Origin of the sequence: Aeribacillus sp. FSL K6-8394 (assembly GCF_038008865.1) — a bacterium.
Classification (GTDB): Bacteria; Bacillota; Bacilli; order Bacillales; family Aeribacillaceae; genus Aeribacillus; species Aeribacillus composti.
In genome coordinates, this window is the sequence record NZ_JBBPAA010000002.1 from 27,501 (window position 1) to 85,171 (window position 57,671).

58 protein-coding genes, 2 tRNA genes and 2 rRNA genes (2 of these 62 cut by a window edge) are annotated in these 57,671 nt (G+C 40.0%); 61 read left to right on the forward strand and 1 reads right to left on the reverse strand.

Going from position 1 to position 57,671, the window contains the following annotated elements:
- The 13 genes from NSR00_RS12465 to rsmI form a co-directional block, all read left to right on the forward strand.
- Positions 1–393, forward strand: a 23S ribosomal RNA gene (locus tag NSR00_RS12465) (it extends 2,577 nt beyond the left edge of the window).
- A 139-nt stretch (positions 394–532) separates the two neighbouring features.
- A 5S ribosomal RNA gene (gene rrf, locus NSR00_RS12470) occupies positions 533–648 on the forward strand.
- Positions 649–830: 182 nt separating this feature from the next.
- Positions 831–2,204 carry an IS1380-like element ISGsp2 family transposase gene (locus NSR00_RS12475; protein WP_044899598.1) on the forward strand — a complete coding sequence of 458 codons (1,374 nt, stop codon included), beginning with the start codon at positions 831–833 and terminating at the stop codon, positions 2,202–2,204.
- Between the two features lie 246 nt (positions 2,205–2,450).
- Entirely contained in the window at positions 2,451–2,654 is a 204-nt protein-coding gene (locus NSR00_RS12480; protein WP_063387602.1) for a sigma factor G inhibitor Gin, read from the forward strand.
- An 81-nt stretch (positions 2,655–2,735) separates the two neighbouring features.
- Entirely contained in the window at positions 2,736–4,175 is a 1,440-nt protein-coding gene (locus NSR00_RS12485; RefSeq protein ID WP_340789313.1) for an aminotransferase class I/II-fold pyridoxal phosphate-dependent enzyme, read from the forward strand.
- Positions 4,176–4,180: 5 nt separating this feature from the next.
- Entirely contained in the window at positions 4,181–4,816 is a 636-nt protein-coding gene (gene tmk / locus NSR00_RS12490) for a dTMP kinase (protein ID WP_063387600.1), read from the forward strand.
- Positions 4,817–4,925: 109 nt separating this feature from the next.
- Positions 4,926–5,255, forward strand: a complete 330-nt coding sequence (locus tag NSR00_RS12495) for a cyclic-di-AMP receptor (RefSeq protein ID WP_063387599.1) — start codon at positions 4,926–4,928, stop codon at positions 5,253–5,255.
- 12 nt (positions 5,256–5,267) lie between these two features.
- The gene (locus NSR00_RS12500; protein WP_063387598.1) at positions 5,268–5,708 is read left to right on the forward strand and encodes a YaaR family protein; all 441 of its coding nucleotides are present in this window, start codon (positions 5,268–5,270) and stop codon (positions 5,706–5,708) included.
- A gap of 16 nt (positions 5,709–5,724) precedes the next feature.
- On the forward strand, positions 5,725–6,717 hold the full coding sequence (gene holB, locus NSR00_RS12505) for a DNA polymerase III subunit delta' (protein ID WP_327856102.1): 993 nt from the start codon (positions 5,725–5,727) through the stop codon (positions 6,715–6,717).
- Positions 6,718–6,719: 2 nt separating this feature from the next.
- Complete coding sequence (locus NSR00_RS12510) at positions 6,720–7,547, forward strand: PSP1 domain-containing protein (RefSeq protein WP_063387596.1); 828 nt, start codon at positions 6,720–6,722, stop codon at positions 7,545–7,547.
- A 13-nt stretch (positions 7,548–7,560) separates the two neighbouring features.
- Positions 7,561–7,926 carry a DNA replication initiation control protein YabA gene (gene yabA / locus NSR00_RS12515; RefSeq protein ID WP_063387595.1) on the forward strand — a complete coding sequence of 122 codons (366 nt, stop codon included), beginning with the start codon at positions 7,561–7,563 and terminating at the stop codon, positions 7,924–7,926.
- Positions 7,927–7,998: 72 nt separating this feature from the next.
- Complete coding sequence (locus NSR00_RS12520) at positions 7,999–8,736, forward strand: tRNA1(Val) (adenine(37)-N6)-methyltransferase (protein WP_066247199.1); 738 nt, start codon at positions 7,999–8,001, stop codon at positions 8,734–8,736.
- A 48-nt stretch (positions 8,737–8,784) separates the two neighbouring features.
- Positions 8,785–9,660 carry a 16S rRNA (cytidine(1402)-2'-O)-methyltransferase gene (gene rsmI / locus NSR00_RS12525; RefSeq protein WP_094244832.1) on the forward strand — a complete coding sequence of 292 codons (876 nt, stop codon included), beginning with the start codon at positions 8,785–8,787 and terminating at the stop codon, positions 9,658–9,660.
- Between the two features lie 31 nt (positions 9,661–9,691).
- Here the strand turns inward: rsmI and NSR00_RS12530 are convergent, their stop codons facing one another.
- Positions 9,692–9,976: an AbrB/MazE/SpoVT family DNA-binding domain-containing protein gene (locus NSR00_RS12530; RefSeq protein WP_063387592.1), complete on the reverse strand. Its 285-nt coding sequence runs from the start codon at positions 9,974–9,976 to the stop codon at positions 9,692–9,694.
- 315 nt (positions 9,977–10,291) lie between these two features.
- Here NSR00_RS12530 and metG point away from each other — a divergent pair, with 315 nt between their 5' ends.
- The 48 genes from metG to lysS form a co-directional block, all read left to right on the forward strand.
- Positions 10,292–12,235, forward strand: coding sequence for a methionine--tRNA ligase (gene metG, locus NSR00_RS12535; RefSeq protein ID WP_340789317.1), 1,944 nt, complete (start codon positions 10,292–10,294; stop codon positions 12,233–12,235).
- 96 nt (positions 12,236–12,331) lie between these two features.
- Positions 12,332–13,099 carry a TatD family hydrolase gene (locus NSR00_RS12540; protein WP_340789318.1) on the forward strand — a complete coding sequence of 256 codons (768 nt, stop codon included), beginning with the start codon at positions 12,332–12,334 and terminating at the stop codon, positions 13,097–13,099.
- Positions 13,100–13,334: 235 nt separating this feature from the next.
- Entirely contained in the window at positions 13,335–14,522 is a 1,188-nt protein-coding gene (locus NSR00_RS12545) for a ubiquitin-like domain-containing protein (RefSeq protein WP_412675481.1), read from the forward strand.
- A gap of 129 nt (positions 14,523–14,651) precedes the next feature.
- Entirely contained in the window at positions 14,652–15,260 is a 609-nt protein-coding gene (rnmV, locus tag NSR00_RS12550) for a ribonuclease M5 (RefSeq protein WP_186439261.1), read from the forward strand.
- Positions 15,214–16,092 carry a 16S rRNA (adenine(1518)-N(6)/adenine(1519)-N(6))-dimethyltransferase RsmA gene (rsmA, locus tag NSR00_RS12555; RefSeq protein WP_339198208.1) on the forward strand — a complete coding sequence of 293 codons (879 nt, stop codon included), beginning with the start codon at positions 15,214–15,216 and terminating at the stop codon, positions 16,090–16,092. The genes rnmV and rsmA overlap by 47 nt, the downstream gene beginning before the upstream one ends.
- Positions 16,093–16,336: 244 nt before the next feature.
- A complete protein-coding gene (locus tag NSR00_RS12560; protein WP_044897903.1) occupies positions 16,337–17,563 on the forward strand; it encodes an IS110 family transposase in 1,227 nt (408 codons plus the stop codon).
- A 197-nt stretch (positions 17,564–17,760) separates the two neighbouring features.
- Positions 17,761–18,657: a sporulation peptidase YabG gene (gene yabG, locus NSR00_RS12565; RefSeq protein WP_063387588.1), complete on the forward strand. Its 897-nt coding sequence runs from the start codon at positions 17,761–17,763 to the stop codon at positions 18,655–18,657.
- Positions 18,658–18,845: 188 nt separating this feature from the next.
- Complete coding sequence (veg, locus tag NSR00_RS12570) at positions 18,846–19,112, forward strand: biofilm formation stimulator Veg (RefSeq protein WP_063387587.1); 267 nt, start codon at positions 18,846–18,848, stop codon at positions 19,110–19,112.
- A 136-nt stretch (positions 19,113–19,248) separates the two neighbouring features.
- Positions 19,249–19,437: a small, acid-soluble spore protein, alpha/beta type gene (locus NSR00_RS12575; protein ID WP_063387586.1), complete on the forward strand. Its 189-nt coding sequence runs from the start codon at positions 19,249–19,251 to the stop codon at positions 19,435–19,437.
- A gap of 149 nt (positions 19,438–19,586) precedes the next feature.
- Positions 19,587–20,456, forward strand: coding sequence for a 4-(cytidine 5'-diphospho)-2-C-methyl-D-erythritol kinase (gene ispE, locus NSR00_RS12580; RefSeq protein WP_063387585.1), 870 nt, complete (start codon positions 19,587–19,589; stop codon positions 20,454–20,456).
- 56 nt (positions 20,457–20,512) lie between these two features.
- Positions 20,513–21,334: a pur operon repressor gene (gene purR, locus NSR00_RS12585; protein ID WP_063387584.1), complete on the forward strand. Its 822-nt coding sequence runs from the start codon at positions 20,513–20,515 to the stop codon at positions 21,332–21,334.
- Between the two features lie 35 nt (positions 21,335–21,369).
- Complete coding sequence (gene ridA / locus NSR00_RS12590) at positions 21,370–21,744, forward strand: 2-iminobutanoate/2-iminopropanoate deaminase (protein ID WP_063387583.1); 375 nt, start codon at positions 21,370–21,372, stop codon at positions 21,742–21,744.
- 799 nt (positions 21,745–22,543) lie between these two features.
- Positions 22,544–22,837 carry a septation regulator SpoVG gene (gene spoVG, locus NSR00_RS12595; RefSeq protein ID WP_063387582.1) on the forward strand — a complete coding sequence of 98 codons (294 nt, stop codon included), beginning with the start codon at positions 22,544–22,546 and terminating at the stop codon, positions 22,835–22,837.
- 662 nt (positions 22,838–23,499) lie between these two features.
- Positions 23,500–24,879, forward strand: a complete 1,380-nt coding sequence (gene glmU, locus NSR00_RS12600; RefSeq protein WP_066247215.1) for a bifunctional UDP-N-acetylglucosamine diphosphorylase/glucosamine-1-phosphate N-acetyltransferase GlmU — start codon at positions 23,500–23,502, stop codon at positions 24,877–24,879.
- 19 nt (positions 24,880–24,898) lie between these two features.
- Positions 24,899–25,855, forward strand: coding sequence for a ribose-phosphate diphosphokinase (locus NSR00_RS12605; RefSeq protein ID WP_063387580.1), 957 nt, complete (start codon positions 24,899–24,901; stop codon positions 25,853–25,855).
- A 192-nt stretch (positions 25,856–26,047) separates the two neighbouring features.
- Positions 26,048–26,662, forward strand: a complete 615-nt coding sequence (locus tag NSR00_RS12610; RefSeq protein WP_340789322.1) for a 50S ribosomal protein L25/general stress protein Ctc — start codon at positions 26,048–26,050, stop codon at positions 26,660–26,662.
- Positions 26,663–26,742: 80 nt separating this feature from the next.
- A complete protein-coding gene (pth, locus tag NSR00_RS12615) occupies positions 26,743–27,300 on the forward strand; it encodes an aminoacyl-tRNA hydrolase (RefSeq protein WP_063387578.1) in 558 nt (185 codons plus the stop codon).
- Positions 27,301–27,376: 76 nt separating this feature from the next.
- Complete coding sequence (locus NSR00_RS12620) at positions 27,377–27,604, forward strand: anti-sigma-F factor Fin family protein (protein ID WP_063387577.1); 228 nt, start codon at positions 27,377–27,379, stop codon at positions 27,602–27,604.
- 66 nt (positions 27,605–27,670) lie between these two features.
- On the forward strand, positions 27,671–31,198 hold the full coding sequence (gene mfd / locus NSR00_RS12625; protein ID WP_340789323.1) for a transcription-repair coupling factor: 3,528 nt from the start codon (positions 27,671–27,673) through the stop codon (positions 31,196–31,198).
- A gap of 191 nt (positions 31,199–31,389) precedes the next feature.
- On the forward strand, positions 31,390–31,926 hold the full coding sequence (gene spoVT, locus NSR00_RS12630) for a stage V sporulation protein T (RefSeq protein ID WP_327864069.1): 537 nt from the start codon (positions 31,390–31,392) through the stop codon (positions 31,924–31,926).
- Between the two features lie 696 nt (positions 31,927–32,622).
- Positions 32,623–34,230 (forward strand): putative polysaccharide biosynthesis protein, encoded by a 1,608-nt coding sequence (locus tag NSR00_RS12635; RefSeq protein WP_340789324.1) that lies wholly within the window; start codon positions 32,623–32,625, stop codon positions 34,228–34,230.
- A complete protein-coding gene (gene mazG, locus NSR00_RS12640; RefSeq protein ID WP_094244841.1) occupies positions 34,223–35,701 on the forward strand; it encodes a nucleoside triphosphate pyrophosphohydrolase in 1,479 nt (492 codons plus the stop codon). Before NSR00_RS12635 ends, mazG begins: the two co-directional genes overlap by 8 nt.
- Positions 35,698–35,961 carry an RNA-binding S4 domain-containing protein gene (locus NSR00_RS12645; RefSeq protein WP_063387573.1) on the forward strand — a complete coding sequence of 88 codons (264 nt, stop codon included), beginning with the start codon at positions 35,698–35,700 and terminating at the stop codon, positions 35,959–35,961. Before mazG ends, NSR00_RS12645 begins: the two co-directional genes overlap by 4 nt.
- A 111-nt stretch (positions 35,962–36,072) precedes the next feature.
- Positions 36,073–36,378, forward strand: a complete 306-nt coding sequence (yabP, locus tag NSR00_RS12650) for a sporulation protein YabP (protein WP_063387572.1) — start codon at positions 36,073–36,075, stop codon at positions 36,376–36,378.
- 41 nt (positions 36,379–36,419) lie between these two features.
- Positions 36,420–36,995 carry a spore cortex biosynthesis protein YabQ gene (gene yabQ, locus NSR00_RS18115; RefSeq protein WP_445659582.1) on the forward strand — a complete coding sequence of 192 codons (576 nt, stop codon included), beginning with the start codon at positions 36,420–36,422 and terminating at the stop codon, positions 36,993–36,995.
- 20 nt (positions 36,996–37,015) lie between these two features.
- Positions 37,016–37,393, forward strand: a complete 378-nt coding sequence (locus tag NSR00_RS12655) for an FtsB family cell division protein (protein ID WP_063387570.1) — start codon at positions 37,016–37,018, stop codon at positions 37,391–37,393.
- Between the two features lie 82 nt (positions 37,394–37,475).
- Positions 37,476–37,853, forward strand: coding sequence for a S1 domain-containing RNA-binding protein (locus tag NSR00_RS12660; RefSeq protein WP_063387569.1), 378 nt, complete (start codon positions 37,476–37,478; stop codon positions 37,851–37,853).
- Positions 37,854–38,023: 170 nt separating this feature from the next.
- Positions 38,024–38,100, forward strand: a tRNA-Met gene (locus tag NSR00_RS12665).
- 10 nt (positions 38,101–38,110) lie between these two features.
- A tRNA-Glu gene (locus tag NSR00_RS12670) sits at positions 38,111–38,182 on the forward strand.
- Between the two features lie 349 nt (positions 38,183–38,531).
- On the forward strand, positions 38,532–41,015 hold the full coding sequence (spoIIE, locus tag NSR00_RS12675) for a stage II sporulation protein E (RefSeq protein WP_340789326.1): 2,484 nt from the start codon (positions 38,532–38,534) through the stop codon (positions 41,013–41,015).
- Positions 41,016–41,091: 76 nt separating this feature from the next.
- Positions 41,092–41,823, forward strand: a complete 732-nt coding sequence (locus NSR00_RS12680) for a VWA domain-containing protein (protein ID WP_340789327.1) — start codon at positions 41,092–41,094, stop codon at positions 41,821–41,823.
- Positions 41,792–42,766 carry a protein kinase domain-containing protein gene (locus NSR00_RS12685; protein ID WP_340789328.1) on the forward strand — a complete coding sequence of 325 codons (975 nt, stop codon included), beginning with the start codon at positions 41,792–41,794 and terminating at the stop codon, positions 42,764–42,766. Before NSR00_RS12680 ends, NSR00_RS12685 begins: the two co-directional genes overlap by 32 nt.
- Before the next feature lie 207 nt (positions 42,767–42,973).
- Entirely contained in the window at positions 42,974–44,350 is a 1,377-nt protein-coding gene (gene tilS, locus NSR00_RS12690) for a tRNA lysidine(34) synthetase TilS (protein WP_311067311.1), read from the forward strand.
- A 20-nt stretch (positions 44,351–44,370) separates the two neighbouring features.
- Positions 44,371–44,913: a hypoxanthine phosphoribosyltransferase gene (hpt, locus tag NSR00_RS12695; RefSeq protein ID WP_066247237.1), complete on the forward strand. Its 543-nt coding sequence runs from the start codon at positions 44,371–44,373 to the stop codon at positions 44,911–44,913.
- A 93-nt stretch (positions 44,914–45,006) separates the two neighbouring features.
- Positions 45,007–46,968: an ATP-dependent zinc metalloprotease FtsH gene (gene ftsH, locus NSR00_RS12700; protein WP_340789330.1), complete on the forward strand. Its 1,962-nt coding sequence runs from the start codon at positions 45,007–45,009 to the stop codon at positions 46,966–46,968.
- 128 nt (positions 46,969–47,096) lie between these two features.
- Positions 47,097–47,870 (forward strand): type III pantothenate kinase, encoded by a 774-nt coding sequence (locus NSR00_RS12705; RefSeq protein ID WP_340789861.1) that lies wholly within the window; start codon positions 47,097–47,099, stop codon positions 47,868–47,870.
- A gap of 7 nt (positions 47,871–47,877) precedes the next feature.
- Positions 47,878–48,762 (forward strand): Hsp33 family molecular chaperone HslO, encoded by an 885-nt coding sequence (gene hslO, locus NSR00_RS12710; protein WP_340789331.1) that lies wholly within the window; start codon positions 47,878–47,880, stop codon positions 48,760–48,762.
- A gap of 22 nt (positions 48,763–48,784) precedes the next feature.
- On the forward strand, positions 48,785–49,666 hold the full coding sequence (locus NSR00_RS12715; RefSeq protein WP_340789333.1) for a peptidyl-prolyl cis-trans isomerase: 882 nt from the start codon (positions 48,785–48,787) through the stop codon (positions 49,664–49,666).
- An 85-nt stretch (positions 49,667–49,751) separates the two neighbouring features.
- Entirely contained in the window at positions 49,752–50,681 is a 930-nt protein-coding gene (gene cysK / locus NSR00_RS12720; protein WP_066247248.1) for a cysteine synthase A, read from the forward strand.
- Positions 50,682–50,823: 142 nt separating this feature from the next.
- The gene (pabB, locus tag NSR00_RS12725) at positions 50,824–52,254 is read left to right on the forward strand and encodes an aminodeoxychorismate synthase component I (RefSeq protein WP_311066718.1); all 1,431 of its coding nucleotides are present in this window, start codon (positions 50,824–50,826) and stop codon (positions 52,252–52,254) included.
- Complete coding sequence (gene pabA / locus NSR00_RS12730) at positions 52,251–52,838, forward strand: aminodeoxychorismate/anthranilate synthase component II (protein ID WP_339198231.1); 588 nt, start codon at positions 52,251–52,253, stop codon at positions 52,836–52,838. The genes pabB and pabA overlap by 4 nt, the downstream gene beginning before the upstream one ends.
- 2 nt (positions 52,839–52,840) lie before the next feature.
- Positions 52,841–53,719 (forward strand): aminodeoxychorismate lyase, encoded by an 879-nt coding sequence (pabC, locus tag NSR00_RS12735; RefSeq protein ID WP_066247256.1) that lies wholly within the window; start codon positions 52,841–52,843, stop codon positions 53,717–53,719.
- Positions 53,710–54,558 carry a dihydropteroate synthase gene (gene folP, locus NSR00_RS12740; RefSeq protein ID WP_340789336.1) on the forward strand — a complete coding sequence of 283 codons (849 nt, stop codon included), beginning with the start codon at positions 53,710–53,712 and terminating at the stop codon, positions 54,556–54,558. Before pabC ends, folP begins: the two co-directional genes overlap by 10 nt.
- Complete coding sequence (gene folB / locus NSR00_RS12745; RefSeq protein WP_340789862.1) at positions 54,554–54,916, forward strand: dihydroneopterin aldolase; 363 nt, start codon at positions 54,554–54,556, stop codon at positions 54,914–54,916. Before folP ends, folB begins: the two co-directional genes overlap by 5 nt.
- Positions 54,913–55,440, forward strand: a complete 528-nt coding sequence (gene folK, locus NSR00_RS12750; RefSeq protein WP_066247258.1) for a 2-amino-4-hydroxy-6-hydroxymethyldihydropteridine diphosphokinase — start codon at positions 54,913–54,915, stop codon at positions 55,438–55,440. The genes folB and folK overlap by 4 nt, the downstream gene beginning before the upstream one ends.
- A complete protein-coding gene (locus NSR00_RS12755; RefSeq protein WP_063387553.1) occupies positions 55,392–55,607 on the forward strand; it encodes a helix-turn-helix domain-containing protein in 216 nt (71 codons plus the stop codon). The genes folK and NSR00_RS12755 overlap by 49 nt, the downstream gene beginning before the upstream one ends.
- 15 nt (positions 55,608–55,622) lie before the next feature.
- Positions 55,623–56,615 carry a tRNA dihydrouridine synthase DusB gene (dusB, locus tag NSR00_RS12760; RefSeq protein ID WP_063387552.1) on the forward strand — a complete coding sequence of 331 codons (993 nt, stop codon included), beginning with the start codon at positions 55,623–55,625 and terminating at the stop codon, positions 56,613–56,615.
- Positions 56,616–56,704: 89 nt separating this feature from the next.
- Positions 56,705–57,671: the 5' portion of a lysine--tRNA ligase gene (lysS, locus tag NSR00_RS12765; RefSeq protein ID WP_340789338.1), read on the forward strand. It continues 536 nt past the right edge of the window; 967 of the gene's 1,503 nt are visible here — the first part of the coding sequence; the start codon lies at positions 56,705–56,707; its stop codon lies off the right edge, out of view.

Sequence of the window (57,671 nt, forward strand, 5' to 3'; positions counted from 1 at the left end):
GGCTCATCGCATCCTGGGGCTGTAGTCGGTCCCAAGGGTTGGGCTGTTCGCCCATTAAAGCGGTACGCGAGCTGGGTTCAGAACGTCGTGAGACAGTTCGGTCCCTATCCGTCGCGGGCGCAGGAAATTTGAGAGGAGCTGTCCTTAGTACGAGAGGACCGGGATGGACGCACCGCTGGTGTACCAGTTGTCCCGCCAGGGGCACCGCTGGGTAGCTATGTGCGGAAGGGATAAGCGCTGAAAGCATCTAAGCGTGAAGCCCCCCTCAAGATGAGATTTCCCATCGCTAAACGCGAGTAAGATCCCTTGAAGATGACGAGGTAGATAGGTCCGAGGTGGAAGCGTGGTGACACGTGGAGCTGACGGATACTAATCGATCGAGGACTTAACCAAGTAAGAGCATCTATTCGTGAAGGAACCGTTATCTAGTTTTGAAAGAATGATATTCAAAAAAGTGTTGACAACTGAGATCAAAAAGTTATAATAGTAGTTGTCCATCGAACTGAATGGAACAATGAATAGAAAAAAATTGCTTGGTGGCAATGGCGAAGAGGTCACACCCGTTCCCATCCCGAACACGGAAGTTAAGCTCTTCAGCGCCGATGGTAGTGAGGGTTTGTCCCTTGTGAGAGTAGGACGCTGCCAGGCAAAAACAAAAAGAGCGGCGATCGATGCTGCTCTTTTTTTATATGAAAATAAATAAAAAATTCCAAAAATTGCATAGATTATATTTACCTGAATCCGTGACAAAACATCTTTACAATGGTCGCAAACCGTTGATACGATAAAGGAAAACGACGTTGACGATTCTTCATCAAGTAGGTGATGTGATGAAAGATTTCCCGATTCGGTTTGTATTGACAGATGAAGCGATTACCCCAAGTGCTGGGCTTGCTCTCGTTGGCTACTTACTCCATCGAACGAAACTGGATAAACGGGTAAACGCACTTCGGCTTCCAACGGTTCGTCGAGAAGTGCACATTTCCCATAGCGATGTCATTCGCTCGATGATTGGCTTGCTTGCCACAGGAAAAACGGATTTCGATCATATCGAAGCGTATCGTCAGGACGATATCTTTTCGGCATCGATGGGGATTCAGCACGTGCCTTCCTCTCCAACCTTGCGACAACGACTCGATCAGCTCGCTTGTCTTCCGATGACCGAAACGATTCTTTGGGAGGAGTCCATACGTCTGTTGATTCAACGACATGCCACTTTGTCCCCTTGTTGGACCAAAGGAAAGACGACATGGCTTCCCCTTGATATAGATGGTTCCCCATTTGACAACTCCGATACGAAAAAAGAAGGAGTTAGTCGAACGTATAAAGGATTTGACGGTTTTACACCGTTGTTTGCGTATGCAGGGAAGGAAGGGTATCTCGTTCATGCCGAGTTGCGTCCAGGGAAACAACATGTGCAAGACAACATGCCCTCGTTTTTAGTCACCGCTATCCGTCGAGCTCGTCAACTGACTTCATCTCGTCTGCTTGTTCGCATGGATGCAGGAAACGATGCAGAAGCGAATGTGCACGTATGCCTAAAGGAAGACGTGGACTTTGTCATCAAGCGAAACTTACGCCGAGAATCGAAAGCGCTTTGGTTCCAGATCGCTTCGCAAAAGGGCAAACGTGTCGATGATGGACAAAGCGAAGGAGTACAAACCTATGAGCTATGCCTTCCACAGAAGGCAGCGATCGATGGAAACACGTATACGTACGTTCAAGTCACCCAAGTGACGGAACGGACGATGGAACGCAATGGACAGCTGATGCTCGTTCCTGATTATGAAGTGGAAAGCTATTGGGTGCGGCTCAAAGGATACGAGCATGTTCGAATGAGCGATGTGCTCGCGTTGTATCATGACCATGCGACATGCGAACAGTTTCATAGCGAACTGAAGAGCGACTTAGATTTAGAGCGGCTTCCATCTGGGAAGATGAAAACGAATGCGCTCGTGTTGGTCATGGGAGCCTTCGTTTACAATCTTCTTCGTCTGATTGGACAAGATCTATTAAGCGATCCGAGACATCCGTTGCACCACAAAGTGAAACGCCGCCGCATCAAGACGATTATTCAGACGGTGATCACGATGGCAGGGCGACTCGTCCGTCGATCACGACAGATCTGGATGAAACTGACGCGAAGGAGTGGCTATAGCGAGCCCCTACTGAACGTCTATCAGAAATGGAGAGAGGCAAGATAACGAACGAATGTTCGGGCACTGATGTCCAACGTCACTCCCTGTGCTTTTTTGTCTATTTTTTTGGTTCGTATACCTAAAAAAGAGATTTGTTCCATTTTCGGAAATAGAGATGACATAGGTCATAAGCATAAAAGGGGTTTTATGGATTATCAATCCATCAAAATTACAACAAAATCAAAGTCGATTTCAATTCATCACGGATTCAGGATTTATTTTGGACATAATGAAGGTGGAGGTGGAGAAGGAATGACTTACAGTCAACAGAGTGAAATTATTGGGGAAACGTGTGTGATCTGTGATAAGCAAAAAGAGAAAGGCATTCATTTATATTCAAGTTTTATTTGCACGGATTGTGAAAAGGACATGGTGCAGACTGATACGAGTGACCGGAAATATCAATATTTTGTTGAACAATTAAAAAAAGCGGCAGCTTCCAAAATTTATTCTTAACTTGGCTATAAATAGATGGTCAAGTTTTTCTTTTTGTTATAATGAAATTATGCAGCAAATAGAAAAGGGCGATGAAAGCAGATGGGAAAAATTCGTACTCCGTTGTATAATGCTTTAATTCAACATTGTCAGTTAAATCCTCTTTCGTTTCATGTACCTGGTCATAAAAACGGGATTCTTTATGATCCAAATCAGTTTCCGCATTTTCGCCAAACGCTTCAGCTGGATTTGACTGAGATTGCTAATTTAGATGATTTATATGCGCCAGAAGGGATCATTAAAGAGGCGCAGCAGCTTGCAGCAGAATTATATGGAGTATCGTCAACATATTTTTTAGTGAATGGTTCAACGGTCGGAAACTTGGCAATGATTCTTGCTAATTGCCAAAAGGGGGATGTCGTATTCGTTCAAAGAAATAGTCATAAATCAGTGATGCATGGATTAGAGCTGGCCGGTGCAAAGCCTGTTTTTTTATCTCCCAAGTTCGATGAAGGTTTTCAAGTGCCTTCTTATGTACCAGTTGAAACGGTAAAGAAAGCTTTTCAAAAATATCCTCAAGTAAAAGCGATCATTTTGACAAGCCCTACCTATTACGGTTTAACATATACAAAATTAAATGAACTTATTCAATTTGCTCATTCCCGCCGTGTTCCGGTATTAGTCGATGAAGCTCATGGGGCTCATTTGATCGCAAGTTCTTCGTTTCCGAAATCAGCTGTTTCGGTTGGTGCAGATGTTGTCGTACAATCTGCCCATAAAACATTGCCTGCTATGACAATGGGAGCATTTTTGCATGTAAACAGCAAATTGGTGAATGAGGAAAAAATTAGCCATTATATACATATGCTGCAAACAAGCAGTCCGTCTTATTTGATTATGGCCTCACTTGATTTAGCAAGAGCGTATGTCGAGGATATGTTAACGAAGGAAGAGGAATTGAATCAAACTTTGCATAAATATGTGGAGATCTTTCAACAGCTTGACTATATCGATATAGTGTCTTCGAAGGATCCTTTTGTGGCTGTTGATCCTTTAAAGCTGACAATTCGTTCACAAAATGCCATGTCAGGTTATGATTTAATGGAGCTTTTTGAAAAAGCACGTATTTATCCTGAGCTTGCCGATCCTCTAAATGTTTTGTTTGTGCTTCCGTTTGCTAAAGAGTTTCAAGATACTGGACACTTTTCGAAAGTCAATGACATATTAAAAAATACCCAAACAAGCAAGATGGAATGGGGTCTTCAGAAGGAAGTACAAATAGACGAAATCAGCCAGCTATCTATTTCTTACGAGGCAATGGAAAACAGTACAAAAACATTTGTATCATTAGAAGAAGCGATAGGAGAGATCTCTGCTGAAATGATTATTCCTTATCCGCCGGGAATACCGCTTTTGATGAGAGGAGAAAAAATTACAAAAAATCAAATTGAAGCGTTGAAAAGGTTAATGGAGCTGCGTGCTAATTTTCAAGGAGGAAAGAAATTAGCAGAAGGCCTTATTTCTATTTTCAGGAAAAGGTGATCTTAATGAAAGGAATTTTTATTACGTTTGAAGGACCTGAAGGAGCGGGGAAAACGACAATTATTAAAAAGCTTGAAAAAAAGTTAGAAAAAGAAGGAAAAGACGTTGTCGTGACGCGCGAGCCAGGCGGTATTGTCATCAGTGAGAAAATTCGGGAAATTATTCTTCATAAAGAACATACAGAGATGGATGCAAGGACCGAGGCGCTTCTTTATGCTGCCGCGAGAAGACAGCATTTAGTCGAAAAAGTAATTCCCGCTCTTCATAAAGGAAAAATTGTACTTTGCGATCGATTCGTTGACAGTTCTTTAGCCTATCAAGGGTATGCAAGAGGTCTCGGGATTCAAGAGGTGCTTGAAATAAATCAATTTGCAATAACCGGCATGATGCCCAATCTTACGCTGTTTTTTGATATTTTGCCGGAAAAAGGATTAGCAAGAATAACTAGCAATCAAAATCGAGAAATCAATCGACTTGACTTGGAAAAATTGGATTTCCATCAAAAGGTTTATGAAGGATACAAGAAAATCATTGAAATGTTTCCGAATAGAATAAAAGTGATCAATGCAGATCAGCCTTTAGAAAAAGTTTTTTTTGAAGCGGAGAGTGCATTGGACTTATTTTGGAAGGAAACATTGTAGTCATATCGTTCTCAAGCTTGATATAATGAAGAAAAATTGATATTCGCTGCAAAATGTCCTGGCAAGATGTCCTGCTTTTCCGTTTTTATTAATAAGGAGGCTTTTCCGTATGAAATTGATTATGGCTGTTGTCCAGGATCAAGATAGCAACCGCTTATTAAAAGCCCTGACGGAACATAACTTTCGTGTGACAAAGCTTGCAAGCACCGGGGGATTTTTAAAGTCCGGCAACACTACTTTTATTATTGGAACAGAAGACATTCGTGTGCAAAAAGCGCTCGATATCATTAAAACGAACTGCCAATCTCGCCAACAGCTTGTTGCTCCAGTTTCACCGATAGGCGGGAATACCGACTCTTACGTTCCCTATCCGCTTGAAATTGAGGTTGGCGGTGCAACTGTTTTTGTCCTTCCAGTTGAACAATTTCATCAATTTTAAAGGTGAGAGCAAATGAAAGTAAATGAAGATTTAAGAACAATACTGCCTAAACAAACAATTGAACAGAACGGAACACAAAACAGATCTAAAATATTTTCTCAAATGGTTGAAAAGCATGAATCCAAGCTCCATGAAGAACAATGGAAACAGCTTTTAAATGAACTGGAGGAAGCCGGAGAACGTCTAAGTAAATCGAGAAATATGCATGATTTGTCTAAGTTTAAAAGATTAGTAAAGCGGCTTATTCGTGAAACGATTGAATTCGGAATGGGTGTCAAAGAATCAAAGAGCTGGGATTTTTATGGGAACAGACGGAATTTAAAAATCGTTTCCCAAATTGACCAAAAGCTGGTGGAATTGACCGAAGAAATTTTAAATAAAGAAAAAGATGCCGTAAACATTTTAGGGAAAATAGGGGAAATAAAAGGGCTGATCGTGAATTTATATACGTAAGTGAGTGGTACAATAAATGAAAACATGGGAAGAACTCGAAAAACTTCAGCCAAAAGTATTGAAAATAATACAAAATTCTTTTAAGAAAAATAGATTGGCCCACGCCTATTTATTTCAAGGGAAAAAGGGCACAGGAAAAAAGGATGCTGCTTTTTTAACTGCAAAAAGTTATTTTTGCGAGCATTTGGAGAAAAATTATAAACCGTGCGGACAATGTTCAAACTGCAAGAGAGTTGAGAGCGGAAATCATCCTGATCTTCACTTTATAGAGCCTGATGGCTTATCAATCAAAAAAGAACAAATAGAAGCATTGCAGAAGGAATTTGCAAAAACGGGCGTTGAATCGAACCGGAAGCTTTATATCATATCTGGATGCGACCAGATGACTGTCAATGCGGCCAACAGTTTATTGAAATTTTTGGAGGAACCGACGGAAGGAACAATGGCAATATTATTAACAAATCAAGTTCATCGAGTGTTGCCGACAATTCTTTCTAGATGCCAAATATTAACCTTCCAACCCATTCCCCCAAAAATGATTCAGCAGGAACTTGAGAAAAAAGGAACTCCAAGTCATATAGCTGCCCTCGTCAGTCAAGTTACCAATAATATTGAAGAAGCATTTTCACTTAGCCGTGACGATTGGTTTGCGGAAGCAAGAACCAAAGTGATAAAATTATATGAAGTATTGGACTCCCGTCCCGACCATGCATTGCTTTTTATTCATAATCATTGGGTGCCTTTTTTTGCAGATAAAGAGCAAATGGAAATGGGACTGGATTTTCTCCTATTTTTATATAAAGATTTATTATCAATTCAAATCGGAAATGAAGATGACGTTGTTTATTTAGATATATTGCCAATGTTAAAACAGCAAGGGCTAAAGCTTGGCCAACGAACTGTTTTACACCAAATCGTCTCCATTTTGAATGCAAAAAAACGGTTAAATTTCAATGTTAATCCGCAGCTTCTTATGGAAGATTTGGTTTTAACATTGCAGGAGGGATAAGCTTGTATGATGTTGTAGGAGTTCGCTTTAAAAAGGCGGGAAAAATTTATTATTTTGATCCAAATGGTTTTGATATACAGCTTGATGATTATGTCATTGTTGAAACAATCAGAGGGATTGAATATGGAAAAGTAGTAGTCAGCAAAAAACAAGTGGAAGAGCATGATATTGTGCTTCCATTAAAGAAAGTCATTCGGAAAGCTGATGAAAAGGATCGGATGATTGTCCAAGAAAACAACAGGGCAGCAAAAGAAGCGATGGATATTTGTTTAAAAAAAGTAGAAGAACACGGTTTAGAGATGAAGCTTGTCGATGTAGAGTATACATTTGACCGCAACAAAGTCATTTTTTACTTTACTGCTGACGGGCGTATTGATTTTCGCGAGCTTGTAAAAGATTTGGCCTCTATTTTTAAAACGAGAATTGAACTTCGACAAATCGGGGTGCGAGACGAAGCGAAAATGCTTGGCGGAATCGGCCCCTGTGGAAGAATGCTATGCTGCTCCACATTTTTAGGGGATTTTGAGCCTGTTTCGATTAAGATGGCGAAAGATCAAAATTTGTCTTTGAATCCTACAAAGATTTCGGGGTTATGCGGAAGATTAATGTGCTGCTTAAAATATGAGAATGATGAATATGAAACAGCAAAAGAGCAACTTCCGGATATTGGAGATACTATAGAAACTCCGAATGGAACAGGAAAGGTTGTCGGACTAAATATTTTAGAACGTGTGCTGCAAGTCGAACTGATCAATCGCGATCGCGTCGTTGAATACACATGGGAAGAATTAATACAAGACGATGCTGTTTCTATGGAGTTCACAGATTAGAGGTGGAAAACCAGTGAACAAAAAAGAAATTTTTGATGCTGTGACATTGCTGGAGGAACAAATTGGTTATTTGTACCGCCAATTAGGAGAATTAAAGCAGCATATAGGAGAATTAATTGAAGAAAACCAACATTTAAAATTGGAAAACGACCACTTGCGCAAACGAATGTCTTCTTTCGATCAAATGAATTTGAAACAAGAAGAATTGAAAAGCGCTAAGAAGAAGGAAAAAAAGCTTGGACATATAGATATTGGCGAAGGGTATGATAACCTGGCAAGACTTTATCAGGAAGGATTTCATATTTGTAATCTGCATTATGGCAGTGTAAGGAAAGATGGAGATTGCCTGTTCTGCCTCTCATTTTTAAATAAAAAGTAAGTGCAGCTTCCTTTTCAGGAGGCTTTTCTTATGACTAGGACGAGTAAGTAATCTCAAGAAAGGGAAATTTACATGGTATATTTGCACGATGATGAAAGGCTGGATTATTTGTTAGCGGAAGATTTGCGCATCATTCAAAGTCCTTCAGTTTTTGCATTTTCTCTCGATGCAGTTCTTCTCGCAAAATTTGTGTATGTCCCGATCCAAAAAGGGAATTTGATTGACCTTTGTACAGGAAACGGGGTGATTCCACTTTTATTAAGCACAAGAACAAAAGGAACGATCACAGGAGTGGAAATACAAAAGCGGCTGTTTGACATGGCTGTCAGATCTGTCCAATATAATCACCTTGAACATCAAATAAAGATCATTCACGGCGACATTTTGGACATGCCGAAACAGCTTGGGTATGGGAAGTTCGATGTTGTAACATGCAATCCCCCTTATTTCAAAACGCCGGGACAAGAAGAGTTAAATAAAAACGAATATTTTGCGATTGCAAGGCATGAAATATTATGCACTCTTGAAGATGCTATACGTGTAAGCAGCCAATTGGTAAGGCCGGGGGGAAAAGTTGCCTTTGTCCATCGTCCAGGACGATTTTTAGAAATGATCGAACTCATGAAAAAATATCGAGTGGAACCGAAAAGAATTCGCTTTGTATATCCAAAGCTTGGAAAGGAAGCAAATACTTTATTAGTAGAAGGAATAAAAGATGGGAATCCTGATTTAAAAATTCTACCCCCATTGATCGTTTACGATGATCAAAACAATTATACGGATGAAGTTCAAAAAATATTGTACGGGTAAATAAAATGTGACCAAAGCGGAATGTATACATTATGGTGGTGAATAGGGATGTGGCAGCAAAAAAGCTATGCGGAAGATGTAGAGAAGGGCGCACTATATTTAGTGCCGACGCCGATCGGAAATTTAGAAGATATGACGTTCCGTTCAATCCGTGTGTTAAAAGAGTGTGACGTCATTGCAGCGGAGGACACGAGACAAACGAAAAAATTATGTCATTATTATCATATTGATACAAACATCATCAGCTATCATGAACATAATAAAAATTCGAGTGGAAGACAGATCATGAAAATGATTGAAGAAGGGAAAAAAGTTGCACTTGTCAGCGATGCCGGCATGCCAACCATTTCTGATCCAGGAAGTGAGCTTGTTCAGCTAGTTTTAGACCATCGTTATCCGGTTATACCGCTTCCGGGGGCTAATGCTGCATTAACGGCATTGATCGCTTCAGGAATTGCGCCTCAGCCTTTTTATTTTTTTGGATTTTTACATCACAAGAAAAAAGAAAAGAAAAAACAATTGGAGCAATTAAAAAATAAGAAAGAAACCATTATCCTTTATGAATCTCCTCATCGACTCGTTGAAACGTTAAAGGATATTCATGAATTTTTTGGCAATAGGAAAATAGCTGTTGCTCGAGAGTTAACAAAAATGTATGAGGAGTTTGTGAGGGGGACAGTTGATGAACTATTAGATTGGGCGGAAAATCATGAAATCAAAGGGGAGTTTTGTTTAATCATTGAAGGCAGTCAAGAAAATACTCCCGATGATAACAAAGAAACATGGTGGAGTAAATGGACGATTAAAGAACATGTTGAACATTATATAGAAAAAGGCTATCCATCAAAAGAAGCGATCAAATTGGCTGCATTGGATCGAAATTTGCCAAAACGGGAAGTGTATCAGGAGTATCATTTGAAATAAAAGTCCCTGAATAGTAGGGACTTTTAACTTTTTATTTAGAAGATTCCAAAATGGTTTGGATTTCTTTTAAAATTTGCTCTGCACCTTCGCGGCTAAGAACAATTTTTCCTCCTGCAAGCTGGAAGTTATCATCAGAAACTTCTCCAGTTACTTGACAAGTCATGCTAGGCTTATATTTTTTCAAAATGATACGGTCGTCATCCACATAAATTTCTAAAGCATCTTTTTCAGCAATTCCTAATGTTCTGCGCAATTCAATCGGAATAACTACGCGTCCCAACTCATCAACTTTACGAACAATTCCAGTAGATTTCATAAAATTTGTCTCCTCCCATTTGTAAAATAAAGATTTATCGCCTATATACTCCCTTTTTCGCCATTATTCGACATTTGCGATTGTCAATTAATAGAATAACAGTTTTTCCAATAAACGTCAATCCTTTTGATTCGAAATACTGTTCAATTTAAATAACTGTGTAAATCTTATAAGATGATGAAAGATTATGTATATTTTCTTGATAAAACAGGCTATGATGGTATCATAGAATATGTAATCAATGCTTGGTTTTGTCGCTCTCGTCCAACTGACGAGAGCTTTTCTGTAATGTAGTGGCAAAGGAGGATTAATATTGTGGAAAACAGAAAAAAAACATTTTATTTAACGACGCCCATTTACTATCCGAGTGATAAATTACATATCGGTCATGCGTATACAACGGTAGCCGGCGATGCCATGTCAAGATATAAACGCCTTCGCGGTTACGATGTCATGTATTTAACGGGAACTGACGAGCATGGGCAAAAAATCCAGCGAAAAGCGGAGGAAAAAGGAGTATCTCCTAAAAAGTATGTTGATGATATTGTTTCAGGGATTAAAGAATTATGGAAAAAATTAGATATTTCCTATGATGATTTTATAAGAACGACTGAAGAGCGACATAAGAAGGTAGTAGAAAAAATTTTCGACCGTCTAGTAAAGCAGGGAGATATTTATTTAGATGAGTATGAAGGATGGTACTGTACGCCTTGTGAATCGTTTTTTACAGAAAGACAGCTAGTGGACGGAAATTGCCCTGATTGCGGCCGCCCTGTTGAGAAGGTAAAAGAAGAGTCTTATTTCTTTAAAATGAGCAAATATGTCGACAGGCTTCTGCAATTTTATGAAGAAAATCCAGAGTTTATTCAGCCGGAATCAAGAAAAAACGAAATGATCAATAACTTTATAAAGCCTGGGCTGGAAGATTTGGCGGTATCCCGGACGACTTTTGACTGGGGCATTAAAGTTCCTGGTAATCCAAAACATGTTATTTATGTTTGGATTGACGCATTGACAAACTATATTACGGCGCTCGGCTACGGAACCGAGAATGAAGAAAAATTTAAAAAATATTGGCCTGCAGATGTTCATTTAGTAGGGAAAGAGATTGTCCGCTTTCACACGATATACTGGCCGATTATGCTCATGGCGCTTGATCTGCCTCTTCCTAAAAAAGTGTTTGGACATGGATGGCTGTTAATGAAGGACGGAAAAATGTCTAAATCAAAAGGAAATGTTGTGGATCCAGTTACATTGATTGACCGTTATGGGCTTGATGCTTTGCGCTATTATTTGCTGCGTGAAGTTCCGTTTGGAGCGGACGGAGTATTTACTCCTGAAGGCTTTGTGGAGCGCATTAACTATGATTTAGCTAATGACTTAGGAAACTTACTAAACCGAACGGTGGCCATGATCGATAAATATTTTGACGGCATTGTAAAAAAAGAACAAGCGGATGAAACCCCTTACGATGAGGCTCTTCGCTCATTCAGAACCGAAACAGTTAAAAAGTACGAAGAAGCCATGGATAAAATGGAGTTTTCCGTTGCGCTGACAGCCCTATGGCAATTTATTGGCCGGACAAATAAATACATTGATGAGACGGAGCCTTGGGTACTGGCAAAAGACGAGTCAAAAAGAAATCAGCTTGCATCCGTCATGTATCATTTGGCTGAGTCGCTTCGACATATAGCCGTTTTATTAAAACCATTTTTAACAAAAACACCGGATAAAATTTTTGCGCAAATAGGTGTAGAGGACGATCATTTGAAAAATTGGGAATCCATTCATAAGTTTGGACAGCTGGAAAAGGTTCGGGTGCAAAAAGGAGAGCCGCTGTTTCCGCGTTTAGATATCGAACAGGAAGTGAACTATATAAAAGAGCAGATGAAAGGATCGGCACCTGAGGCTAAAAAAGAAACAGCAGATGATGAGAATGAAATTACAATTGATGATTTTATGAAAGTGGATTTACGCGTGGCGGAGGTTATTCAAGCGGAGAGAGTAGAAAAAGCAGACAAGCTGTTAAAACTTCAGTTGGATTTAGGATCTGAAAAACGCCAAGTTGTTTCTGGAATTGCTAAATATTATCAGCCTGAACAATTAATCGGCAAAAAAGTTATTTGTGCAATAAATTTAAAACCGGTAAAATTGCGTGGAGAATTGTCGCAAGGAATGATTTTGGCAGGGGAAGAAAACGGAACCTTGTCGCTTGCTACCGTCGATTCAGATTTACCGAATGGAACGAAAATCAAATAAATTTGTCGAAGAATGTTTTTTTGGGGTGTTTCACGTGGAACACCTCTTTCCCTTTTATCGAAAAAGGGAAAAAATGATTGGAAAGGATGTCAAAATATGCTGTTTGATACTCATGCACATTTAAATGCGGTGCAATTTGAGGAGGATTTAAACGAAGTAATTGACCGGGCACTTCAAGAAAAAGTGGAAACTATCGTTGTTGTCGGCTTTGACCGCGAAACAATTCCAAAGGCTATAGAGCTTTCTGAAAGGTATGACTTTATATATGCAGCTGTCGGCTGGCATCCGGTTGATGCCATTGATATGACGGATCACGATTTAGATTGGTTAAGAGAGCTTTCCAGCCATCCGAAAGTTGTCGCACTAGGTGAAATGGGCCTGGATTATCATTGGGATAAATCACCTAAGGATGTGCAAAAAGAAGTGTTTCGCAAGCAAATTGCATTAGCAAAGGAAGTACAGCTGCCGATCATTATTCATAACAGAGAAGCAACTGCAGACATTGTTCAAATATTAAAAGAGGAAAATGCGAAGGAAGTAGGCGGAGTCATGCATTGCTTTTCCGGAAGCTTAGAGGTTGCCAAGCAATGTATGGACATGAATTTCTATATTTCGTTCGGCGGTCCTGTTACATTTAAAAATGCAAAAAAACCAAAAGAAGTAGCTGCGGAAATTCCATTGGACCGATTATTAATTGAAACCGATTGTCCTTATTTAACCCCTCATCCATTCCGTGGCAAACGGAATGAACCAAGCTATGTCAAATATATCGCAAAAAAAATTGCAGAGCTGAAAGGACTCACCTTTGAAGAAATAGCAAAAATGACAACCAGAAATGGAAAAAAATTATTCGGCATTTCATGATAAACATTTCTGTCGAAGCTTGTACAAGCTTGTCTGAAAAAAGAATGATTCAAAAAAGTTCTACACGTCTTCTTTTCCTCATAGGATAAACGTGTCGAGAAGTCTTTCTTCACTTTTTGTTCAAACTTCAAGATAATAGTTACAAAAAACGAGAAAAGTGCAGGAGGGTTGACAGGTTTAAAAATACTCTATATAATCTCACGGAGGAGAAGGAGGCGTTTTCGTGATTGAAAACATGAAAAATATGGTATCCAACCTTTCCAAGAGAAAAAAGTATGTCCTTTCTGCAGTCGGTGTATGTTTAATTGGCACAGGAGCAACGTATGGGGGCTATGAAGGAACAAAAGATACTGTTAGAGTCACTATTGATGGGAAAACAGAGGAAGTAAGGACCCATGCAGACCAAGTCAGTGATCTTTTGAAAGAATTAGATATAAAATTACAAGCTAATGATTATATTTCTCATGCGAAACATCGGGACATTCAAGACAACATGAATATAGTGATAAAATATGCCAAACCTGTCCAGCTGATTGTAGACAATGAGCGAAGGAAGATTTTCACAACTGCTGATACGGTAGAAGATGTTTTAAGGCAGCAAAAAATTTCCATTACCGAAAAAGATGAAGTTCTACCGGCATTAGATGCAAAAATTGAAAAAAACATGGAACTAAAGGTGAATAAAGCGCATCTTATCACTTTAAATATTGGTGGAAAAAACCAACAGATTTGGTCTACTTCGACTACTGTCGCTGACTTTTTAAAGGAACATAACGTAAAATTGAATCCAATGGATAAAGTAAAGCCTGGGCTAACAACAGTGTTAAATAAAAACACAAATGTAGAAATTACCAGAGTAGAAAAAGTCACCGATGTAGTGGAAGAACCAATTGTATTTAAAATCGTTCAACGTACAGATAAAAATTTAGCTGAAGGAACGAAAAAAGTGATTCAAGAAGGCGAAAAAGGAACACGCCAAAAACAATTTGAAGTCATTTTGGAAAATGGAAAAGAAGTTTCCCGTAAGCTTATAAAAACTGTAACAACGAAGGAAAGCAAAGATAAAATTGTTGTTGTCGGGACAAAAGCTTCTTCGCAGCCTGCACTAGCTTCAAGAGGAACTGGCAGCAAGTCTAAAGAATTTTATGTGACGGCTACTGCATATACAGCATCCTGCAATGGCTGTTCAGGCACAACAGCAACGGGGTACAATTTGCGCTCAAATCCAAATGCAAAGGTAATCGCAGTTGATCCGTCTGTCATTCCGCTCGGATCAAAGGTGTATGTTGAAGGATACGGATATGCAGTTGCCGCCGATACTGGTTCAGCAATTTCCGGGAATAAAATTGACGTATTTTTCCCAAATAAGTCTCAAGCATATCAATGGGGTCGAAAAAAGGTCAAAATAAGGGTTTTACGTTAATTTTATCGAGTGCTGTTTTGACAGAGGGTTTCGACCCTCTGTTTTTTTACGTTATAATTGGAAATCAGTAGCCTTTTATACAATTTGACGACAAATATTACAAAAAGGTTTCAAGTTTTGGAGGAAAAAATGAAAAAAAAAATAAAAGAAATTATTATCGTTGAAGGTAAAGATGATACGCTGGCAATAAAAAGAGCAGTGGACGCCGATACGATTGAAACGAACGGCTCTGCCATTAATCAATCGATTATTGAACAAATACGCCTTGCCCAAAACACGCGGGGAGTTATTATTTTTACGGATCCTGACGCTCCGGGAGAAAAAATTCGCAAAACAATAGCTGAACATGTTCCTGGATGCAAACATGCCTTTTTGCCACGCAATGAGGCCAGAGCAAAAAACGGGAGAGGAATTGGCGTTGAGCATGCCAGCGCAGAATCTATTCGGAAAGCGCTGCGTTCGGTGAGAGAGGAAATGAACGAATGGAAAAGCAGCATTTCCATGTTAGATTTGATTTTTTATGGTTTAATTGGCGGTCCAACGGCAAAAAAGCGGAGGGAAAAGCTTGGAGAGCGGCTAAAAATCGGCTATGCTAACGGAAAACAGCTAATGAAACGCTTGGCAATGTTTCATATTACGAAAGAAGCGTTTTTGGAGGCAATTGAGGCGATCTTAAAGGAGGAAGAGGCAGATGGAAAAAGAAATAGCAACGTTAAGCCGAACGAAACAAATTCTTGAAAAATACAGCTTTTCTTTTAAAAAAAGCTTAGGGCAAAACTTTATTGTGGAACCGAACATATTGCATCGAATGATTGAGCGTGCAGGTGTAACAGAAGAAACAGGAGTCATCGAAATAGGTCCAGGGATCGGCGCATTAACAGAACAATTAGCAAAAAATGCTAAGAAAGTTATTGCCTTTGAAATCGATGGCAGACTGCTTCCGATTCTTGAAGAAAATTTAGCTCCATATTCAAATATCGAAATCATTTATCAAGATGTATTAAAGGCAAACCTCCACGAAATCATTGAAAAAAAATTGAACAATTGCCGTGAAGTCATGGTAGTCGCCAATTTGCCATACTATATCACCACGCCGATCATTATGAAGCTTTTGGAAAACCGTTTGCCACTAAAAGCGATCGTCGTCATGCTTCAAAAAGAGGTGGCAGAACGAATGACAGCCAAACCTTCAACAAAAGATTACGGCTCATTATCCATTGCCGTCCAATATTACACTGAAGCGAAAACGGTTATGTCGGTGCCGAAGACAGTATTCATTCCGCAGCCAAACGTGGATTCGTCTGTCATTCGCCTCGATTTGCGTCCAGAACCGCTTATTCATGTCAAAAATGAAGCATTTTTCTTTCAAGTAGTAAAAGCAAGTTTTGCTCAAAGAAGAAAAACGTTATTGAACAATTTACTCAACAACTTACCCAATGGGAAGGTGAATAAAAACATAATTGAAGAATGTTTGACATCAGCAGGAATCGATGGAAAGCGCAGGGGGGAATCATTGACCATTGAAGAATTTGCTTTATTGAGTGACAGACTTTACGAAATATTTAAATAGACCCCCATGCCGCAAAAGCGGCACCAGCAGATGATGAAAATAGTTCGTCCATGTATACTTAATCTTAGGCTGGCCAGCGAGGTCGTCTTACCTTGGTGCCATGAGCCCGTTAATTAGACAGACCCCGACGACCTGGTGCACCACAGACTGTTGCTCCCTGGGGAAGCACGCGGGATAGAATGACGTGTATGGTCGTTGCACCGCCAGCCTGTGTTTATTACATGTTAGGCATGGGGGAACGAACATGGACATTATCCATACTCATGTTTGTGGATTAGACGTTCATAAGAAGAACGTCGTCGCTTGTATTATTACTCCGGATCATCAAGAGATCCGCACGTTTTCTACCATGACTGAAGACTTGCTTATGCTTGTAGACTGGATCAAGGCGCATGGCGTCACTCACGTGGCCATGGAAAGTACAGGTTCCTACTGGAAGCCAATTTATAACCTGTTGGAGATGGAAGACATCAAGATTTTAGTGGTCAATGCCAAACATATCAAAAATGTGCCTGGTCGCAAAACAGATGTAAAGGATGCCGAGTGGATCGCTGGACTCTTACGCCATGGATTGCTACAAGGTAGTTACATCCCTGACCGCCAGCAACGGGAGTTGAGGGAACTCATCCGTTATCGTCGCAGCCTGATTGAAGAGCGGGCTCGCGAAATCAACCGCATCCAGAAGGTACTGGAAGGGGCTAACATCAAACTCTCCTCGGTGGCGACCAATGTGCTGGGCAAATCGGGTCGAGCCATGATCGAGGCTTTAATTAATGGTGAAACTGACCCCGATGTGCTATCCGAACTGGCTCAGCGCCGTCTCAAACGGAAGAAAGAGGAGTTGAAAAAGGCCCTGAAGGGCCTCATCGGCCCTCATCAACGCCTGATGCTTAAAACCCAGCTTGAGCATATTGATCACTTAGATGCCTTGATTGAAGAACTGGATGCTGAAATCAAGGAGCGGATGCGCCCTTTTGAAGATGACCTGGAGCGGTTAGATACGATCCCCGGCGTTGGTCGGCGCACAGCGGAGCATATTTTGGCTGAGATTGGCCCTGACATGACACAGTTTCCTTCGGCAGCTCACTTGTGTTCATGGGCAGGAGTCGCCCCAGGGAATAACGAAAGTGCCGGAAAACGAAAGTCAGGGAAAACCCGCAAGGGAAACCAGAAGCTTCGTAGCACCCTGGTGGAAGCCGCCCGTGCCGCTGCTAGGTCCAAACACACCTATCTATCCAGCCAGTACCACCGTATTGCTGCACGCCGGGGGGCCAATCGTGCAGCGGTTGCGGTCGCTCATAGCATCCTGACTATTGTCTACCATCTCCTCAAAAAGAAGCAGACTTACATCGAACTTGGTCCACATTACTACGAAGAACGCAAGCGCCATCAAGTCGCCAGACAAGCGATTCGGAAGTTGGAAACACTAGGGTTTAAGGTCATGGTAGAGCCGTCAAATCAAACAGCGTAGTTAACCGAAACAGTAACCATCAGGTGCATAAACATGACTTATTCCAGCAAATACCAATCTGCTGGTGTTAACACCCCCTGGATTTTTTGTGCTTTTTTCATGGACTTAAATTTTCGGGATAGGGTAAATCACCATTTTGAAAAGCAAGGCATACGTTAAAGAAGAAAAGAAAACTATTCCCGTTCGGAGTGAACATTATGCTAATAAAGCCGGGGATGATAGTGGCCAGAAAGTCTTATCAGTGTGATTTGCTTTTTCGGATTTTAGAAATAAAAAAGGATCATACTGGCCGTCTGATTGCCCTTATTTCAGGACAGGACGTCCGTTTAATTGCTGATGCCCCTTATGACGACTTAGTCATCATGAATAAAGAAGAACAAAAAATACGTGAAAAACAAGAAAGGGAAAAAATAGAAAATACGCTTTATCTCCTGAAGCAAGATTATGATCTATCTCGTGAAAAACAAGAATTTTACGCTTCGTCCGAATTTGAATATCAAAATGAATGTTTTCATATTCCAGGCAGAGTATTACATGTAGATGGCGACCCCAATTATTTGGAAAAATGCTTAAATTTATACGAAAAAATTGGTGTTCCTGTTCACGGCATACATTTAAAAGAAAACGAAATGGCTGATCATATTGATGAGCTTTTAGAAAAATATCGGCCGGATATACTTGTCATTACTGGACATGATTCTTATTCGAAGCATAAAGGGACAATATTGGATTTGAATGCTTACCGACACTCGAAGGATTTTATTAAAACGGTCAGGAAGGCGCGGAAAAAAATTCCCGGGCTTGATCAGCTGATTATTTTTGCCGGTGCATGCCAATCTCATTTTGAGTCATTAATAAGAGCTGGGGCCAATTTTGCTAGTTCACCGTCAAGAGTGAACATTCATGCTTTAGATCCTGTGTATATTGTTTCTAAAATCAGCTTTACTCCTTTTGTTGAACGAATTAATGTTTGGGATGTACTTCGAAACACCTTGTCGCGGGAAAAAGGATTAGGAGGCATTGAAACAAAGGGCGTCATGCGGTCAGGTTTACCATTTAACCGATATATTGAGGAAGCAGGTCAAAACGAATAAACGTTTGGACTGCTTTTTTTTTGGATAAATCCATATAATTTTTGCAAAAACGGGAAAACTATGACAAGTATTAGAGAAATTTGTTGAAAAGAAAACGTTGACACAGATGTTTAAAGGCTGTTATAATAAAAAATTTGTTTGACTTATTAGTCGATTCTGTGTATAATGAACTTTGTGAGGTGGTTCCAATGGCAAAAACGTTATCCGATATTAAACAAGCTCTTGATTCTAATCTAGGCCGTCGATTAACATTAAAAGCGAATGGCGGACGTAGAAAAACAATTGAACGTTCAGGCGTTTTAGCCGAGACGTATCCATCGGTTTTTGTGATTGAACTTGACCAGGAAGAAAATGCTTTTGAACGCGTTTCATACAGCTATGCAGATGTGTTAACGGAAACAGTCCAAATTACTTTTATAGATGAAAACAACAATGTTGCAATGGGCGGGCAGTAAACGAAATTTGTTTGCTGCTTTTATTTTTTTCTCTGGCATTTTTTTAAAAGCATAAATCAAGCTTTTCGCTTGAAACTAACAGTAAGCGGATAAAATCCGCGGGAATGTCTGTTTTTATTTAAGGGGGAGTCAAAGAATGGCTAGACGCCGAGGCATTATGTCAGAAAGCTTTAAGTATGAATTGGCTAAGGAATTGGGCTTTTATGAAACGGTCAAAAATGAAGGATGGGGAGCCATTCGGGCTCGTGATGCCGGAAACATGGTAAAACGGGCGATCGAGATTGCAGAAGAGCAATTGGCTAAGCAAAACGGCAAAACTTTTTAAAAGCAGACATTCGGGTGGCCGGCTCATAGTTTGGGCCGGCATTTTTTTATGTTTTCAATGGACGGATTTTGTCGAATTATGCTATTATATCCCTATTTATGGTACAATGTGAATACATTTTGTCAGAACGAAAAAGTAGGTGAATGTATTTGCGAGTATTGGAAAAAGCTCCGGCAAAAATTAATTTATCTTTAGATGTTTTACATAAAAGATCTGACGGATACCATGAAGTGAATATGGTCATGACGACCATAGATCTAGCTGATCGAATCGAGCTGAAGCTTCTTGATGAAAATAAAATACGTATCATATCGCATAATCGATTTGTGCCAGATGATGATCGGAATTTAGCTTACCAAGCGGCACAGCTTTTAAAGGACCGTTTCGGGATTCAAAAGGGTGTGGCAATCACGATTTCAAAGTGCATCCCTGTTGCTGCGGGCCTTGCAGGAGGGAGCAGTGATGCAGCAGCAACGTTAAGGGGATTAAATAAACTATGGAATTTGGATCTTTCCCTTGATGATCTTGCGAAACTTGGAGCAGAAATTGGTTCAGATGTTTCTTTTTGTGTTTACGGAGGCACAGCTGTGGCGACCGGAAGAGGCGAAAAAATTGAGCTGATTGATCCTCCTCCGCATTGCTGGGTCGTATTGGCGAAGCCTGATATCGGTGTGTCCACTGCTGAAATTTACCGACATTTGAAGATAAATGACATTGAGCATCCTGATGTTAGTGGAATGGTCAAAGCGATAAAGGATCAAAATTATCAAGAAATCTGTGCGAAGCTTGGAAATGTCCTTGAGTCGGTCACAATGAAGATGTATCCGGAAGTTGCTTTGATTAAAGAACAAATGAAACGTTTTGGAGCTGATGCTGTTTTAATGAGCGGAAGCGGACCGACAGTATATGGACTTGTTCAACACGAGTCGAGGCTTCATCGTGTTTATAACGGCTTGAGGGGATTTTGCGATCAAGTGTATGCAGTCAGAATGCTTGGGGATCGGATAGCCCTTGATTAAATGCGAATATTAAGTTATATTTACTTTAAAAACATTCGGGATTTGGAGGTTCGTCTATGAAATTTAGACGCAGTGGGAGACTTGTCGATATGACACACTATTTGCTTCATCATCCACATGCGCTCATCCCATTAACTTTTTTCTCTGAACGGTACGAATCAGCTAAATCCTCCATTAGCGAGGATTTAGTGATCATAAAGCAAACCTTTGAGCAACAAGGGATCGGAACTTTAATCACAACCCCAGGCGCAGCTGGCGGTGTCAAATTTATTCCGAAGGTGACGAGGGACGAAGCAAATGGAATTATTCAAAGACTGTGCGAGAAAGTCTCAGACCCCAGCCGGCTTTTACCTGGAGGTTATTTATATTTAACAGATTTACTGGGAAATCCAAAAATGATGAATCAAATCGGGCGTTTATTTGCTTCGGTTTTTGCGAATCGTACAATTGATGTCGTCATGACTGTAGCTACGAAAGGGATCCCAATTGCTTATGCAGTTGCCAGCTATTTGGATGTTCCCTTTGTCATCGTTCGCCGTGACAATAAAGTGACAGAAGGGCCGATGGTAAGCATTAATTATGTTTCAGGCTCTTCGAAAAGAATCCAAACTATGACGCTTGCAAAGAGGAGCTTAAAAGAAGGATCGAATGTGTTAATTGTTGACGACTTTATGAAGGCCGGAGGAACGATCAACGGCATGATCAGCATGCTGTCTGAATTTGGCGCAAACGTTTCAGGAATTGGGGTTCTTGTGGAATCAGAAAGCGTGGATGAACGGCTTGTAAATGAATATATTTCCATTTTAAAACTTTCCGATATGAATGAAAAGGAACGATCCATACAAGTTAGTAAAGGAAATTATTTCGATTTCCTCTAGCATAAAAATAATGAATCGTAAGGGAGTGTTTCAAAATGAAAGTCGTTTCAACAAAAAAGGCTCCGGCTGCAATCGGACCATACTCTCAAGGAATTATTGTGAATAACATGTTTTATAGCTCTGGACAAATTCCTTTAACCCCTGAAGGAAACTTGGTACAAGGAGATATTAAAGAACAGACTCACCAAGTTTTCGCAAATTTAAAGGGTGTATTGGAAGAAGCAGGAGCTTCGTTGGAAACTGTTGTCAAAGTAACCGCATTTTTAAAAGATATGAACGATTTCGCTGCTTTTAATGAAGTATATGGGGAATATTTTCAAACGCATAAGCCTGCTCGGTCATGTGTGGAAGTTGCAAGACTTCCGAAAGATGTCCTCGTTGAAATTGAAGTGATTGCTTTAGTTAAATAAAAGGTTAATTGTTCAGGATCCGTTTTGCGAATCGGATCCTTTTTTATGTGCGCCCGGCATGTACATGAACTATAGGGTGTAAGTCCCGAACCCCGAAGACAGAAGTAGAGGTTAGCCAAGCGCAAGGGTGTCCGTGGTGACGCGGAATCTGAAGGAAGCTGGAGGCAAAACACCGGTCCGAGGAACACGAACCTCATATAAGGCTAGGTATGATTGAGTGAGTTTGCGAAACAAAACAAAGCTCTTTCTGTCGAAGGTCATATCGAGTAAATGAGGCGGATAGATGGTGTGAAAGTGCATGTACTTACCCGGGGAGGTCTGGCGGATATGTGAAGTACTCTTCATAACCTACTTAGTGATAAGTAGCTGAACCGTCAGAAGTCAGCAGAGGTCATAGTATTAGTTGATCTAGAACAACTGAGAAGGACCGAACAATTAAGAGAGAATAGCCCTTGGCATTCAGTGAGTCATGATGAACACAGAAAACGTAGTACCTCACTTGAGGGAGGAAGCGGTGAATCCCGTGGGAGACCTCTTGGAGGGTGGAGTGACCACTGGCATAAAGAGAACAGCTATTCACGGAAGTTATAAAGACTTGCGTCAATTATCTTAATTGAACCGCCGTATACGGAACCGTACGTACGGTGGTGTGAGAGGACGGGAGTTAATCGCTCCCTCCTACTCGATTTTTTATTTTTCCCAAAAATTTTTTGTGTGAAAAGAAGGAAAATTTAAAAATCCGTTGAATTGTTGAATTATGGTTACTAAAGTTTTTGCGAAGAAAAAGGTGGTGAACAGGATGGAAGTGACAGATGTAAGATTGCGCCGCGTCAATACAGAAGGTCGGATGAGAGCGATTGCGTCCATAACATTGGATAATGAATTTGTCGTCCACGATATACGTGTAATTGACGGAAATAACGGCCTTTTTGTAGCAATGCCTAGTAAACGTACACCGGATGGAGAGTTTCGAGACATTGCACATCCTATTAATTCAAATACTCGCGGTAAAATTCAAGACGCTGTTCTAGCTGAATATCACCGTTTAGGTGAGACGGAAGATTTTGAATATGAAGAAGCAGGGGCTTCATAAAAATATGATGTAAAAGAAGGGGCTTAAAGCATTCAGCTTAAGACCCTTTCTTTTTTAAAGGATCTGTTCACTAATACGATTTAGTAAACGTTTGCAAAAGAATAGATGGCCTCCTTTGTTTTTCTTACATACTCAATTGTTATGCAGCTATTGATCATCAAGTCTGATGCTTGTATAAGAAATGATATTTGTTTCAAAAATTAATGTTCATACATCGGCATTTGAAAAAACGAAGAAATGCAGAGCTGTAAATCGTAAATCAACTTCGTTGAACAACAATGCATCCAAGTATAACCTTCTACGTTCAGCCACCGTCAGAAAATCTGGTTCATCGAAAGGAAGCAATCGAATGAATCAAAAAAACTTTAGGCAATGTTGTTCTGCTGAAATGAATTTTTTTTGTGTTAAGGCCTCCAATCAGGCGTTCTTTTCCTTCTTGTTTTTTCGTCAAAGTATTAAAACCGGCCTTTAGAGAAGAGGGAAGAAGCATAAAATTTAGGGCTTCCTCGTAGATTTTTAATAAAATTCCTATCCTATTTCTGTACCTTTTTCGAGAAAAATAGAGTGAAACGGAAATTTACGGAATCACACAAGATTTCTTGAAATAGAACATTATTTAAGATAAGATTTTTATGGATAAAAAGGGTATTGGAGGCCTATAAATGGAGAAATGTTTTGCAGTCATCTTAGCAGCCGGGCAAGGAACAAGAATGAAATCAAAGCTCTATAAAGTGCTGCATCCTGTTTGCGGTAAACCTATGGTTCAGCATGTGATAGACAATGTTTCCAAGCTTCAAGTTGACGAAATCATTACCGTCGTCGGTCATGGTGCGGAAAAAGTAAAATCAGAGCTCGGCGAACAGACATTGTATGTTTTGCAGGAGCAGCAGCTTGGAACTGCTCACGCTGTTTTGCAGGCGGCTCAATATCTTGAGGGGAAAGAAGGAACGACAATTGTTGTTTGTGGCGATACGCCGCTGATCACCAGCGAGACGTTTGAAAAATTGTTAAAGCATCATCTGGAAACGAAAGCAAAAGCCACCATTCTGACAGCAGAAGCGGATGATCCGACTGGATATGGACGAGTGATCCGCAATGAAGAAGGGCTGGTTGAAAAAATAGTTGAGCATAAAGATGCTACAGAAAGTGAACGTCTTGTGACAGAAATTAATACGGGAACTTATTGCTTTGATAACGCTTCCTTATTTGAAGCTTTAAAGCATGTCAATAATGACAATGCGCAAGGCGAATATTATTTGCCGGATGTAATTGAGATTTTGAAGGAAAAAGGCGAAATCATTTCAGCGTTTCAAACAGATTCTTTTGAAGAAACGTTAGGGGTAAACGACCGCATAGCGCTTTCGCAAGCGGAGCTTATTATGAAAAGGCGAATCAATCAAAAGCATATGAAAAACGGAGTTACAATTGTCGATCCTGATAATACATATATATCAGCAGATGCAGAGATCGGACAAGATACTGTCATTTATCCGGGTACAGTCATTATCGGTAAAACGGTCATCGGAGAGGAATGTGAAATCGGTCCCAACTCCGAAATTAAAGATTGCCAAATTGGCCATAATACGAACATCCGTCATTCTGTTGTTCATGACAGTCAGATCGGAAATCAGGTTAACATCGGTCCGTTCGCACACATTCGCCCAGCCTCCGTTATTGACGATGGAGTAAAAATTGGGAATTTTGTCGAAGTCAAAAAATCTAAAATTGGAAAAGAATCGAAAGCATCCCATTTAAGCTATATTGGAGATGCAGAAGTTGGGAATGGGGTGAATCTTGGCTGCGGTTCGATAACAGTTAACTATGACGGGAAAAATAAATATTTAACGAAAATCGAAGACGGAGCCTTTATTGGATGTAATTCAAACCTTATTGCGCCGGTTACGATTGGCGAAGGAGCATATGTAGCAGCCGGATCAACTATTACAGATGACGTCCCTGGCAGCGCATTATCGATCGCAAGGGCTCGTCAAGTGAATAAAGAGAGATACGTCATCGAAAAAATGAATGGTAAAAAATCGTAATTTGGAGGGTCCCTTTACAATGACAAAAAATCGTTATAAAGACGAAAATTTAAAAATCTTTTCTTTAAACTCAAACGCAGCCCTTGCCAGGGAGATCGCGGATATAGTAGGAGTCGATTTGGGAAAAAGTTCGGTTACGAGATTTAGTGACGGGGAGATTCAAATTAATATTGAAGAAAGCATTCGCGGCTGCGATGTATACGTGATCCAATCGACAAGTGATCCAGTCAATGAGCATTTAATGGAATTGCTCATTATGATTGATGCGCTTAAACGTGCATCTGCCAAAACCATTAATATTGTTATGCCATACTATGGTTATGCGCGGCAGGATCGGAAAGCACGTGCAAGAGAACCTATTACTGCTAAGCTTGTTGCGAATTTATTGGAAACTGCAGGCGCGACAAGGATGATTACTCTTGATTTGCATGCGCCGCAAATCCAAGGTTTCTTTGACATTCCTATCGATCACTTAATGGGAGTGCCGATTTTAGCAGATTATTTCTTGGAAAAACGCTTTGATGATATTGTCATTGTTTCTCCTGATCATGGCGGTGTGACGAGAACACGAAAAATGGCAGATCGGCTGAAGGCGCCAATTGCCATAATCGATAAGCGCCGTCCTAAGCCAAATATGGTTGAAGTTATGAACATTGTTGGGAATGTCGAAGGCAAAACAGCCATTTTAATTGATGATATCATCGATACAGCAGGAACGATTACGCTTGCGGCAAATGCTCTAGTAGAGCATGGGGCAAGGGAAGTTTATGCCTGCTGTACACACCCGGTGTTGTCTGGACCTGCGATAGAACGAATTCAAAACTCGAAGATTAAAGAGTTAGTCGTAACGAATTCAATCGCTTTGCCGGAAGAGAAAAAAATTGAAAAGCTGATTCAGCTTTCTGTCGCTCCATTGCTAAGTGAAGCGATCATCCGTGTTCATGAAAAACAATCGGTCAGCGTGCTTTTTGACTAATATTTTGTCTTTGACTTTTAAACGATTTTAGCAGATTATAATATTATAGGGATCTTCTTTGCGAGTTGTGAGTTGATTATTTCTTTCATTAGCATGTTTAGACTTTGTGATGATGGGAAAAACCAATAGTAGTAAGAAGGCTTTTTTCGAATTGAGTTATTAGAAAAAAAGTCTGAAAGAAAGGGGATTACCATGACAGCAGTCATACATGCAAAAGAAAGAAAATCATTTACCAATTCGTCAAGAAGAAAAGCTAGAAAGCAAGGACAAATTCCTGCCGTAATTTACGGAAAAAAACAAGAGAACAAAGCGATTTTAGTGAGCGAATCGGAATTGTTAAAAATTTTGCGCGAACAAGGGCGCAATACGATGTTGAACATTCAGCTTGACGGCGAAAACCATCAAGCCCTCCTGTACGAACTGCAGCATGACCCAATGAAAAACACGATTATACATGCGGATTTTTATGTTGTCGATATGGATGATGAAGTAGATATCGAAGTACCAATTGTCTTAATTGGAGAAGCAAAAGGAGTAAGAGAGGGCGGTGTGCTGCAGCAGACAACACATGAGGTGGAAGTGAGAGCGAAACCTGCTCATATTCCTTCGGCGATTGAAGTCGATGTAACAAACTTAGAAATAGATGATACAATCCATGTACAAGATATTCAAACAGATGGACAGTTTAAAATTTTAGATGAGCCTGAAACGGTTGTGGCAACCATCCTGCCGCCGGAAAATGAAGACTTGGATACGGCTGATGAGCAAAAAAGTGAAGAGAAGGAAGACGGAGCTGTAGAAGAATAAATTAGGCGTAACCTATTTTGGTTACGTCTTTTATGCTATTAATTGTCATCTCACTATCATAAAAAATTGGGGGACATTTCATGAAAGTAATAGCAGGGCTTGGCAATCCTGGAAAAAAATATGAACAAACTAGACATAACGTTGGGTTTATGGTAATTGATGAATTATCAAAGCGTTTAAACATATCTTTAAATGAAAGCAAATTTAACGGGATATACGGTATCGGTCATTTTTCAAATGAAAAGATATTATTGATAAAACCGCTTACATTTATGAATTTATCGGGTGAATGCATTCGTCCTTTACTGAATTATTACAATGTCCCAACTGAACAGTTGGTTGTAATATATGACGATTTAGATTTGCCTGTAGGCAAGATTCGCCTTAGAATGAAAGGGAGTGCTGGTGGTCACAACGGAATGAAATCTATCATTCAGCATTTAGGTTCGGAAGATTTTAAACGGATTCGAATTGGGATTGGCCGTCCGAAACACGCGATGGATATCGTCGACTATGTATTAGGAAAATTTACAGAAGAAGAAATGCACCATATTCAACATTCCGTTGATCGATCGGCTAGTGCATGTGAAAAATGGATACACACGCCATTCTTAGAAGTCATGAACGAATACAATTAACAAACGTATAAAAATGGCTCCTGCCGTTCATAATAATCATAAAACCTTTCATTCCACAAGTGCAGGAGGTTGGAGGATGCCGCTTCATTATTATTGCCGCCATTGCGGCGTCAAAATTGGTAGCATTGAAAAATCTGTTTTTAGCGTCGATTTAGGTTTTCATCATTTAACGAACGAAGAGCGGAAAGAAATGATCGAGTATCTTCCAAACGGTGATATTCATGTCAAAAGTATTTGTGAAGATTGTCAGGAGGCGCTAGAGCGAAATCCCGATTTTCATCAATATGAAAATTTTATACAGTAAAAGCTTTGGAAACTTGATTTCAAAATTTCCAAAGCATTTTTATATTTGTCGAGAGGAGGCTGGAGATTGGAAAGCCTGTATCAATTTTTTTATGCGCAAAACGACTTTCAAGCAGTTGTAGACGGTATAAAAGAAGGTTTGAAAGAGCAAATGGTAGCCGGACTTTCTGGCTCAGCAAGGTCTGTATTTATTTCCGCTTTTTACAAAGATATCAAACAACCGATGCTGGTTGTGACTCATAACCTTTATCAAGCTCAGATCATTTATGAAGATTTAAATAATTTACTAGGCGATTCCGTCTATTTGTATCCTGTAAATGAATTGATCGCATCTGAGATCGCAGTCGCAAGTCCAGAGCTAAAAGCACAAAGGATGGAAGTGTTGAATCGTTTATGTAAAGGTGAAAAAAGCATCGTTGTAGCCCCTGTTGCTGCATTAAGACGAATGCTCCCACCGAAAGAGTTATGGAAAAGCCATCAGCTTTCTATTTCTGTTGGAGGAACATTTGAATTAAACGAGAAGCTTCCGCATCTTCACTCAATGGGATATGAACGTGTTTCCATGGTGTCTGCTCCTGGGGAATTCAGCGTGCGCGGTGGAATTATTGATATTTATCCTTTAACGGAGGAACATCCTATTCGCATCGAACTATTTGATACGGAAGTAGATTCAATCCGAACGTTCAGTCTTGAAGACCAAAGATCGATTGAAATGATTCAAGAAGTGACAATCGGACCGGCAGAGGAAATCATTTTAACGGACAGCCATTATGAAAAAGGAATGAAGCAGTTAGAAGCGGCTTTATCAAACAGCTTAAAGAAATTGAAAAAAGATGAGCACAAAAATTTATTTATAGAAAATATCCGCTATGATCTGGAAAAATTGCAAAATAAGCAGAAGGATCAGGAGTTCTTTAAATATTTTTCATTCTTTTATGACAAACCTGCTAGTTTGCTAGATTATTTCCCTGCGGATACGGTTATTGTCATTGATGAAGTAAGCCGTGTGCATGAAATGGTTGATCATCTTGAGAATGAAGAAGGAGAATGGTTTACTTCTTTACTGGAACAAGGGAAAATTGTCCATGATGCGAAAGTGTCCCATAAATACTACCAGCTTATACGTGACACATCTTATCCAATTGTTTATTTATCACTGTTTTTGCGGCATGTCCCCTATACAAACCCGCAAAATTTGATGAACGTGTCTTGCAAGCAGATGCAAAATTTCCATGGACAAATGCACTTGTTGAAATCAGAAGTTGATCGCTGGATCAAGGCAAATTACACCGTAGTTTTTCTCGGTGCAAATGATGAACGGACCAAAAGACTTGAACGGGTGCTTGGAGACTATGAGATTGAAGCGGTCATTTCTGATTCAAACCACATTCTGTCAAAGGGGCTGCACATTTTAAAAGGAGATTTACAGACAGGCTTTGAACTTCCTTTAGGACGACTTGCGGTCATAACGGAAGAAGAACTTTTCAAAAAGAGGGTTAAACGAAGACAGCAAAGGCAGAAACTTTCAAATGCAGAAAGAATTAAAAGCTATTCTGAGCTTGAAGTGGGAGATTATGTCGTACATGTTAATCATGGGATTGGAAAATATCTTGGAATTGAAACTTTAGAAATTAACGGTATACACAAAGACTACCTGCACATTCGTTACCAAGGAAATGACAAACTGTATGTTCCAGTTGAACAAATTGAACAAGTTCAAAAATATGTGGGCACAGAAGGAAAAGAGCCGAAAATTTACAAATTAGGCGGAAACGAATGGAAAAGAGTTAAGAAAAAAGTGGAATCGTCTGTTCAAGATATTGCTGACGATTTAATTAAACTGTATGCTGAGCGGGAAGCAAGCAAAGGCTATGCGTTCAGCCCTGATTCGGAAATGCAAAGGGAGTTTGAAGCAACATTCCCTTATAAAGAAACAGAAGATCAGCTTCGTTCCATTCAAGAGGTGAAAAAGGATATGGAACGGGAGCGGCCGATGGATCGACTTCTTTGCGGAGATGTCGGATATGGGAAAACCGAGGTGGCGATTCGGGCTGCCTTCAAAGCGATTATGGATCAAAAACAAGTTGCCTTTCTTGTTCCGACAACCATTTTAGCGCAGCAGCATTACGAAACGATCAGGGATCGTTTTCAAGATTACCCAATTAACATTGGTGTATTAAGCCGCTTCCGGACGAGAAAAGAGCAGAATGAAACGATTAAAGGCTTGAAAAATGGAACGATCGATTTAGTCATTGGAACACATCGTTTGCTTTCCAAAGATGTTCAATTTAAAGATTTAGGCTTGTTGATTATTGATGAGGAGCAGCGATTTGGAGTTACACATAAAGAAAAAATAAAACAAATGAAAGCAAACATTGATGTGTTAACTTTGACGGCAACTCCGATTCCAAGAACACTCCACATGTCCATGATCGGCGTGCGTGATCTATCAATTATTGAAACTCCTCCAGAAAATCGCTTTCCTGTTCAAACATATGTAGCGGAATATAACCCAATGCTTGTGAAAGAAGCGATCGAACGTGAATTAGCGCGAGGAGGTCAAGTATACTTTTTATATAACCGGGTTGAGGATATCGACCGGAAAGCCAATGAAATCTCTATGCTCGTTCCAGATGCAAGAGTAACCTTTGCACATGGAAAAATGTCTGAAAATGAGCTTGAATCGGTAATATTAAACTTTTTGGATGGCCAATATGACGTGCTTGTCAGCACAACTATTATTGAAACAGGAGTGGACATTCCGAATGTAAATACATTGATTGTTTATGACGCCGATAAAATGGGGCTTTCTCAGCTCTATCAATTGCGCGGGCGTGTCGGTCGTTCCAATCGTGTCGCTTACGCATATTTTACTTACCGGAAGGACAAAGTTTTATCAGAAGTTGCTGAAAAACGATTGCAGGCCATTAAAGAATTTACTGAATTAGGTTCAGGTTTTAAAATTGCGATGCGTGATTTGGCCATTAGGGGAGCCGGTAATTTGTTAGGTCCCCAACAGCATGGCTTCATTGATTCGGTAGGTTTTGATTTATATTCCCAAATGCTGAAGGAAGCGATCGAACAACGGAAAGGTGAACGGCCAAAAGAGACAAAAAGGGAAGTTGAAATTGAGCTTGAATTAGATGCCTACATTCCGCAGTCTTACATTGATGATGGAAAACAAAAGATTGACATGTACAAAAGGTTTAGAGGCATCGAAACGTTTGATGATTTACAGGAACTGCATGAAGAATTATTGGACAGATTTGGCGAGTATCCAAAGGAAGTAGACTTTTTGTTTAAAGTAGCGAAGCTAAAGTTATATGCACGGCAAGAAAAAGTCGAAGCCATTAAACAAACGAAAGATCTTATCACGATTCTTATTTCAGAGGAAGCAAGCAGCTCCTTTGACGGACAAAAATTGTTCGAGCTAACGGATGAATTCGGTCGCATAGTCGGGTTTGGCATGGAAGGAAAAAGGCTGAAATTAACATTGCAAATTCATAATTTAGAAACTGAAAAATGGCTGTCTATTTTAATGAAGCTGTTGGCAGGCTTAAAAGATGCAAAGAAAGAAGAAGTTTCTGCCGGCTAATATTGAAAGCAGGGTTAAAATGGAAATGCTGGCAATGGGTTTTTAAGCAGTGTTTGGAAAAAATTCGCTTTCATCATGTATATTACGTGGTTAGTGAAGGATACTAATTTCAACGATGGTGATTGTTCCAAAAATGGAAAAAGGGCAATCGCTACTTTACTAATCTTTAGATGAAAGTGAGGCAGCATAAGATGAAAGCAACTGGTATCGTTCGACGGATTGATGATTTAGGCCGTGTAGTCATTCCTAAAGAAATTCGAAGAACATTGCGTATCCGTGAAGGCGACCCATTAGAAATTTTCGTTGACCGAGATGGTGAAGTAATACTGAAAAAATACTCCCCAATCAGTGAATTGAGTGATTTTGCGAAAGAATATGCTGAAGCGTTATTCGATAGCTTAAACAGCCCCGTTCTCATATGTGATCGTGATGCTATTATTGCTGTTTCCGGAGTTTCGAAAAAAGAGTATTTGAATAAAAATATAAGCGAGCTGCTGGAACGGGTGATGGATGAACGGCAATCGGTTTTCATTTCAGAAGAAGAAGAAATTGAAATCGCTGATGGTGTAACTGAACGAGTAAAATCTTATTGCATTGGACCGATCATTGCAAACGGTGATCCTATCGGGGCTGTTGTCATATTTTCGAATGAGCAGCCTTTAACAGAAGTAGAAAGTAAGGCAGTTGAGACAGCCGCTAGTTTTTTGGCAAGACAAATGGAACAATAAAGGGAATAATACTTTTTTACTTCTTCCACAAGCAGACTGTCTCCAACACCATGTTAATAAAAGAGACCACAGAATTCACAACAATTTCTGTGGTCTCTTCTTTATTTCCACTCTTCACGTATTTAACGAACGACGGCGCTACCTGTTTAAAACATCTTTCGGATGGAAAGCTACAACGTAAAACATGATTGTGTTGGATGGTTTTATTTCCATGATTTTCAAAGTTCATCTATATGATATTTCGACACGGTTTGTTGAAGTTCTGCTTTTCCTCTTTAGGAACAGACTAAAACCTTTTGTTCCTCTAATTCACCTTCTTATTTTGGGGAATTTTTCTAAAATCCTGCCGGTGAATTTGCCAAGAAAGCTCATCACTTCGAAGGGCGGACAGTCAATTCCCTTCACAATAGTCAACAGGATAGCAGGCATTTCATCGCTGTTAAATTTTATTGAGCGTGGCAAGGAGCAGAAAATAAACCTTTCAGGTAAGGTGTCTCTAGTATTGCGATACCACGAAGGTTAAATGGGGTATGTGTTAGGATTTTTTTATTTACGGAACTTATGCCGGAATTTGGACTTAAAAGCCGTGAAGTTTAGCCGAGCGCTCTAAAGATTCTCTTTCGGCCGAATGTGGACGAGATTATGTTATAATATGCTGGAAAAAGATGAAGCATGAATTTTGGAAGGAGTAAACGTGTGATTCAAAATGTGCCTCAAGCAAGAACGAACAAATTTTTGCAAGGTGCGGTTTTATTGACGGCTGCTGGAATCATTACGAAAGGATTAAGTGCTATCTACCGAGTTCCTTATCAAAATATTGTAGGGGATATCGGTTTTTATATTTATCAGCAAATATATCCGTTTTTAGCAATTGTCATGGTTTTATCGACAACGGGATTTCCGGTTATTCTGTCAAAGCTGCTGAATGAGTATGGCGATGGCAGCAATTTTAAAAATTTCCGGAAAATATTGGTCGTCTGTTTTTCTTTTTTTGCTTTGATCAGTCTGTTTTCGTTCACGAGCTTGTTTTTAGGAGCTGACAAGCTTGCCCGTTGGATGGGTGATCCGAAACTGGCGCTTTTATTAAAAGCGGCTGCATGTTCGTTTCTGTTTTTTCCATTTATTTCAATGCTAAGAGGCGTTTTTCAAAGCTGCCATGAAATGCTGCCGGTATCTTTGTCGCAAATCGTTGAACAAGCTATACGGGTCGGTGCTTTTTTATCGATCACTTGCTATTTCGTTTATAAAGGATTCGATCTTTATGAAACAGCTGCCGGCGCCATTTTTAGCTCCCTCATTGGGTATATCGGGGCGTTTATGCTTTTGCTTGTATATTGGAAAAAAAGAGTGCCGTTACCGCTTTCCCGATCATCGAAAGAAGCGGCTGTATCTGTGAAAAAGATCTTAACCAAATTGCTGATTTATACTGTGACCTTTTGTTTGACGAGCATGCTGATGATTTTTATGCAATTGGCAGATTCATTTCAGCTGTATAAACTGATGGTCAACAGCGGTGCAGATCCTGAAGCAGCGAAAATAGCAAAAGGCATATATGATCGGGGACAACCGCTATTGCAGGTAGGAACGGTTGCAGCTACATCTCTTGCATTGTCTCTTGTTCCGCTTATTTCATCGTTTCGGCATAAAGCATTTCAATATATTCAGCAGCATGTCGCCTTATCTTTTAAAATTTGTTTGATTGTCGCCATCGGGGCTACGGCAGGTTTAATTTCCATCATCGAGCAAGTTGATTTCATGCTGTTTGCCGATACAAAAGGGGCGGGCGTATTATCGGTGTTCAGCATTTCGATTTTATTTAGCTCGGTTGCGATAACGTCTGCCGGCATTTTGCAAGGAGTCAATGAAACCGTCTGGCCGGCTTTATCTGTTTTAGCCGGAGTAGCCGTGAAAATCTTACTCAATGAATGCTTCATTCCGTTTTTCCATACATACGGGGCGGCATTGGCGACTGTTTGCGGATATGGAGTCGTGTGCTTGTTGAATCTAGCGGTTTTAAATCGGAAAAAATATAAGTTAGCTTCTTTCAAGGCTGTATGGAAAATGATTGGCTCTGCTGTTGTCATGTTTTTATCGATCAAGCTTTACTTTTTTCTATTTGATTTTTTTATATCAGACGAAACGCGTATGAGCGCTTCCATTCAATCATTGACAGCTGTCGTTTTCGGAGCGGCTGTGTATATGTTTTTCATCATCCAATCAGCCATTTTTACAGGGAAGGAAATAGAGAGCTTGCCTTTTAAAAATAAGATCAGTGCATGGAAAGAGAGGAAGGAAAATGGATAAGCAAATTACGATTGTTGGCCTGGGTGCGGGGGATGTCGATCAGCTGCCGCTAGGGGTTTTTAAAATTTTGACCTCCAGTCTGCCGCTATTTGTAAGAACAGAGGATCATCCTGTTTTAAGTGAAATTAAAGACGAAATTGGCTCGTTTCAGTCTTTCGATTCCGTTTATGAAATGTTTGATCAATTTGAAGATGTTTATGCGGAAATTGCAAAAAAACTATTGGAGGAAGCAGAAAAATATCAGCATATCGTATATGCGGTACCTGGACATCCGCTTGTTGCAGAAAAAACCGTTCAGCTTTTGCTGAAGGAAATGGAGCAAGGAAAAGTAAATGTGTCGATACAGGGCGGACAATCGTTTTTGGATGCAATGTTTCAAGCTCTGCGCATCGATCCTGTCGAAGGCTTGCAATTCATTGATGCGCAGGATATGAAGCGGGAAGAGCTTTCCTTTCGGCAGCATTTGATTATTTGCCAAGTTTATGACAAGATGATTGCATCGGATGTGAAATTGACGTTAATGGAAGACTTGCCGTTCGATTATGAAGTTTACCTCGTAACGGCTGCAGGGAGCAAATACGAGGACATTAAAAAAGTTCGATTATATGAAATGGATAGATGTGTAGAACTGAGCAATTTAACATCGTTATACATCCCGCCGGTCAAGGATGAACAATTGCTGTATCATCGCTTTTCAGCGTTGCGAAACGTCATTCGAACACTTCGCGGGCCAAACGGCTGTCCGTGGGATCGAAAGCAAACCCATCAATCATTAAAGCGGTACTTAATTGAAGAATGCTACGAGCTGATTGAAGCTATTGATGAAAATGATATTGATCATATGATTGAAGAGCTCGGAGACGTTTTGCTTCAGGTGGTGCTTCATGCCCAAATTGGAGATGACGAAGGATTTTTTACCATTGATGATGTGATTCGCATGTTAACAGATAAAATGATCCGCCGCCATCCCCATGTTTTTGGCAATGTCGAGGCACAAAATGCAGAAGAAGCTGTAAAGAGCTGGGAGGAAGCAAAAAAATCTGAAAACAGGAATGAGAGCGAATCACTGTTAGATTCTGTTTCAAAGGCGCTCCCAGCTCTGTCAAAAGCTTATCAATATCAAAGAAAGGCGGCGAAAATCGGTTTCGATTGGCCGGATGTACTGGATGCTTGGGAGAAGGTGTCAGAAGAACTGCAGGAGTTTAAAAAGGAAATCGATAATGGAGATGGCGGAACGGAAAAAGCAAAAGAAGAGTTCGGCGATATTCTGTTTGCTCTTATTAATGTTGGAAGATTTTACGAAATTGAGCCTGAAGAAGCATTAGTCATGACAAACGAAAAGTTTTCGCGGAGATTTCGGTTTATAGAACAAAAGGCCCGTGATGCTGGGAAAAATTTAAAAAGTATGTCTTTGGCAGAAATGGATCAATATTGGGAAGAGGCTAAAATGAAAGAGAGGGATCGGACATGAGATTAGATAAATTTTTAAAAGTATCGAGGCTGGTGAAAAGACGCACGCTTGCCAAGGAAGTGGCAGATCAAGGAAGAGTGACAATCAACGGGCATCCAGCAAAAGCGAGCTCCAATGTGAAGGTTGGCGACGAGCTGTCCATTCAATTTGGACATAAGGTAGTGACAATAAAAATCGAATCTATAAATGAAACAGTAAAGAAGGAAGAGGCAAAAAATCTTTATACCATTTTGAAGGAAGAACAAAGGACAGATTTATAAAACGCTCCCTGTATTGTACAAGGAAACAACAAGGCTTGTTCTAAACCCTGCACATCTTACATAAAAATGTAAAAGGAAAGCATCCATTAATTAGAGTGCGGGGGGATGATAATGAGCCAGTATTATGGCGGTAACCATTCACATAAAGAAACCGTGCAGGAGCATAATGTAGTCATGAAGGACCGGAAGCTGTTAGATATTTCTGGCGTGAAGCAGGTGGAAAGCTTTGATAATGAGGAATTTTTGCTTGAGACGGTAATGGGTCCGCTCGCGGTTCGGGGAGAACATTTACAAATGAAAAACTTGGATGTCGATAAAGGCGTCGTATCCATAAAAGGAAAAATTTATGAAGTTTCTTATTTAGATGATTTCAGCTCGGAGAAGGCTAAAGGCATTTTTAGCAAGTTGTTTAAATGACCCTTACCACTCAATTTTACACCATGATTGCGATGATCGGCATGGGCAGTTTTCTAGGCGCCGCACTTGATACTTACAATTTTTTTTTAAAAAGATGGGATCGAAAAAGGTGGGTTGTTTTTTTAAACGATTTAGTATTTTGGGCGGTTCAAGGACTTTTAACTTTTTATGTTCTATTGTATGTAAATCAAGGGGAATTAAGATTTTATGTATTTTTAGCACTTTTATGCGGTTTTGCCGCCTATCAAAGCCTCCTACGGAACGGATACATGGCATGTTTGCGGATTATGATAAAAATCGCTGTTTCTATATACCAATTTTTTGTAAAAATCGTTTTACTGCTTCTTATCAATCCTATTAAATGGATAGTTCATATGGCGATAGCATGTTCTATGTCTCTTTTACTATTTTTATGGAAGGTTATCAAATGGTCTTCACAACTCTTATTCAAGTTATGTAAAATATTATTAGCGCCATTACTATGGGGATTGAACATACTTTTGGGAAAAGCTCCTCAACCAATAAAGCAAAAGATGCTGCATTCGAAACAAATCATAGAAGGAATATTCATAAATATAAAGAATATGTTACGTAAGCTGTATCGTCGGTTCCGCTAAATTTAGGAGGGATTGCAGGAATGAGAGAGAAACGAGAGTTGAATGTAGCTATGCTGCAGCAAACAAATGAACCTGGACAAGAAGTTAAAGCTGAGATGAGACAAAGAAGAAAACGAGGGCTAATTCGACGGTTAGCTGCATTTGGTATAATGGCTGTTACTTGTATTGCGATTATGGCGTCAACGCTCGTTTCTCAATCAATTGCTATCAATAAGAAGCTTGAAGAAAAAAAACAGCTTGAAACAAAACTGGAGAATTTAAAAGAAGAGGAAAAAGATTTGAAGGCGGAAATCATCAAGCTGAAGGATGAAGAATATATCACAAAGCTTGCAAGAAAAGATTATTTTTTATCTGATGAAGGAGAAGTCATTTTTAATATTCCGGGGAATGAACAGTAATATTGACCCCGTTTTTTTATTTTTGTATAATTAAATAAATTATTTTTAATTTTTTTATGATTTAAGGAGGAGCATTTTTTTTATGTCAATTGAAGTTGGCAGCAAGTTACAAGGTAAAGTAACTGGCATTACGAATTTTGGAGCATTTGTGGAGCTGCCAGGAGGCTCAACAGGACTTGTTCATATTAGTGAAGTTGCTGACAATTACGTGAAAGACATTCATGATCATTTAAAAGTCGGCGATGAGGTTGAAGTCAAGGTTATTAATGTAGAAGAAGACGGAAAAATCGGATTGTCCATCAAAAAGGCAAAAGATCGTCCAAAAAAACATGATCATCGTTCCAAAGAAAGTTTTGAGCAAAAAATGAGCCGCTTTTTAAAAGAGAGCGAGGACCGTCTTGCTTCACTTCGGCGTCACACTGAATCAAGACGAGGAGGGAGAGGAGCAAGAAGGGGGTAACTTGCTGCTGTTAATGTTATAGATGATCGCAGACCGCCACCTGAAGATTCAGGTGGTGTATTTAAATTGTCCGAAAATTATTTTTTTATTTTATTGTTGACGGCTCTCATGTTCATATGTATTATAGAACATGTGCGTATTTTACATGAACATAAAGATGCAGTTGATTTGGCGGCGTAGCTCAGCTGGCTAGAGCGTACGGTTCATACCCGTGAGGTCGGGGGTTCGATTCCCTCCGCCGCTACCAATTGAATATTGGCCCGTTGGTCAAGTGGTTAAGACACCGCCCTTTCACGGCGGTAACACGGGTTCGAATCCCGTACGGGTCATGAGAAGAGGCTCTTTCTTTAAAAGAAAGAGTCTTTTTTTATGGAAAAGTTTAAAATTTTGTATTTATATAGGATAGATAAATTTAATTTTTCACCGATTTCAACAAGTTCCGACTCATGTTTTTCGGCTTTCGCTTTTAAAACGGACTAACACGCTGTTACAATCATCTCTTTGAAATGACGCGACTCAATGTCTCAATGGGCTGCTCTGTTCCTTTTAAAAGATTTGTCGTCTATAACAGAAATCGTCGAAATATTCTTATAAACAATTTCCTCCTTTTGACAAATTCCTTTATGAAAAGCTTGTATAATGACTATCAATTACGGTAGTAGGAGGAGTGTCGCTATAATGGAAAAAGTTGAGAGAAGATTTCTGATACCTTTTGCCAATGTCCAATTGGAAAGAACACAATCACTTCTATGGAGATCTTGGAAAAGAGCGGGGCTGCATTTGCATTCTTTTCTGTTTCACAAAGGGTTTGTTTATGTATTGGTCGGCTTTTTGCTGGGGAGAGCTTTTATTTTATCTGAAATTATTCCGTTCGCCCTTCCTTTTTTTGGAGCTGTATGGCTTTTAAAAAGGGACAAGGCATTGCTTGCTGCACTATCACTAATTGCAGGGGCATTCACCATCTCATTGGAATTATGTTTGTTAGTGCTTTCTTCTATATGTATATTTCTTTTGCTTCATAAAATGACTAGTTTTTTCATTAAAACAGATGAAATAAAAATATTGCCTTTTACGATTTTTTCGGGACTTGCTGCCAGCCGCCTTTTATATTCAAAGTTAACTGCAGGATTTATCAGCACGTACGATCTTTTAATGACAGGGGTTGAGGCAGGTCTGTCGATCATCCTGACGTTGATTTTTTTGCAGAGCATCCCGCTTCTTTCAGTGCGGAAATATAAACAAACTTTACGAGTCGAAGAGATTATCTGCTTGATGATTTTGCTTGCGTCCGTCATGACGGGCTTAGTTGGAATCAGTTACCAAAATATACAGGCGGAACACGTTCTTTCACGATATATTGTCCTATTGCTCGCTTTTACCGGAGGTGCAGGCATCGGATGTACAGTTGGTGCTGTAACAGGTTTGGTGCTTAGCCTGGCGAATGTTTCCAATTTGTATCATATGAGCCTACTTGCATTTTCAGGTTTATTGGGAGGTCTGCTAAAGGAAGGACAAAAAGCAGGAGCGTCAGTTGGCCTGATCATTGGCTCACTTTTAATCACGCTATATGGAGAAGGATCGGCTGATGTTTGGACAACCTTATGGGAATCGGGCGCCGCGGTTTTGCTGTTTTTACTGACCCCGAAAAGCTTTACAGAACAGCTGGCAAAGCATATTCCTGGAACAAACGAGCATGTTTTGGAGCAGCAAAAGTATGTTCGAAATATACGTGATATAACTGCTCGGCGGGTTGATCAATTTTCTAACGTTTTTCGGGCATTATCTGAGAGCTTTTCGACTTTTTACCCGGAGGATGGAGAGGATATAGAAAGAGAAACGGATTTATTTTTAAGCAAGATCACCGGACAGACATGCCAAACTTGTTTTAAGAAGGAGAAATGTTGGGTCAACAATTTTGACCAGACATATCAATTAATGAAGCAAGTGATGAATGAAACGAAAGAAAAGACGTATGCAAATAATCGCAGATTGCAGAAAAAGCTTCACAGGCATTGTTCGAAAGCTAATCTAGTGGTCGGGACGATTGAGCAGGAAATGCACTTTTTAGAAGCGAATCGGAAATTAAAAAAGCAAGTGCAAGAAAGCAGAAGATTGGTAGCTGAACAGCTGCTAGGAGTTGCTCAAGTAATGTCCGACTTTTCTCGGGAAATGAAAAAGGAACGGGAACATCATTTTCTGCAGGAAGAGCAAATTTTCTATGCTCTTCAAAACTTCGGTTTAGAAATTGGCCATATTGATATATACAGCCTTGAAAAAGGGAACGTCGATATAGAAATGAGCATTCCGTATTGCGGCGGCCATGGAGAATGTGAAAAAATTATTGCTCCGATGCTTTCCGATATATTAAACGAAATGATCATCGTGAAAAATGAAGAATGTGCAGGTTATCCAAATGGATTTTGCCACGTTGTGTTCGGTTCTGCAAAAGCATACAAAGTGGAAACGGGTGTTGCTCATGCTGCAAAAGGAGGAGGTCTTGTTTCAGGCGACAGCCATTCCATGATTGAATTGGGCGTCGGAAAATTTGCCATAGCCATTAGCGATGGAATGGGGAACGGGGAAAGGGCTCATTTTGAAAGCAATGAAACGATTAAATTGTTGGAAAAAATTCTTCAATCAGGCATTGATGAAAAAATTGCTATCAAAACCATCAACTCTATATTGTCGCTGAGAACGACAGATGAAATTTATGCAACATTAGATTTGTCTATCATTGATTTACAAAGCGCCAATTGCAAATTTATGAAAATCGGATCTACTCCGAGTTTTATTAAACGAGGAAATAAAATTGTCAAAATCGAGTCTAGTAATTTGCCGATCGGCATTATCGATGATTTTGAGGTGGACATTGTAGACGAACAGCTAAAAGCAGGAGATTTATTAATTATGATGAGTGACGGAATATTTGAGGGACCAAGGCATGTAGAAAATTATGATTTATGGATGAAAAGAAAAATAAAAGAAATAGAGACTGATGATCCACAAGAAATAGCCGATTTAATTATGGAGGAGGTGATCCGCTCCAGATCGGGGGCAATCGATGACGATATGACAGTTGTGGTGGCTCGAATTAATCATAATACACCGAAATGGGCGGCGATCCCTGTTTCAAATTTTTATAAATCGAAAAAGATAAGCTGATTTTCTGCCATGCTTAGTATAAAACGTTTTCCTTCTGGTGAGGATGGTAATAAATCATTGACCAGGAGGAGGAAAAATGAGAAAAGGGACATTAAAACAAATTTTGTTGTTAACTGACGGATGCTCAAATCATGGTGAAGATCCAATTGCTATGGCGGCTTTAGCTAAGGAGCATGGGATTACTGTCAACGTAATTGGGATTTTAGAAGAGAAAGTGATAGATCAAGATGCAATGCAGGAAATAGAAGGAATTGCTGAGGCAGGGGGAGGAGTGAGCCAGGTAGTTTATGCCCATCAGCTTTCACAAACAGTACAGATGGTCACTAGAAAAGCGATGACACAAACATTGCAGGGAGTTGTTAATCGTGAATTAAAGCATATTTTAGGAAAATCAACTTCTATTGAAGAGCTGCCGCCTGAACAGCGTGGTGAAGTTATGGAGGTTGTGGAAGAGCTTGGTGAAACGGTCAATTTAGAAATTTTAATTCTCGTAGATACGAGCGCAAGCATGGGGCCAAAGCTTCCAACGGTAAAAGAAGCGCTTTTTGATTTATCCATTAGCCTAAATTCAAGAATAGGCAATAATCAATATTCGCTGTTTATATTTCCTGGGAAAAGATCAGAAACAGAAATTTTATTGGATTGGACTCCGAAACTGGATTCTTTATCAACCATTTTTCCGAAATTAACGACAGAAGGATTGACACCAACTGGTCCGGCGATAAAAGGAGCTATACAACATTTTAAACAAAAACGCTCATTGAGGGGAATGCTCGATGATGAATACCTCGATGAACAAAGCATGTAAAGTTCTTCCCGGTACCATTATTAAAGGAAAATGGCATGGAAACACGTATCGGATATTAAAAATGCTGGGGTGCGGAGCAACAGGGTCGGTTTACCTGATTGAATCCAGTAAAGGGTATGCAGCATTAAAAATAAGTGAAAATAGCATGGGAATCACTTCAGAAGTAAACGTGTTAAAGAGACTGGCCAAGGTCCAAGGTTCGTGCCTTGGGCCTTCTTTGATCGATGTGGACGATTGGTTTAACACAGCTAGCGGAAAGATGCTTCCGTTTTATGTTATGGAGTATGTTAAAGGTGAACATTTTATCCAGTTTATTAAAAATAATGGTGCGATTTGGATTGACGTGCTAATCTTGCAGCTTTTGTCCAATTTGGAGGAGCTTCATCAGTCAGGCTGGGTTTTTGGTGATTTAAAGCCTGACAATCTAATTGTTACAGGACCTCCTCCTAAAATTCGCTGTATTGATGTAGGTGGCACAACGATAAACGGAAGATCCATTAAAGAATTTACAGAGTTTTTTGACAGGGGATACTGGGAATTGGGGACGAGAAAAGCTGAACCGAAATATGATCTTTTTGCAGTCGGTATGATTATTATCAATGCTGTTTTTCAAAAACGCTTTTCAAAAAAAGGAAACAGTAAGGAGCAATTGATGCAAATCATTAACTCCCATCCTTTTTTAAACGAAAGAAAACAAGTGTTGACGAAAGCTTTATTTGGCTCCTATTCATCCGCTTTGGAAATGAAGCAGGATCTTTTGCATCATGTTTCAAACGCTAATTTGCAAAGAAAGAGAAATGTACAAGCACAATCTAAACCGAAAAGGACAGCTAACAATCGAAAAAGAAAGAAAAAGAAAAGCAAAGGGGTGATCGAAACATTGGTGATCATGGTTTGCCTGGCATTTCTATATTCTTTATATATTTTTGCGACACTTCTGTAAATGGCTGCTGCTTGTTTAAAGCGGCAGTGCTTTTCCCCCTTCTCATGCTTCCGCGAGTGCCCCGACTATTTCAAAAAATGTCCGATCTGAACTGCTTCCCTTTTAGGAAAATAACAGTAAAATGCAAAAGGCTTTGTCTTTGCAGAAGGCAGGCAAATAATGATAGGATAAAGATAACTAGAGAAATATTGGATGTGACGGTCTTTGATTCAAAATGTATGTGCGTTTATTGAAAAACATCAATTGCTCCAAAAAAATAGTACGGTCATAGTAGGTGTGTCCGGCGGCCCGGATTCACTAGCACTTCTACATTTTTTAAATACATTTAAAGATCAATTTGGCATCACTGTTATAGCAGCACATGTTGATCATATGTTCCGAGGCATAGAATCACAAAAAGAGATGGAATTTGTCATCAATTTTTGCCGGGAATTAAACATACCTTGTTACGCTAAGCAAATCAATGCGGCCCGTTATGCTGAGAAACACCGGTTGAATGCCCAGCAGGCTGCTAGAGAATGCCGCTACCAATTTTTCTTAGAATTGATGGATCAGCTTCAGGCGGATGCTTTGGCTCTAGCTCATCATGGAGATGACCAAATTGAAACGATTTTAATGAATCTTGTTCGCGGAACAATAGGGAAGGGACTAGCGGGAATTCCTGTCATACGGCCTTTCGGCAGAGGGAGAATCATACGCCCCTTTTTAGCCGCAACAAAGGATGAAATTTTAAAGTATTGTGAAGAATTTCAGCTGGCGCCCCGATTTGATCCAAGCAATGAAAAAGATACGTATACACGGAACAGGTTTCGCAAATATGTTTTGCCGTTTTTGAAAAAGGAGAACAAAAGGCTGCATGAACATTTTCAATATTTCAGTGAGGTCTTTTTGGATGATGAGCGATTTTTGGAGGAATTAACGAAGGAAAAATTAAATAAAGTAGTGATAAGAAAAACGAATTCTTCCGTTACTATTCATAAACAAGAATATAAAAAGCTTCCTGATCCGATCAAAAGGAGAGCGGTTTATCAAATATTGAATGATCTGATAAAAAGCGGCTCCTTCTCGGCTGTTCATATTGAAAATGTAAACGAATTTTTGATGAAAGCGCACCCTTCGGGGATGCTTCATTTGCCTATGGGGCTCAAAGTCATAAAATCTTATGATGAATGCACCTTTACGTTTCAATCGCCAAATAGTGAATCTTTCTGCTACACGGTACCGGTACCGGGAAAAATACATTTGCCGAACGGAAAAATATTTTTTACTGAAACCTTTTTTGGGATTCCTTCGTATAAAGGTGATGACGTTTTCTATCTTCCAAAAAAATGGTACGTTCCGCCTTTAATTATTCGGAGCAGAAAAAAAGGAGACAAAATGACAATTAAAGGCATGAACGGCACGAAAAAGGTAAAAGATATTTTTATTGATAAAAAAATACCGAGGGAAGAGCGCAACCTTCTCCCAATCGTTGAAAATGGCAACGGCCAAATCATATGGATTCCGCTTGTAAAAAAATCAAATTTAGAGGAAATTAGCATTACCAATGAATCTTATATTGTATTACAATATAAAGAGCAGTGATCTCATCAGGAGGAAAGGAAATGATCGAAGATATTGAAAAAGTCTTAATTTCTGAAGAAGAAATCAAAGAAAAAGTAAAAGAATTAGGAGCGATATTAACGGAGGAATATAAAAATAAGTTTCCCCTCGCTATCGGGGTTTTAAAAGGTGCTATGCCGTTTATGGCGGATTTAATAAAGCATATCAATACATATTTGGAAATTGATTTTATGGACGTTTCCAGTTATGGAAACAAAACCGTTTCATCGGGTGAGGTGAAAATAATTAAGGATTTAGACACTTCCGTCGAAGGCCGGGATCTTTTAATCATTGAAGATATAATCGATAGCGGATTGACATTAAGCTATTTAGTCGATCTTTTCCGGTATCGGAAAGCAGCATCCGTTAAAATTGTAACCCTTTTGGACAAACCGAGCGGGCGAAAGGCAAATATTGAGGCAGATTATGTATGTTTTGAAGTTCCGGATGCGTTCGTTGTCGGTTATGGTCTGGACTATGCGGAAAAATACCGCAATCTTCCGTTTATAGGGATATTAAAGCCTGAAGTTTATCAAAATAAATAATGATCGTTGAAAGGATAGCGTATCAGTTGTGCTGGGATGATTTTCTATGATACTATTGAATATAGTTTGTTTCATTGTGGGAGGAGGTAAGGAATGAATCGGATTTTCCGAAACACCATATTTTATTTGCTGATTTTTTTAGTGGTTATCGGCGTTGTGAATTTTTTTCAGGGCGGTAACCAAAAAACTGAACAAATGACATATAGTACCTTCATCTCCAATTTGGAAAACGGAGATGTTGAAAATATAACGTTAAAACCAGTAAGAGGAGTATATGAAGTCAGAGGACAGCTGAAGGGATATGAAGAAAATCAATACTTTATCACCTATTTATCAGGCGATGACGCATTAAACCTCATCAATACTGCTGCTTCAAAAAATCAAACGGAAGTTAAATGGTCCCCAGCAGATGATACAAACGGATGGGTGCAATTTTTCACATCCCTCATCCCATTTATTATAATCTTTATTTTGTTCTTCTTTGTGCTCAATCAGGCTCAAGGCGGCGGAAGCCGAGTTATGAACTTCGGGAAGAGCAAGGCAAAGCTGTATAACGACGACAAGAAAAAAGTAAAATTTAAAGATGTTGCAGGAGCCGATGAGGAAAAGGCTGAACTAGTGGAAGTAGTGGAATTTTTAAAGGATCCCCGCAAGTTTTCTGAACTTGGAGCGCGCATACCGAAAGGAGTTCTTTTAGTTGGACCTCCGGGTACTGGTAAAACATTGCTGGCCCGCGCGGTGGCTGGAGAAGCAGGTGTGCCGTTTTTCTCCATAAGCGGTTCTGATTTTGTCGAGATGTTTGTCGGTGTAGGTGCTTCTCGTGTTCGGGATTTGTTTGAAACGGCTAAGAAAAATGCCCCGTGTATCATTTTTATTGATGAAATTGATGCTGTTGGACGCCAAAGAGGAGCAGGTTTAGGCGGCGGTCACGATGAACGTGAACAAACGTTAAATCAGCTTCTCGTTGAGATGGATGGATTTAGTTCCAACGAAGGAATCATTATTATTGCGGCGACAAACCGTCCGGATATTTTAGACCCAGCCCTTCTCCGCCCTGGTCGATTTGACCGTCAAATTACGGTTGATCGTCCGGATGTGAACGGGCGCGAAGCAGTGCTCAAAGTGCATGCACGCAATAAACCGTTGGATGAATCGGTGAATTTGCGGAACATTGCGATGAGAACGCCGGGCTTTTCTGGAGCTGACTTGGAAAACCTATTGAATGAGGCTGCTCTCGTTGCTGCTCGCCAAAATAAAAAGAAAATCGATATGGCGGATATAGACGAGGCAACCGATCGTGTAATTGCAGGACCTGCGAAAAAAAGCAGGGTTATTTCGGAAAAGGAGCGCCGTATTGTTGCCTATCATGAAGGAGGACATACCGTTATCGGTCTCGTTTTAGATGAGGCGGAAATGGTGCATAAAGTAACGATTGTTCCTCGGGGTCAAGCTGGAGGATATGCTGTCATGCTGCCGAAAGAAGACCGCTATTTCATGACAAAACCTGAGCTCCTTGACAAAATAACTGGATTGCTTGGCGGTCGGGTTGCAGAGGAAATTGTATTCGGTGAGGTTAGCACCGGTGCCCATAACGACTTCCAGCGTGCGACGAATATTGCGCGCAGAATGGTTACAGAATTTGGAATGTCAGAAAAATTGGGTCCATTGCAATTTGGAAGCTCTCAAGGCCAAGTCTTTTTAGGGCGTGACATCCAAAGTGAGCAAAATTATAGTGATGCGATTGCTTATGAAATCGACTTAGAAATTCAGCGCATCATTAAAGAATGTTATGAAAAAGCAAAACGAATTTTGACAGAAAATCGCGATAAACTTGAACTAATTGCAAAAACGTTATTAGAAGTGGAAACACTTGATGCAGAACAAATTAAGCATCTGGTGGAACACGGTTCATTGCCTGATAAGTCTGAACAAAAAGCAGCTTCAGAAAATGTGAAAAAAGATGAAAGCAATCAAAAAGATGAAGCTGTAAAAGTCAATATTCAGACAAAGAAAGATGAGTCTCCCTCTATCAAGCCGGAGCTTAAAGAAGAATAAGTAATAAAGCCGTCAACTGTTTAAAGTTGACGGTTTTCTATTGCTCACGTACTCCATAACAGCCTGCTGCGATCAATATGTGATATGATGATGAGGGAATGCTTGAACGAAGGGAAAAGGTGATGGACATGATTTTAGCTTTAGATGTTGGGAACACAAATACGGTGATTGGAGTATACGAAAAAGAACAATTGCTTTACCATTGGCGAATTGAAACCAATCGACATAAAACCGAAGATGAATACGGAATGATGTTTAAATCATTGTTTGAATACGTAGGATTAAAATTTTCGGACATAACGGGAATCATTATTTCTTCTGTCGTTCCACCGATTATGTATGCCATGGAAAAAATGTGCGAGAAATATTTTCATGTAGATCCGCTTATTGTCGGCCCAGGAATTAAAACAGGTCTTAATATAAAGTATGATAATCCGCGTGAAGTTGGGGCGGACAGGATCGTCAATGCAGTTGCCGGTGTTCATTTATATGGCTGTCCGCTTATTATTGTTGATTTCGGCACAGCAACAACTTATTGCTACATTAATGAAAAAGGACAATATGAAGGCGGTGCCATTGCACCAGGGATTAACATTTCCACCGAAGCTTTATACTCAAAAGCCGCGAAGCTTCCTAGAATCGAAATCGCCAAACCTGACCATATTATTGGGAAAAATACAGTAGCCGCCATGCAATCAGGAATTTTATTCGGCTATGTTGGTCAAGTAGAAGGAATTGTCAGAAGGATGAAAGCGCAAGCTAAAAAGGAACCGAGAGTTATTGCTACAGGCGGTCTAGCCGGGCTAATCGCCAATGAGTCTGACATGATCGAAATCGTTGATCCATTGTTAACATTAACAGGCTTGCGGTTAATTTACGAACGAAATCTCGGAAGGGAGTAGGAAACAAATGAACGATTATTTAGTCAAATCTTTAGCCTATGGCGGAGGAGTGCGAGCATATGCAGTGAAGACGACTGATACAGTGAGTGAAGCTCAACGCCGCCACCAAACATGGCCGACAGCCACCGCTGCTCTTGGAAGAGCAATGACAGCCGGCGTGATGATGAGTTCAATGCTAAAGGGTGATGAGAAGCTAACGATAAAAATAGAAGGCGGAGGTCCAATAGGAGCCATTGTCATTGACAGTAATTCAAAAGGTCAAGTGAGAGGTTATGTATCTAATCCTAAGACCCATTTTGAATTAAATAAACACGGCAAACTGGATGTAGCCCGTGCAGTCGGGAGAAACGGTACATTGTCGATTGTAAAGGATTTAGGTTTAAGGGAGCATTTTTCGGGGAAAGTTCCTATTATTTCCGGCGAGCTGGGAGAAGATTTTGCCTATTATTTAGTGACGTCAGAGCAAGTCCCGTCTTCAGTAGGAGTGGGAGTTTTAGTCAACCCTGATAACTCTGTTCTGGCTGCTGGCGGATTTATTATTCAGCTCATGCCGGGAACTGAAGAATCAATCATTGCGGAAATTGAGACGCGATTACAAACAATAGAGCCGATCTCTAAGCAAATTCAAAAAGGGCTGACTCCTGAAGAAATATTGGAAGGCGTCCTGGGCGAAGGGAATGTGAAAGTGATCGATCGCATGCCTGTCAGCTTCCACTGCAGCTGTTCTAAAGATAGGTTTGCCAGTGCCATTATCAGCCTAGGAGAAGAGGAAATTCAACAAATCATCGATGAGGATGAAAAAGCTGAAGCTCAATGCCATTTTTGTAATGAGATATATGTGTTTTCAAAAGAAGAATTGCAGGAATTAAAAGAAGCGGCTTCTAGAAAATAGATTATGGCAGGGAGCTGGAGGAATGAGTAGAAAAGCGCTTTTGGTCATAATTTTTAGTCTTGTATTGACAAACTGCGTGACGATTGCCTTTTTGGTAAGTGCTTATACAAGAGAAGTGCAAAAAGAGGAAAATGATGAAATTGTTGCTCAAATCGGTGATAGCCGCATTACAAGGCAGGAATGGTTAAATGAACTGGAAAAACGATTTGGGAAAACAACACTTGAAGAAATGATCAATGTGAAAGTTGTGGAGGAGCTAGCAAAAAAGAATCATATTGATGTAGATGAAAAAACAGTTGAACGGGAAATGCAAATGTATAAAATATCGTCTCAATCATACGGCGATAGCGTGCTTAATGACAAAGAACTAAGAAAACAAATTCGCTATAGTATTTTATTAGAAGAGCTTTTAACGAAAGATGCCAACATTAGTGAGAATGAATTGAAGAAATTTTATGAAGAAAATAAACATCAATATATTATGAATGACATGTACCATCTTTCCCATATCGTGGTTGATTCAAAAAAGGAAGTCCAACAAATTATAAATGAATTAAAAGGCGGATCAAGCTTTGAAGGGATTGCCGCTGAACGGTCCAAGGATCAGTTGACGGCGAAAGAAGGCGGAGATCTTGGTTATGTTTCCGAAAGTTCCAGCGATGTACCGCCGGAATATATTGAACAAGCTAAAACAATGAAAGTCAATGAGTGGTCGGACCCAATACCGCTGGAAAGAGGATATGCGATTATATTTTTGCATGAGAAAATAAAAGGAATACAGCTGGAGTTTGACGAAGTAAAGGATCAGATTCGCAGGCAAATCGCTTTGGAACAGATGGAAGGAAATGTATCAGCAAAGCAGCTGTGGGATGACATCGGCGTAACATGGTTTTATGAAAAATGAAGAAAAAGATTGACAATTCATAAATTTATTGGTATATTATTTTCAATAAAACCAATATAATTACTCGGAAATAGAGGTGTATAAGATGGCAGTTGTTGCAAACTCTATATTAGATCTAATTGGAAAGACCCCCGTTGTAAAATTAGGAAAAATTGTAGAAGAGGACAGCGCAGACGTTTATTTAAAGCTTGAATTTTTCAACCCCGGATCAAGTGTAAAAGACCGTATTGCATTAGCAATGATTGAAGCGGCAGAAAAAGAAGGCAAACTAAAACCTGGAGACACAATTATCGAACCGACAAGCGGAAACACAGGGATCGGTTTAGCTATGGTGGCAGCTGCAAAAGGTTTACATGCTATTTTAGTTATGCCTGAAACAATGAGTTTAGAGCGCCGTAATTTATTGCGTGCATATGGAGCAGAGCTTGTTTTAACTCCTGGTCCAGAAGGCATGAAAGGGGCTATTAAAAAAGCAGAAGAGCTTGCGGAAAAACACGGCTATTTCATGCCGCAGCAATTTAAAAACCGTGCAAATGTAGAAATTCACCGTTTAACAACTGGCCCGGAAATCGTTGAGCAAATGGGCGATCAATTGGATGCATTTGTCGCCGGAATCGGTACTGGAGGTACGATTACTGGTGCTGGTCAAGTATTAAGAGAAAAATATCCGAACATAAAAATTTATGCTGTTGAGCCGGCTGATTCACCTGTATTATCGGGCGGAAAACCAGGTCCGCATAAAATTCAAGGTATTGGAGCAGGATTTGTTCCGGATATTTTAAATACAGAGATTTATGATGAAGTCATTACTGTTACAACTGAGCAAGCTTTTGAAACCGCTAGAAAAGCTGCGAGAGAAGAAGGAGTATTAGGCGGAATTTCTTCAGGTGCTGCCATTTTCTCTGCATTGAAAGTGGCGAAAGAGCTAGGAAAAGGCAAAAAGGTACTAGCAGTCATCCCAAGTAATGGAGAAAGATATTTAAGTACTCCATTATATAAGTTTGACGAAGAATAATAGAATGAATAATAGTTTAAAGGCTGTCGACGAAATTTGTCGGCAGCCTTTTGGATTTTATGTGAAGGGGAAAAATAATACTGTTGATGCCAAGCTCTCCTTCTTGTTGTAAAATAAGTTTATGGGTGAAGGAGAGTGAACGATGGAATCTGTGAGAAAACTGCTGGCAGTCCAAATACCTTTTGAAAAAGAACGATTTTTCAATCGCTTTGAAACGCTGGCAAAACAACAACAACATTACGCTCTTCTCGAAAGCGGAAGAGGCGGCCGCTACAGCATAGCTGGTTTAAACCCTTTTGCCGTCATACAAGGAAAAAACGGGGCAATTACGATCTATAGCGAAAACAAAAAAGAAGTAAAGGAAGGAAATCCGCTCTTGCTCTTTGAAGGATGGATGAAACAGTTTAAATGTGAAAGCGATCCTTCCCTTCCCGACTTTCAAGGAGGCGCTATCGGCTTTATTAGCTATGATGCAGTTCGTTATTTCGAAAAATTACCCAATATAGCTGTGGACGATTTACACGTGCCCGACATTTATTTTATCGTTTTTCAAGATATCGCCGTTTTTGATCATACTGAAAAAACACTTTGGCTGATAACGTATCATAAACATGGGGAAAAAGATGCTGCACAAAAGCGGCTGGAAGAAATGAAAGCTTTATGGTGTAAGCAAAGTGAGGAAACGATTTTCAGCTATACGAATTCAGCTGATCTCAGCTATGAGCCGATAATGTTTATGGAACAGCCGTTTAAAAAAGCTGTTGAAAGAGTAAAGGATTATATTGCAAGCGGTGATGTATTTCAAGTCAACTTATCCGTCAGACAAGCAAAACCGCTTTCGACGCATCCGTTTGAAATTTATAAAGCATTACGGAAAATTAACCCATCCCCATATATGGCCTATATTCATACTCCTGAGTTTCAAATTGCCAGTGGATCTCCAGAGCTGCTCATAAAAAAGAGGGGAAATGTACTGAATACCCGTCCGATTGCTGGAACGAGATCAAGAGGAAGAAGCGATGAAGAAGACCGCCAGCTTTCTGAGGAATTAATCACCAATGAAAAAGAACGTGCAGAACATATCATGCTTGTAGATTTAGAACGAAATGATCTAGGGCGGGTATGTAAATATGGCAGTGTTGAAGTTAACGAACTGATGGCTATTGAGAAATATTCACATGTCATTCATATCGTGTCAAATGTTCGTGGCGAGCTGCAAGAAGGAAAAGGATTTTACGACATTATGCGTGCTGTATTTCCGGGCGGCACAATCACGGGAGCGCCGAAGGTTCGAACAATGGAAATAATTGAAGAGCTGGAGCCGACTAGAAGAGGGTTATATACTGGTTCGATCGGCTGGCTCGGCTTTAATGGAGATTTAGAATTTAATATTGTAATACGGACGCTACTGGCTAAAAACGGTTGGGGTTATGTGCAAGCAGGTGCTGGAATCGTCATTGATTCTGTTGCAGAATATGAATATAAAGAGTGTTTGAAAAAAGCAAAAGCGTTATGGAAAGCAAAAGATTTGAGCGAAGATGAGAATAAGTTAGTTAGAGGTGAGAAGAGATGATTTTAATGATTGATAACTATGATTCTTTTACGTACAATTTAGTCCAATACCTTGGTGAGCTCGGCGAAGAGCTTGTTGTCAGACGAAATGATGAAATTACGATTGAGGAAATTGAACAGCTCAATCCAGCCTATTTGATGATTTCTCCCGGTCCGTGTACGCCGAATGAGGCGGGGATCAGCATGGAGGCAATTAAGTATTTCGCAGGGAAAATTCCGATTTTTGGCGTATGCTTAGGTCATCAATCAATAGCTCAAGTGTTCGGTGGGGATGTTGTTCGCGCAGACAAATTAATGCACGGGAAAACATCGCAAATTTATCATGACGGAAAAACTATTTTCGACGGCTTAGACAACCCGTTCACCGCTACAAGGTACCACTCTTTAATTGTCAAAAAAGAAACGCTTCCGGATTGCTTTGAAATTTCAGCATGGACGAATGACGGAGAGATTATGGGAATCCGCCATAAATCTTTGCAGGTTGAAGGCGTGCAGTTTCATCCGGAATCAATTATGACTGAACATGGAAAACTGATGTTAAAGCATTTCCTTTCCTATTATCGTACGGAAGAAAAGAGTGTATAAAAGTGTACTTATATGTAAATGGTGAATATAAAAAGCAGGATGAGCTGCATATTTCTCCGTTCGATCATGGATTTTTATACGGAATCGGCGCTTTTGAAACATTAAGGACTTATAACGGTCATCCATTTTTACTGTATGATCATATCGATCGCTTAAATGCAGCGGTTCGCGAGCTTGGCATAGATTTTTCTCTTTCTTACTCGGAAGCAGAACAAATTATTAAAAGACTGCTTGAATTAAATCATTTAAATAATGCATATATCCGGATAAATGTTTCAGCAGGTGCAGAGGAGCTGGGGTTGTCGGCGGCTCCTTATAAAAATCCGGTGTTAATCTTTTTTATAAAAGAGTTAAATTTGCCGGAAAGATTGACAAAACAGGGGGTCATTCTTTCGGTTCGGCGAAACACGCCGGAAGGATCATTTCGCATAAAATCGCACCATTTTTTAAATAATGTGCTGGCAAAAAGAGAAATTGGAGATCATCCGAAAACGGAAGGTATATTTTTAACACATTCAGGATATGTCGCAGAAGGGATTGTTTCCAACATTTTTTGGGTAAAAAACAACACCGTCTATACACCGGCTGTCAGCACAGGAATATTAAACGGAATTACTAGACAGTTCGTGTTAACCATCCTTGAAAAACATCGCATCCCTTATGAAGAAGGATTGTATCCATTGGATCATCTGTTATCTGCACAAGAAGCTTTTATCACAAATTCCTTGCAGGAGATTGTCCCAATTACACATATTGGTCAGACTGCATTTGCAGGTGAACAGGGAATTTTGACCAATCGATTAATCACCATTTATAAGAAGGTGCGGCAGCATATTTTGACAAGATCTGAATTCGAAGTGGGTGATGAACAATGGGTGTAATAGAGAAAGAAAAAATATTACAGTGCGGACCATATCAATTACACTACGAAGATAAAACCCAAGTAATGGGAATATTAAACGTTACGCCTGATTCTTTTTCGGACGGCGGAAAATTTAACGATATCGAGAAAGCTTTAAAGCATGCAAAAGAAATGGTGGAAAATGGCGCCGATATCATTGATGTCGGGGGTGAATCAACCCGTCCGGGCCATGAACCCGTTTCAGAAGAGGAGGAGCTGGCCAGAGTCCTTCCAGTCATTGAAAAATTATCAAAAGAAATTCATGTTCCTATTTCCATTGATACGTACAAAGCGAATGTGGCAAAAAAAGCGGTGGAAGCTGGAGCAACCATCATCAATGATGTTTGGGGGGCGAAAAAAGAGCCGGACATCGCTCGCGTGGCAGCAGAATATAACGTACCAATCATTCTAATGCACAATCGAGAAAAAGAAGGGTATAATGATCTGATTAAAGACATGATTTCCGATTTAATGGAAAGTGTCGAGATCGCCAAAAAAGCAGGCGTTCGGGACGAACAAATCATCCTTGATCCAGGAATCGGTTTTGCCAAAACTTTTGAAGATAATCTCCACGTCATGCGTCATCTGGAGGAATTTACAAACCTTGGTTTCCCTGTTTTGCTGGGTACGTCGAGAAAAAGATTTATCGGACGAGTTCTCGATCTACCGGTAGAGGAGCGTATGGAAGGCACAGCGGCTACCGTATGCTTAGGAGTGCAAAAGGGCTGCCAATTCGTTCGGGTTCATGACGTTAAACCGATTGCGCGGATGGTGAAAATGATGGATGCGATGCTCGGAAAGGGGCGCGATCACGATTGATAAGATCTATGTAACGGGAATGGAGTTTTGGGGCTATCATGGCGTTTATCCTGAAGAGAATAAACTTGGACAACGATTTCGAGTTGATGTTATTTTAGAGACGGATCTAAAGCAAGCAGGAAAAACGGATGAACTAGATGATACAGTGAATTATGCGAAAGTGTACACGATTTGTAAGGAAATTGTGGAAGGCAAGCCCTATAAGCTTATTGAAGCCGTTGCAGAAAATTTAGCATCTGAACTGTTAAAAGAGTTTTCGACTGTTTTGTATTGCACAGTAAAAGTGGTAAAGCCGGATCCGCCAATCCCGGGTCATTACAAGTCTGTAGCAGTAGAAATCAAAAGGGGAAGAACATGAAAAACTATGCATATATTTCTTTAGGATCGAATATCGGCGATCGGGAATATTATTTGGAAGAAAGCATCAATCAATTGAACAGGCATCCAGATGTTGAGGTTATCAAAATGTCTTCTATTTATGAAACCGATCCGGTTGGTTATATTGACCAAGAATTGTTTTTGAACATGGTCATTAAAATCGCGACGAATTTCACGCCGTATGAGCTGCTGGCATTTACGCAAAAAATCGAATATGATTTAGGAAGATCAAGGGAAGTTAAATGGGGGCCTAGAACGATAGACCTTGACATTTTATTATATAATAACGAAAATATTGAAACAGAACAGCTTACCATACCTCATCCGAGAATGTTTGAAAGATCTTTCGTATTGATTCCTTTGTTTGAAATTGATCAAGATGTACAATGGCCTAATCAGCATCGTTCTTTACTGGTTTTAATAGATCAATTAAAAGATAAAAAAGGAGTGCGAATATGGAAGCAGAAAAATGGGGAAGAAGGATTCGCGCTTTTAGAAAGCTAAAAGGCTATACACAAGAAAGCCTTGCAAAAGACTTAGGCGTTTCTGTATCGGTTCTTGGTGAAGTTGAAAGGGGCAACAGACTTCCCAGCAAGGAATTAGTAGAAATTATTGCTGCTAAGCTGAATGTAAGCGTGAACGAGCTGATGCCTGAGGATACTGAAAAATAAAGGAGGCAGGTGAAATTGTTTAAAATAGGAGATATTCAATTGAAAAACCGTGTTGTGCTTGCTCCGATGGCCGGCGTATGCAATTCGGCTTTTCGGCTGACGGTCAAAGAATTTGGAGCGGGTTTAGTTTGTGCTGAAATGGTCAGCGATAAAGCCATTTTATATAAAAATGCGAAAACAATGGACATGCTCTATATTGATGAACGGGAAAAACCATTAAGCTTGCAAATTTTTGGCGGTGAAAAAGAAACATTAGTGGAAGCGGCAAAATTTGTCGATAACAATACAACAGCAGATATCATCGATATTAACATGGGCTGTCCTGTACCGAAAATTACGAAATGTGATGCCGGAGCAAAATGGCTTCTTGATCCCAATAAAATTTATGACATGGTTGCCGCTGTTGTGGATGCAGTGAAAAAACCGGTAACTGTCAAAATGCGCATGGGTTGGGATGAAGAACATATTTATGCGGTGGAAAATGCCCAAGCCGTTGAGCGGGCAGGGGGCAAGGCTGTTGCATTGCATGGACGAACCCGTGTTCAAATGTATGAGGGAGAAGCCAACTGGGACATTATTAGAGAAGTTAAGCAGGCTGTGAATATTCCGGTGATTGGCAACGGGGATGTCAAAACCCCTCAAGATGCAAAGAGAATGCTGGACGAGACGGGTGCAGACGGGGTTATGATCGGCCGTGCTGCATTAGGCAACCCATGGATGATCTATCGCACTGTTAAATATTTAGAAACGGGAGAATTAATTGAAGAGCCGACAGTTCGAGAAAAGATTGATGTATGCAAACTGCATTTAGAACGTTTAATCAATTTAAAAGGTGAGCACATCGCTGTTAGAGAGATGCGTAAACATGCCGCTTGGTATTTAAAAGGTATTCGAGGCAATGCAAAAGTGAGAAATGCTATTAATAACTGTGAAACAAAAGAAGAACTGGTCTCCCTTCTTGAACGTTTTGCAAGTGAAGTGGAAGAGAAAGAGCGTCAATCCGCATAAAGACAATCTGCTTTCTCTTATACTTTGACGGCTGCCAGTAATCTGGCAGTTTTCTATGTTAAATTTTAAGATTATTGGAGTGGATACGTATGAGCAAAGAAGGTTTGCATAACCAAGAAGAGTTGAATGATCAATTGCAGGTTCGCAGGGAAAAGCTTCATGCATTAAAAGATAAAGGAATCGACCCTTTCGGAAAAAAATTTGAACGCTCGCATCAGGCGATTGAACTAAAAGAGCAGTACGGCGAGTTTACAAAGGAAGAACTTGAAGAAAAAAACATTTTCGTTTCTATAGCTGGCAGAATTATGACAAAACGCGGAAAAGGGAAAGCAGGTTTCGCCCATATCCAAGATTTGTCGGGCCAAATTCAAATTTATGTTCGGAAGGACAGCGTCGGCGAGGATCAATATGAAATTTTTAACATGGCTGACTTAGGTGATCTTGTTGGCGTGAAGGGAACGGTTTTTAAAACAAAAGTAGGCGAGCTCTCGGTCAAAGCAACGGAATTTGTGCTGCTCACGAAAGCTTTGCGCCCTCTTCCTGATAAATACCATGGCCTTAAAGATATTGAACAGCGCTACCGCCAGCGCTATTTAGATCTTATTATGAACCCTGACAGCAAAAACACATTTATAACAAGAAGCAAAATTATCCAATCCATGCGCCGTTATTTAGACAGTCACGGGTATTTGGAAGTAGAAACACCAATGATGCACTCCATTGCTGGAGGAGCGGCAGCACGCCCGTTTATCACTCATCATAATGCTTTGGATATGCCTTTGTACATGAGAATTGCGATTGAGCTTCACTTGAAAAGGCTGATTGTCGGCGGTTTAGAAAAAGTTTATGAAATCGGCCGCGTTTTCCGCAACGAAGGCGTTTCAACAAGACATAATCCTGAATTCACCATGCTTGAACTGTACGAGGCGTATGCAGATTTCCATGATATTATGGAATTGACAGAAAACATGATTGCTCATATTGCACAAGAAGTATTAGGTACAACGACAATCCAATACGATGAATATGAAGTGGACTTGAAACCAAAATGGAAGA

Excerpts from the sequence above, each read along its gene's own strand:
- NSR00_RS12475 (WP_044899598.1), top strand. The coding sequence starts at position 831 with ATGAAAGATTTCCCGATTCGGTTTGTATTGACAGATGAAGCGATTACC.
- NSR00_RS12480 (WP_063387602.1), top strand. The coding sequence starts at position 2,451 with ATGACTTACAGTCAACAGAGTGAAATTATTGGGGAAACGTGTGTGATC.
- NSR00_RS12485 (WP_340789313.1), top strand. The coding sequence starts at position 2,736 with ATGGGAAAAATTCGTACTCCGTTGTATAATGCTTTAATTCAACATTGT.
- tmk (WP_063387600.1), top strand. The coding sequence starts at position 4,181 with ATGAAAGGAATTTTTATTACGTTTGAAGGACCTGAAGGAGCGGGGAAA.
- NSR00_RS12495 (WP_063387599.1), top strand. The coding sequence starts at position 4,926 with ATGAAATTGATTATGGCTGTTGTCCAGGATCAAGATAGCAACCGCTTA.
- NSR00_RS12500 (WP_063387598.1), top strand. The coding sequence starts at position 5,268 with ATGAAAGTAAATGAAGATTTAAGAACAATACTGCCTAAACAAACAATT.
- holB (WP_327856102.1), top strand. The coding sequence starts at position 5,725 with ATGAAAACATGGGAAGAACTCGAAAAACTTCAGCCAAAAGTATTGAAA.
- NSR00_RS12520 (WP_066247199.1), top strand. The coding sequence starts at position 7,999 with ATGGTATATTTGCACGATGATGAAAGGCTGGATTATTTGTTAGCGGAA.
- rsmI (WP_094244832.1), top strand. The coding sequence starts at position 8,785 with ATGTGGCAGCAAAAAAGCTATGCGGAAGATGTAGAGAAGGGCGCACTA.
- NSR00_RS12530 (WP_063387592.1), bottom strand. The coding sequence starts at position 9,976 with ATGAAATCTACTGGAATTGTTCGTAAAGTTGATGAGTTGGGACGCGTA.
- NSR00_RS12540 (WP_340789318.1), top strand. The coding sequence starts at position 12,332 with ATGCTGTTTGATACTCATGCACATTTAAATGCGGTGCAATTTGAGGAG.
- NSR00_RS12545 (WP_412675481.1), top strand. The coding sequence starts at position 13,335 with ATGAAAAATATGGTATCCAACCTTTCCAAGAGAAAAAAGTATGTCCTT.
- rnmV (WP_186439261.1), top strand. The coding sequence starts at position 14,652 with ATGAAAAAAAAAATAAAAGAAATTATTATCGTTGAAGGTAAAGATGAT.
- rsmA (WP_339198208.1), top strand. The coding sequence starts at position 15,214 with ATGGAAAAAGAAATAGCAACGTTAAGCCGAACGAAACAAATTCTTGAA.
- NSR00_RS12560 (WP_044897903.1), top strand. The coding sequence starts at position 16,337 with ATGGACATTATCCATACTCATGTTTGTGGATTAGACGTTCATAAGAAG.
- yabG (WP_063387588.1), top strand. The coding sequence starts at position 17,761 with ATGCTAATAAAGCCGGGGATGATAGTGGCCAGAAAGTCTTATCAGTGT.
- veg (WP_063387587.1), top strand. The coding sequence starts at position 18,846 with ATGGCAAAAACGTTATCCGATATTAAACAAGCTCTTGATTCTAATCTA.
- NSR00_RS12575 (WP_063387586.1), top strand. The coding sequence starts at position 19,249 with ATGGCTAGACGCCGAGGCATTATGTCAGAAAGCTTTAAGTATGAATTG.
- purR (WP_063387584.1), top strand. The coding sequence starts at position 20,513 with ATGAAATTTAGACGCAGTGGGAGACTTGTCGATATGACACACTATTTG.
- ridA (WP_063387583.1), top strand. The coding sequence starts at position 21,370 with ATGAAAGTCGTTTCAACAAAAAAGGCTCCGGCTGCAATCGGACCATAC.
- spoVG (WP_063387582.1), top strand. The coding sequence starts at position 22,544 with ATGGAAGTGACAGATGTAAGATTGCGCCGCGTCAATACAGAAGGTCGG.
- glmU (WP_066247215.1), top strand. The coding sequence starts at position 23,500 with ATGGAGAAATGTTTTGCAGTCATCTTAGCAGCCGGGCAAGGAACAAGA.
- NSR00_RS12605 (WP_063387580.1), top strand. The coding sequence starts at position 24,899 with ATGACAAAAAATCGTTATAAAGACGAAAATTTAAAAATCTTTTCTTTA.
- NSR00_RS12610 (WP_340789322.1), top strand. The coding sequence starts at position 26,048 with ATGACAGCAGTCATACATGCAAAAGAAAGAAAATCATTTACCAATTCG.
- pth (WP_063387578.1), top strand. The coding sequence starts at position 26,743 with ATGAAAGTAATAGCAGGGCTTGGCAATCCTGGAAAAAAATATGAACAA.
- NSR00_RS12620 (WP_063387577.1), top strand. The coding sequence starts at position 27,377 with ATGCCGCTTCATTATTATTGCCGCCATTGCGGCGTCAAAATTGGTAGC.
- spoVT (WP_327864069.1), top strand. The coding sequence starts at position 31,390 with ATGAAAGCAACTGGTATCGTTCGACGGATTGATGATTTAGGCCGTGTA.
- mazG (WP_094244841.1), top strand. The coding sequence starts at position 34,223 with ATGGATAAGCAAATTACGATTGTTGGCCTGGGTGCGGGGGATGTCGAT.
- NSR00_RS12645 (WP_063387573.1), top strand. The coding sequence starts at position 35,698 with ATGAGATTAGATAAATTTTTAAAAGTATCGAGGCTGGTGAAAAGACGC.
- yabP (WP_063387572.1), top strand. The coding sequence starts at position 36,073 with ATGAGCCAGTATTATGGCGGTAACCATTCACATAAAGAAACCGTGCAG.
- yabQ (WP_445659582.1), top strand. The coding sequence starts at position 36,420 with ATGGGCAGTTTTCTAGGCGCCGCACTTGATACTTACAATTTTTTTTTA.
- NSR00_RS12655 (WP_063387570.1), top strand. The coding sequence starts at position 37,016 with ATGAGAGAGAAACGAGAGTTGAATGTAGCTATGCTGCAGCAAACAAAT.
- NSR00_RS12660 (WP_063387569.1), top strand. The coding sequence starts at position 37,476 with ATGTCAATTGAAGTTGGCAGCAAGTTACAAGGTAAAGTAACTGGCATT.
- spoIIE (WP_340789326.1), top strand. The coding sequence starts at position 38,532 with ATGGAAAAAGTTGAGAGAAGATTTCTGATACCTTTTGCCAATGTCCAA.
- NSR00_RS12680 (WP_340789327.1), top strand. The coding sequence starts at position 41,092 with ATGAGAAAAGGGACATTAAAACAAATTTTGTTGTTAACTGACGGATGC.
- NSR00_RS12685 (WP_340789328.1), top strand. The coding sequence starts at position 41,792 with ATGATGAATACCTCGATGAACAAAGCATGTAAAGTTCTTCCCGGTACC.
- hpt (WP_066247237.1), top strand. The coding sequence starts at position 44,371 with ATGATCGAAGATATTGAAAAAGTCTTAATTTCTGAAGAAGAAATCAAA.
- ftsH (WP_340789330.1), top strand. The coding sequence starts at position 45,007 with ATGAATCGGATTTTCCGAAACACCATATTTTATTTGCTGATTTTTTTA.
- NSR00_RS12705 (WP_340789861.1), top strand. The coding sequence starts at position 47,097 with ATGATTTTAGCTTTAGATGTTGGGAACACAAATACGGTGATTGGAGTA.
- hslO (WP_340789331.1), top strand. The coding sequence starts at position 47,878 with ATGAACGATTATTTAGTCAAATCTTTAGCCTATGGCGGAGGAGTGCGA.
- NSR00_RS12715 (WP_340789333.1), top strand. The coding sequence starts at position 48,785 with ATGAGTAGAAAAGCGCTTTTGGTCATAATTTTTAGTCTTGTATTGACA.
- cysK (WP_066247248.1), top strand. The coding sequence starts at position 49,752 with ATGGCAGTTGTTGCAAACTCTATATTAGATCTAATTGGAAAGACCCCC.
- pabB (WP_311066718.1), top strand. The coding sequence starts at position 50,824 with ATGGAATCTGTGAGAAAACTGCTGGCAGTCCAAATACCTTTTGAAAAA.
- pabA (WP_339198231.1), top strand. The coding sequence starts at position 52,251 with ATGATTTTAATGATTGATAACTATGATTCTTTTACGTACAATTTAGTC.
- folP (WP_340789336.1), top strand. The coding sequence starts at position 53,710 with ATGGGTGTAATAGAGAAAGAAAAAATATTACAGTGCGGACCATATCAA.
- folK (WP_066247258.1), top strand. The coding sequence starts at position 54,913 with ATGAAAAACTATGCATATATTTCTTTAGGATCGAATATCGGCGATCGG.
- NSR00_RS12755 (WP_063387553.1), top strand. The coding sequence starts at position 55,392 with ATGGAAGCAGAAAAATGGGGAAGAAGGATTCGCGCTTTTAGAAAGCTA.